The 57671-nt window shown below is 31.1% G+C and carries 64 protein-coding genes; 61 read left to right on the plus strand and 3 right to left on the minus strand.

Features of this window, described 5'->3' with window-relative positions; all coding sequences use genetic code 11:
• The first annotated feature begins 119 nt into the window (after positions 1-119).
• From C1638_RS22775 to C1638_RS20530, 9 genes are all read left to right on the plus strand, one after another.
• The gene (locus tag C1638_RS22775) at positions 120-380 is read left to right on the plus strand and encodes a DUF6876 family protein (protein ID WP_109623794.1); all 261 of its coding nucleotides are present in this window, start codon (positions 120-122) and stop codon (positions 378-380) included.
• Positions 381-961: 581 nt separating this feature from the next.
• Positions 962-1177, plus strand: coding sequence for a hypothetical protein (locus C1638_RS20495; protein ID WP_109623795.1), 216 nt, complete (start codon positions 962-964; stop codon positions 1175-1177).
• 3 nt (positions 1178-1180) lie between these two features.
• Complete coding sequence (locus C1638_RS20500) at positions 1181-1447, plus strand: hypothetical protein (protein ID WP_109623796.1); 267 nt, start codon at positions 1181-1183, stop codon at positions 1445-1447.
• Positions 1444-1683 (plus strand): helix-turn-helix domain-containing protein, encoded by a 240-nt coding sequence (locus C1638_RS20505; protein WP_109623797.1) that lies wholly within the window; start codon positions 1444-1446, stop codon positions 1681-1683. Before C1638_RS20500 ends, C1638_RS20505 begins: the two co-directional genes overlap by 4 nt.
• A gap of 117 nt (positions 1684-1800) precedes the next feature.
• Positions 1801-2028 carry a hypothetical protein gene (locus C1638_RS20510; protein WP_109623798.1) on the plus strand — a complete coding sequence of 76 codons (228 nt, stop codon included), beginning with the start codon at positions 1801-1803 and terminating at the stop codon, positions 2026-2028.
• 740 nt (positions 2029-2768) lie between these two features.
• On the plus strand, positions 2769-2981 hold the full coding sequence (locus C1638_RS20515; protein WP_109623799.1) for a hypothetical protein: 213 nt from the start codon (positions 2769-2771) through the stop codon (positions 2979-2981).
• 44 nt (positions 2982-3025) lie between these two features.
• Complete coding sequence (locus C1638_RS20520; RefSeq protein ID WP_109623800.1) at positions 3026-3406, plus strand: Cas9 inhibitor AcrIIA9 family protein; 381 nt, start codon at positions 3026-3028, stop codon at positions 3404-3406.
• Position 3407: 1 nt separating this feature from the next.
• Positions 3408-4733 (plus strand): PcfJ domain-containing protein, encoded by a 1326-nt coding sequence (locus tag C1638_RS20525; RefSeq protein ID WP_109623801.1) that lies wholly within the window; start codon positions 3408-3410, stop codon positions 4731-4733.
• 380 nt (positions 4734-5113) lie between these two features.
• Positions 5114-5962: a hypothetical protein gene (locus tag C1638_RS20530; protein ID WP_109623802.1), complete on the plus strand. Its 849-nt coding sequence runs from the start codon at positions 5114-5116 to the stop codon at positions 5960-5962.
• A 1167-nt stretch (positions 5963-7129) separates the two neighbouring features.
• On the opposite strand, the gene C1638_RS20540 is transcribed toward C1638_RS20530, so the two are convergent.
• Entirely contained in the window at positions 7130-8023 is an 894-nt protein-coding gene (locus C1638_RS20540) for a zeta toxin family protein (RefSeq protein ID WP_109623804.1), read from the minus strand.
• Positions 8016-8291, minus strand: coding sequence for a hypothetical protein (locus C1638_RS20545; protein ID WP_109623805.1), 276 nt, complete (start codon positions 8289-8291; stop codon positions 8016-8018). The genes C1638_RS20540 and C1638_RS20545 overlap by 8 nt, the downstream gene beginning before the upstream one ends.
• Positions 8292-9573: 1282 nt before the next feature.
• On the opposite strand from C1638_RS20545, the gene C1638_RS20550 reads away from it, so the two are divergent.
• The 9 genes from C1638_RS20550 (at position 9574) to C1638_RS20590 (ending at position 18897) form a co-directional block, all read left to right on the plus strand.
• Positions 9574-10086 carry a hypothetical protein gene (locus C1638_RS20550; protein WP_109623806.1) on the plus strand — a complete coding sequence of 171 codons (513 nt, stop codon included), beginning with the start codon at positions 9574-9576 and terminating at the stop codon, positions 10084-10086.
• A gap of 1 nt (position 10087) precedes the next feature.
• On the plus strand, positions 10088-11818 hold the full coding sequence (locus tag C1638_RS20555; RefSeq protein WP_109623807.1) for a DUF5712 family protein: 1731 nt from the start codon (positions 10088-10090) through the stop codon (positions 11816-11818).
• 176 nt (positions 11819-11994) lie between these two features.
• Positions 11995-14481, plus strand: a complete 2487-nt coding sequence (locus C1638_RS20560; RefSeq protein ID WP_109623808.1) for a hypothetical protein — start codon at positions 11995-11997, stop codon at positions 14479-14481.
• Positions 14462-15436: a hypothetical protein gene (locus C1638_RS20565; RefSeq protein ID WP_109623809.1), complete on the plus strand. Its 975-nt coding sequence runs from the start codon at positions 14462-14464 to the stop codon at positions 15434-15436. Before C1638_RS20560 ends, C1638_RS20565 begins: the two co-directional genes overlap by 20 nt.
• A 98-nt stretch (positions 15437-15534) precedes the next feature.
• Positions 15535-16254, plus strand: coding sequence for a CpaE/TadZ family protein (locus C1638_RS20570; RefSeq protein WP_109623810.1), 720 nt, complete (start codon positions 15535-15537; stop codon positions 16252-16254).
• 13 nt (positions 16255-16267) lie between these two features.
• Positions 16268-16618 (plus strand): hypothetical protein, encoded by a 351-nt coding sequence (locus C1638_RS20575; protein WP_109623811.1) that lies wholly within the window; start codon positions 16268-16270, stop codon positions 16616-16618.
• Positions 16619-16629: 11 nt separating this feature from the next.
• Positions 16630-17070: a hypothetical protein gene (locus C1638_RS20580; protein ID WP_109623812.1), complete on the plus strand. Its 441-nt coding sequence runs from the start codon at positions 16630-16632 to the stop codon at positions 17068-17070.
• Positions 17067-18326: a hypothetical protein gene (locus tag C1638_RS20585; protein WP_109623813.1), complete on the plus strand. Its 1260-nt coding sequence runs from the start codon at positions 17067-17069 to the stop codon at positions 18324-18326. The genes C1638_RS20580 and C1638_RS20585 overlap by 4 nt, the downstream gene beginning before the upstream one ends.
• A gap of 1 nt (position 18327) precedes the next feature.
• Positions 18328-18897, plus strand: coding sequence for a hypothetical protein (locus tag C1638_RS20590; RefSeq protein WP_109623814.1), 570 nt, complete (start codon positions 18328-18330; stop codon positions 18895-18897).
• Here the strand turns inward: C1638_RS20590 and C1638_RS20595 are convergent, their stop codons facing one another.
• Positions 18898-19839 carry a lytic transglycosylase domain-containing protein gene (locus C1638_RS20595; RefSeq protein ID WP_109623815.1) on the minus strand — a complete coding sequence of 314 codons (942 nt, stop codon included), beginning with the start codon at positions 19837-19839 and terminating at the stop codon, positions 18898-18900.
• Positions 19840-19979: 140 nt separating this feature from the next.
• On the opposite strand from C1638_RS20595, the gene C1638_RS20600 reads away from it, so the two are divergent.
• The 43 genes from C1638_RS20600 to C1638_RS20825 all read left to right on the plus strand — a co-directional run bounded on the left by C1638_RS20600 (position 19980) and on the right by C1638_RS20825 (position 57666).
• Positions 19980-22418, plus strand: coding sequence for a type IV secretion system DNA-binding domain-containing protein (locus tag C1638_RS20600; protein WP_109623816.1), 2439 nt, complete (start codon positions 19980-19982; stop codon positions 22416-22418).
• 34 nt (positions 22419-22452) lie between these two features.
• Positions 22453-22755 carry a DUF4134 family protein gene (locus C1638_RS20605; RefSeq protein WP_109623817.1) on the plus strand — a complete coding sequence of 101 codons (303 nt, stop codon included), beginning with the start codon at positions 22453-22455 and terminating at the stop codon, positions 22753-22755.
• A 1-nt stretch (position 22756) separates the two neighbouring features.
• Positions 22757-23086: a hypothetical protein gene (locus tag C1638_RS20610; RefSeq protein ID WP_109623818.1), complete on the plus strand. Its 330-nt coding sequence runs from the start codon at positions 22757-22759 to the stop codon at positions 23084-23086.
• Positions 23086-23424, plus strand: a complete 339-nt coding sequence (locus tag C1638_RS20615; protein ID WP_109623819.1) for a DUF4133 domain-containing protein — start codon at positions 23086-23088, stop codon at positions 23422-23424. The genes C1638_RS20610 and C1638_RS20615 overlap by 1 nt, the downstream gene beginning before the upstream one ends.
• 3 nt (positions 23425-23427) lie before the next feature.
• Positions 23428-25902, plus strand: coding sequence for a TraG family conjugative transposon ATPase (locus C1638_RS20620; protein ID WP_109623820.1), 2475 nt, complete (start codon positions 23428-23430; stop codon positions 25900-25902).
• Positions 25903-25957: 55 nt separating this feature from the next.
• Complete coding sequence (locus C1638_RS20625) at positions 25958-26602, plus strand: hypothetical protein (RefSeq protein ID WP_109623821.1); 645 nt, start codon at positions 25958-25960, stop codon at positions 26600-26602.
• A 4-nt stretch (positions 26603-26606) separates the two neighbouring features.
• A complete protein-coding gene (locus C1638_RS20630; RefSeq protein WP_109623822.1) occupies positions 26607-27911 on the plus strand; it encodes a hypothetical protein in 1305 nt (434 codons plus the stop codon).
• Between the two features lie 7 nt (positions 27912-27918).
• Positions 27919-28527, plus strand: a complete 609-nt coding sequence (locus C1638_RS20635; RefSeq protein ID WP_109623823.1) for a hypothetical protein — start codon at positions 27919-27921, stop codon at positions 28525-28527.
• Positions 28528-28529: 2 nt separating this feature from the next.
• Positions 28530-29654 carry a conjugative transposon protein TraM gene (gene traM / locus C1638_RS20640; protein WP_109623824.1) on the plus strand — a complete coding sequence of 375 codons (1125 nt, stop codon included), beginning with the start codon at positions 28530-28532 and terminating at the stop codon, positions 29652-29654.
• A gap of 1 nt (position 29655) precedes the next feature.
• Positions 29656-29955: a hypothetical protein gene (locus C1638_RS20645; protein ID WP_109623825.1), complete on the plus strand. Its 300-nt coding sequence runs from the start codon at positions 29656-29658 to the stop codon at positions 29953-29955.
• Positions 29956-29959: 4 nt separating this feature from the next.
• On the plus strand, positions 29960-30847 hold the full coding sequence (locus C1638_RS20650) for a DUF4138 domain-containing protein (RefSeq protein ID WP_109623826.1): 888 nt from the start codon (positions 29960-29962) through the stop codon (positions 30845-30847).
• A 5-nt stretch (positions 30848-30852) separates the two neighbouring features.
• Positions 30853-31413, plus strand: a complete 561-nt coding sequence (locus tag C1638_RS20655) for a hypothetical protein (RefSeq protein WP_123838408.1) — start codon at positions 30853-30855, stop codon at positions 31411-31413.
• An 11-nt stretch (positions 31414-31424) separates the two neighbouring features.
• A complete protein-coding gene (locus C1638_RS20660; protein ID WP_123838409.1) occupies positions 31425-41147 on the plus strand; it encodes an Ig-like domain-containing protein in 9723 nt (3240 codons plus the stop codon).
• Between the two features lies 1 nt (position 41148).
• On the plus strand, positions 41149-41874 hold the full coding sequence (locus tag C1638_RS20665) for a PKD domain-containing protein (protein ID WP_109623829.1): 726 nt from the start codon (positions 41149-41151) through the stop codon (positions 41872-41874).
• 87 nt (positions 41875-41961) lie between these two features.
• The gene (locus C1638_RS20670) at positions 41962-42417 is read left to right on the plus strand and encodes a hypothetical protein (RefSeq protein WP_109623830.1); all 456 of its coding nucleotides are present in this window, start codon (positions 41962-41964) and stop codon (positions 42415-42417) included.
• Positions 42414-42632, plus strand: a complete 219-nt coding sequence (locus C1638_RS20675; protein ID WP_109623831.1) for a hypothetical protein — start codon at positions 42414-42416, stop codon at positions 42630-42632. Before C1638_RS20670 ends, C1638_RS20675 begins: the two co-directional genes overlap by 4 nt.
• 88 nt (positions 42633-42720) lie before the next feature.
• Positions 42721-43179, plus strand: coding sequence for a hypothetical protein (locus C1638_RS20680; protein ID WP_109623832.1), 459 nt, complete (start codon positions 42721-42723; stop codon positions 43177-43179).
• A gap of 78 nt (positions 43180-43257) precedes the next feature.
• Positions 43258-43755 carry a hypothetical protein gene (locus tag C1638_RS20685; RefSeq protein ID WP_109623833.1) on the plus strand — a complete coding sequence of 166 codons (498 nt, stop codon included), beginning with the start codon at positions 43258-43260 and terminating at the stop codon, positions 43753-43755.
• Entirely contained in the window at positions 43748-44161 is a 414-nt protein-coding gene (locus C1638_RS20690; protein WP_109623834.1) for a hypothetical protein, read from the plus strand. Before C1638_RS20685 ends, C1638_RS20690 begins: the two co-directional genes overlap by 8 nt.
• Before the next feature lie 81 nt (positions 44162-44242).
• Positions 44243-44671, plus strand: coding sequence for a hypothetical protein (locus tag C1638_RS20695; RefSeq protein ID WP_109623835.1), 429 nt, complete (start codon positions 44243-44245; stop codon positions 44669-44671).
• A 20-nt stretch (positions 44672-44691) separates the two neighbouring features.
• Complete coding sequence (locus C1638_RS20700) at positions 44692-45054, plus strand: hypothetical protein (protein WP_109623836.1); 363 nt, start codon at positions 44692-44694, stop codon at positions 45052-45054.
• A gap of 235 nt (positions 45055-45289) precedes the next feature.
• Complete coding sequence (locus C1638_RS20710) at positions 45290-45547, plus strand: hypothetical protein (RefSeq protein ID WP_109623838.1); 258 nt, start codon at positions 45290-45292, stop codon at positions 45545-45547.
• A 24-nt stretch (positions 45548-45571) separates the two neighbouring features.
• Positions 45572-46030, plus strand: coding sequence for a hypothetical protein (locus C1638_RS20715; protein WP_123838410.1), 459 nt, complete (start codon positions 45572-45574; stop codon positions 46028-46030).
• A 1101-nt stretch (positions 46031-47131) separates the two neighbouring features.
• On the plus strand, positions 47132-47320 hold the full coding sequence (locus C1638_RS20720) for a grasp-with-spasm system A modified peptide (protein WP_109623840.1): 189 nt from the start codon (positions 47132-47134) through the stop codon (positions 47318-47320).
• A 241-nt stretch (positions 47321-47561) separates the two neighbouring features.
• Complete coding sequence (locus C1638_RS20725) at positions 47562-48332, plus strand: hypothetical protein (protein ID WP_185140450.1); 771 nt, start codon at positions 47562-47564, stop codon at positions 48330-48332.
• On the plus strand, positions 48329-49231 hold the full coding sequence (gwsG, locus tag C1638_RS20730; RefSeq protein ID WP_109623841.1) for a grasp-with-spasm system ATP-grasp peptide maturase: 903 nt from the start codon (positions 48329-48331) through the stop codon (positions 49229-49231). The genes C1638_RS20725 and gwsG overlap by 4 nt, the downstream gene beginning before the upstream one ends.
• 175 nt (positions 49232-49406) lie before the next feature.
• Positions 49407-50468: a grasp-with-spasm system SPASM domain peptide maturase gene (gene gwsS / locus C1638_RS20740; protein ID WP_109623843.1), complete on the plus strand. Its 1062-nt coding sequence runs from the start codon at positions 49407-49409 to the stop codon at positions 50466-50468.
• A gap of 271 nt (positions 50469-50739) precedes the next feature.
• Entirely contained in the window at positions 50740-51345 is a 606-nt protein-coding gene (locus tag C1638_RS20745; protein ID WP_109623844.1) for a recombinase family protein, read from the plus strand.
• On the plus strand, positions 51345-51524 hold the full coding sequence (locus C1638_RS20750; protein ID WP_109623845.1) for a hypothetical protein: 180 nt from the start codon (positions 51345-51347) through the stop codon (positions 51522-51524). The genes C1638_RS20745 and C1638_RS20750 overlap by 1 nt, the downstream gene beginning before the upstream one ends.
• A gap of 52 nt (positions 51525-51576) precedes the next feature.
• Entirely contained in the window at positions 51577-51891 is a 315-nt protein-coding gene (locus tag C1638_RS20755) for a hypothetical protein (RefSeq protein ID WP_109623846.1), read from the plus strand.
• A 92-nt stretch (positions 51892-51983) separates the two neighbouring features.
• Positions 51984-52304, plus strand: a complete 321-nt coding sequence (locus C1638_RS20760) for a hypothetical protein (RefSeq protein ID WP_123838411.1) — start codon at positions 51984-51986, stop codon at positions 52302-52304.
• Positions 52305-52332: 28 nt separating this feature from the next.
• Positions 52333-52734 (plus strand): hypothetical protein, encoded by a 402-nt coding sequence (locus C1638_RS20765; RefSeq protein WP_109623848.1) that lies wholly within the window; start codon positions 52333-52335, stop codon positions 52732-52734.
• A gap of 21 nt (positions 52735-52755) precedes the next feature.
• Positions 52756-53139: a recombinase family protein gene (locus tag C1638_RS22780; RefSeq protein ID WP_369073490.1), complete on the plus strand. Its 384-nt coding sequence runs from the start codon at positions 52756-52758 to the stop codon at positions 53137-53139.
• Between the two features lie 51 nt (positions 53140-53190).
• The gene (locus C1638_RS22195) at positions 53191-53424 is read left to right on the plus strand and encodes a hypothetical protein (RefSeq protein ID WP_123838412.1); all 234 of its coding nucleotides are present in this window, start codon (positions 53191-53193) and stop codon (positions 53422-53424) included.
• Positions 53425-53434: 10 nt separating this feature from the next.
• Positions 53435-53644: a hypothetical protein gene (locus C1638_RS20775; RefSeq protein ID WP_123838413.1), complete on the plus strand. Its 210-nt coding sequence runs from the start codon at positions 53435-53437 to the stop codon at positions 53642-53644.
• 2 nt (positions 53645-53646) lie between these two features.
• Positions 53647-54264 (plus strand): hypothetical protein, encoded by a 618-nt coding sequence (locus C1638_RS20780; RefSeq protein ID WP_109623849.1) that lies wholly within the window; start codon positions 53647-53649, stop codon positions 54262-54264.
• Positions 54265-54399: 135 nt separating this feature from the next.
• Positions 54400-54690 carry a hypothetical protein gene (locus C1638_RS20785; RefSeq protein WP_109623850.1) on the plus strand — a complete coding sequence of 97 codons (291 nt, stop codon included), beginning with the start codon at positions 54400-54402 and terminating at the stop codon, positions 54688-54690.
• A 441-nt stretch (positions 54691-55131) separates the two neighbouring features.
• Positions 55132-55635, plus strand: coding sequence for a hypothetical protein (locus tag C1638_RS20795; RefSeq protein WP_109623852.1), 504 nt, complete (start codon positions 55132-55134; stop codon positions 55633-55635).
• Positions 55636-55655: 20 nt separating this feature from the next.
• Positions 55656-56189, plus strand: coding sequence for a hypothetical protein (locus tag C1638_RS20800; RefSeq protein ID WP_109623853.1), 534 nt, complete (start codon positions 55656-55658; stop codon positions 56187-56189).
• 17 nt (positions 56190-56206) lie between these two features.
• Entirely contained in the window at positions 56207-56608 is a 402-nt protein-coding gene (locus C1638_RS20805) for a hypothetical protein (RefSeq protein ID WP_109623854.1), read from the plus strand.
• Positions 56609-56625: 17 nt separating this feature from the next.
• Positions 56626-56868, plus strand: a complete 243-nt coding sequence (locus C1638_RS20810) for a hypothetical protein (RefSeq protein ID WP_109623855.1) — start codon at positions 56626-56628, stop codon at positions 56866-56868.
• 14 nt (positions 56869-56882) lie between these two features.
• Entirely contained in the window at positions 56883-57218 is a 336-nt protein-coding gene (locus tag C1638_RS20815) for a hypothetical protein (protein ID WP_109623856.1), read from the plus strand.
• Between the two features lie 229 nt (positions 57219-57447).
• Entirely contained in the window at positions 57448-57666 is a 219-nt protein-coding gene (locus tag C1638_RS20825; protein ID WP_109623858.1) for a hypothetical protein, read from the plus strand.
• Positions 57667-57671: the final 5 nt, after the last annotated feature.

Genomic DNA, 57671 nt, shown 5'->3' on the forward strand with positions numbered 1-57671 from the left:
GCATGGAGAATACGATTTTATAATTAACCTAGACAAACCATCTTTTAATATGGTTAAAATTAACTCATTTAAAATCAATTAATTATAATCTGAAACAAACATTTTGTCCCATTTTTGGTTTGAAGCCTAATAATGAAGATTGCTACTGGTTATTAGATCTTATTTTTCTTCTCCAGGAATATATTGTTTATCATTCTGAGATACAAGCCTGGGAATTAATAAGAGTTAGTGATAATTCTTTTAATTTAAGTTGGTCTAATGAAAAGAGAGAAATTATTTTTGAAAATAATGATATGAATGTATCTTTTTATTTTGATTATTTAAAGATCATAAAAAAAGGAAATCTATTATGCTTACCAATAGAAGAAAGTTTATATTAATTATAAAAAAATTTGCATATGTAAGCGTAAATGCTTACTTTTGATTTATTAAAATTCCGGTGCAGGAGAATAAAGTCGCAGAGTTTTCTATTTTAAATCAAACAAATAATAAAAATTAAGATTGCCTTGATAATTTCTTTCAAGGAAATAATTGGCCTTTTCATAATTTGTAAAATTCCGGTTGCAGGAAGATAAAGTCGCAGATAGATATATGGTATATAATATTTATAAAAATTTTGAAGCATTCAAGCTTTACTATTTATTTTCTATTATGATCTTTTCATTTTTGAGTCTTTATCATCTGCTACGATTAATTCGATTTTTTCTTTCTCGAGATGATGATAGATATTTCAAACTGTTTGAGTTTATATTATCGTTTTTCTTTTTAATATTTTTTTTAATTCTTTATATATTTTTTTAACATTAATCCCTCCGGATGCAGGAGAATAAAGTCGCAGAATTGTTATGAAATACACATTAAAACCTCACAATGATCGGTTCAATTCCTTCTGGGGAATTATTTTAATTATTATTTTTTCCATTTTAATTATGGCTATTGATAAACCTAATTTTTAATCTTTATGAGTATTACTGAAATTAATTTAGAAAAGGCTCTTAAAAAAGCCGAAAAAATTAGTAGAGAGCATTCTACTAAGATCTTTGTAATAATTGGTTTTGATGAAGAAGAGGATGATTCTGAACCATGTTATCATATAGATGAAAATGGTACAACGAGAATCTGGGAAGAAGTTGAAGCTATTTATGAAAATGGAATTCTTATTAAAACCAGAGAATAGGAAATGAATTATATTATTAAACTTTTTGGATTATCTTCGTTATTCTATTCTAAGCTCCTGGGCTTTGGGGTTTCGGGTAACGAAGATATCCCCGAAAATGATTCTTTAGATATTATTTATGATGAACTTTCATCTGGGGAAGATTATTGGGGCGATTCAAGCCTACATGAAATGGAGATATTTTGTTGTAAAATGAATTTAATTTCTTATTCTAAGAGACTAGGAAAACTAAGGGAATCTTTATTTAAACCTTCAGAAAATAATTTATGAAAAGTATTGAAGATAATTTAGACATTCTTGACAAACGAAAAGTTGTTGCAGGTATCATTAAAAAGAAAAGAGAAGAAATGAAAATTTCTCAATCAAAACTTGCTGCAGCTGTTGGTTTATCAAAGAGCTCTATTTACAGAATTGAAAATGCCGCTTTTTCTCCTAATGCTGATCAATTATATTTAATTCTGACCTTTTTAAATATTAAGTTTTCATTAGATGATAAAGAACTTTAACTGATGTTTTGTGACAGTAATTATAAATTTATACTATAATGTTACATTGTTTGTTTAAAAAGGTATAAGTACGGTTTTCCGTATTTTGGTTTTTTATTCAAATAGTAGCTTTGTGATATGAATATAAACATATTACTGATTAAGTACCTTAAAGAAGGTTTGTCACAAACAGAAGTTTCTGAGGAACTTAAAAAAATAGATTTCAAACCAAATAGTGTTAGTTCGGTGGAAAAAAAATTAAAATCTTTAAGAGAAGAGTATGGTGCTAAAACTCTCTTCCATTTAGCTTGTATTTTGCATGAGCGTGATGAATTGGGAATTAAGGCAGCACCATCTCAAAAATAGGCACCGATTACTTTTAATACTAAATTTTGGCGTTCCCTTAAGGTCGGGCTTTCGTTACTCAATCTTTTTTTATTAAATAAAAAAAGGATTTCAAACATGCCACTCAATCCCTAACGCTGCCAGTGCAAATCCCTGCCTTCAGAAAATTCACCCTTTCCGCATCCTAGCTAAACCCAGGGTGAAACTTCTTCAGGAATTAATCGGACAAAACCCAAAATTTCCCTTCTGAACCCCATTGCTATTTTAAGTTTTGACTTTTATTATTGTGGATAGTCTTTTTATTGAAAAGCAATCATTTTGATGTGTCTTGTTATCTATTTTCGATGATAAAGAACTTTGCTGAACTTCTGATTGTCTTCTTTTGTCACTGAGGTTTATTTCGGTTTTCTTGGTGCAAATTTGAAATCTTATCCTGATAAAAATTTTAGCCATTTTATTTTTTGGGTATCCAATTTTGTATTGGACCCTCCACAAAAAATAAATCCAAACTCCAAGTGAACAAGTTCACCCCATTTTTAACATTAAAAGATTTCATTTTTAATTGGCACAGAAAAACGAATCCTCAGTAACGAAGCAAATCATAAGTGCAGCGTTCTTTGAAATCACCGAAAACAAACAACAATTCACAGAATTAAGTATGCTTTTAAATATAGACTTTCCATTTTCAGAGAAAACAGATTGTCCTCGAAAACAAAGCAAATTCAATTAATAATTAAATAATAAACAAATACATATTTATCATGAAAAAATTACTTATTAAAATCGTCATCGCAGGAACTTTATTAACACTTGCATATGAGATGGGCTATCGTCAACATAAGAATGAAGCTAATGGGCGTGCAAAAGAAATGATTGACAATGAAGAAATTCCAAACTACTCTATGGAAGTAGGAACACTTGATTTTATTATTAATAATAAATCTGGAGAGCTAGAAAAATCATTAAAAAACTAATCTATAAAGGGGCTGAAAGTCCCTTTATTTTAAGCTATACTATTATGAAAGGATCAAATAATTTTGAAGCTGCTATTGCCGCTTTTCTTAACGAAGAACAAAAAGTAAATGAAGAACTTGCAATAGCTTTACAGGATGAAAGTAAATCAATAGCAAAGTGCTGTGATTATATTATTCAGGAAGTCAGAAAACAAAATGTATCTGTTATGACAAATGAAGAGGTTTTCTCATTAGCTAATAAATACTATTTTTCGAAAGAAGAAACGATTATTAAGAAAGTTAATTGTAGAGTAGTTGTAACTGGAGTGCCGGGAATAGTTCCTCCAATTAAGGATAATAAGACTGAAAATAATACAAAACCTAAAAAGACAGCTAATAAACAAAGTAACGCTACACAGCTATCTATATTCGACTTAATTTCTTAATATGAGGCCAAAGACAAAATTACAGATCGCAGTTAAAGAGTTGGCAATAGAACTTCCTCCTCTGAGCGAAAAACAAAAGCAGTTTGCTATAGATAAACTGTTTCCAAAATTGTGTTATGCTACTAAAACTTCTGCATTTTGTTTAGAATGTGGATGTGAAATTTTTGTAAACGATATTGAAAAAGAAAATGTTTACTGTGCCGTTTGTAATTTGATTTTGAAAGTTGAGCGGACTAAGAAGCAAAAATTTTCTTCTGAATTGGGATTTATGAATGTTGCTTCAATTGTTAGGAATGAAAACTTTATTTTTCAAGTTATTAGATGCTTTGAATTTAGATGTTATTACCGTAAAGGGAAATTAAAAGATTTCTACAGTAGTGAAGTCACTCAAAACTGGTATACAATAAAAGGTGATCGGGTTGTTAATTCAAAATTTATAAATGGTTTTACTGGATCCTATGTTGGTAGTCTTGAAATTAGAGATCCAAACAGAAAAAAGAATGGTTATTCTAGGGATTCTGATTATGACCCCATACCTGATTTTTACCATCCTGATTCGAAATTTCTATTGGAGTTTTCAAAAATGGGAATTAAAGGTTCACTACTTAAAAAATTCAGATTTTCTACTTTGATTAAAAAACTTAAAGAATCTTCAAAAATTGAAACATTGCTTAAACATGGGTATTATGATATTATTTCTAAGTGGAACTCAAAGACAATAGAGAAGTACTGGGATACATTGAAAATCTGCTTTAGAAATAGATATCGAATTTTGGATGCCGATGTGTATAAAGATATGCTTGATGCATTATATTTTCTTGGTAAAGATCTTCGTAATACTCATTATGTTTGTCCCAAAAAGCTGATAGTGGCTCATGACTTTTATATTCATGAACAAAGCAAAATTCAAATGGGAAAAACTATTGCTGAAAATCTAAAAGTTGCAAAAGATGCAAATCCAGACTTTGTTTTACAAAAGAGAAAATACTTCAATCTTCTTTTTATTGAAAAGAATCTTCAAATCAAACCTTTGATGTCTGTAATGGAATTTTTAGAAGAGGGTGAGTTTTTAAAGCATTGTATTTTTAGAAACAAATACTATGAAAAAAAGAATAGTTTATTATTCTCTGCCAAAGTTGATAATGTAAGGGTTGAAACGGTTGAGATTTGTTTAGAAACTTTTAGAGTATTACAACACCATGGTTTGGGTCATAAGCCGAGTAAGTATAGTGAGAAGATTCTAAAATTAATAAGTAGGAATTTTATTAAAATCCAGCAAATAACTCTCGAAGATATTCCTTTAAGCATGAAGAAACTTTCTGCATGAAAATTTGCCTAAAATCAAAGAAAAGCACTGTAAAGTGCTTTTCTTTTAAAACTAATTACCATCTTCTAAAATCCATTCCTCATTACCACACCATAATTACAATATATATGAAAACTATTTCTGTCATTTTAAAAAGCAGGATTTAACCTGCTTTTGTGAAAAGTTGTATTAACACCTTTGTTCGACATTAATTATACACAAAAATATAAAACATAACATTCTGCATAAAGCATTTATACTTAAAAGTTTGCACAATTAAAATTAAAGTTTGCACAATTTTAAAATATGTAAGTTGTCATTTCTTCAGCCTACACGTTTTAAGAAAACGTTTGCCATTCATCATTCCTTTATTACATATTTTATTTTAACAACACAATTATATGATAACAGTAAATTCATTATCTGGGGGTAAAACCAGCAGTTACTTAGCATACCATTTTCCAGCTGATTTAGAGGTGTTTAGTTTAGTTTGTATAGATTCACATAACGCTGGAAAGAAACTCGATAAAAAGCTTGTACAAATGGCGAATGAAAAGCTTCAGAAATATTGTTCTCATCAGAACGAATTTGTGGCGACCTCAGAAGATCCTATTATTTTAAAAACCATATTTGATCTTGAGCAAATTTTGGGAAAAGAAATCATTTGGTTGAGGGGAATTGGTTGGGAACAAATGCTTTCAATTAAACAAGCTATACCGAATATGTCAAAAAGATTTTGTACATCAATATTAAAGATGCAACCAATTTTTGAATTTTTATTCTTGTATTATACTTTGCCTGTACAAATGCGTGTAGGTTATAGGTATGATGAAAAGGAAAGAGCTAATAAATTTACAAATTACTGGAAATATCCAACTCATTGTGAATATAGAGAAAGTTCAAATACTTGGATACATAGATGGAATGAAATGATTTGGAGAATTGGAGATTTTATTCTAATAGAGAATAAGATCTTACATAGGGAGATATTAGATTTTTGGAGTCACTTTAATATTCAATTCCCTATTGATTCTAATTGTCAGAATTGTTTTTGGAAAGATGAACAACAGCTCAGAAAAAATTTTGATACAAATCCAGAAATTATGTACTGGTCTGCTATACAAGAAGATCTATATGGCCATACCTTTAAAGAAAAATCGAGTCTTTTAGGAATTTCAAAATTGGGTTTACAGTTAGATTTTAATTTCGGAACAGGTTCTGGTTGTCAAGCTGGCTTTTGCCATGATTAACTAGTATCTAAGAACAGGTGTCCCGGATCACCTCCGGCGGATCCGTGCTCACCGGAGCAGCTGCCGTGTGGATCCTTCCCTGTTTTTAGAAATCGTTTTGTTTATCCTGGAGTTCTTTGCTGGAGAATTTTCCCTGCAGATTTCTGGCCGGTCCCGGTGTCCCGGATCACCTCCGGCAGATCCGTGCTCACCGGAGCAGCAGCCGTGTGATCCTTCCCTGCTTTTAGAAATCGTTTTGTTTATTCTGGTATTCTCAGCTGGAGAATTTTCCCTGCAGATCTCTGGCCGGTCCCGGTGTCCCGGATCACCTCCGGCGGATCCGTGCTCACCGTAGCAGCTGCCGTGTAATCCTTCCCTACTTTTAGAAATCATTTTGTTTATTCTGGTATTCTCAGCTGGAGAATTTTCCCTGCAGATCTCTGGCCGGTCCCGGTGTCCCGGATCACCTCCGGCGGATCCGTGCTCACCGGAGCAGCAGCCGTGTGATCCTTCCCTGCTTTTAGAAATCGTTTTGTTTATTCTGGTATTCTCAGATGAAGAATTTTCCCTGCAGATCTCTGGCCGGTCCCGGTGTCCCGGATCACCTCCGGCGGATCCGTGCTCACCGTAGCAGCTGGCGTGTAATCCTTCCCTACTTTTAGAAATCATTTTGTTTATTCTGGTATTCTCAGATGAAGAATTTTCCCTGCAGATCTCTGGCCGGTCCCGGTGTCCCGGATCACCTCCGGCGGATCCGTGCTCACCGGAGCAGCTGCCGTGTAATCCTTCCCTACTTTTAGAAATCATTTTGTTTATTCTGGTATTCTCAGATGAAGAATTTTCCCTGCAGATCTCTGGCCGGTCCCGGTGTCCCGGATCACCTCCGGCGGATCCGTGCTCACCGGAGCAGCAGCCGTGTGATCCTTCCCTGCTTTTAGAAATCGTTTTGTTTATTCCTGGAATTCTCAGATGAAGAATTTTCCCTGCAGATCTCTGGCCGGTTCCGGTGTCCCGGATCACCTCCGGCGGATCCGTGCTCACCAGGACTACAGCCTTTCAGATTTAATTAAATTAAAAAAAATCGTCCAGAGGACGATTTATAATAATTTTAAACTTATAGTTATCATTAGATTTCCAATAAGTTATACAAATTTATAATATTTTATATAAATGTATCGTACGATACATTTATTTTTTCAAAATTTTTGATTTATTTTTTAAATCTATTTCTATTTCAAAAGTATCTTTAAAAATGCTTATTTCATCTTCTGGGGCATTTCTACCATCCATCAATTCTAATATTTTATTTTTAATTGAATTTATTTCAATGCGTGCTTGATTGTTTAGTTTTTGTTCTCTTTCAATTATGAAATCGTCATATATAGATTTTTTTGTTTTAGCAATTAAATAAATTCCTTTGTCATCTATTTTGTTATGATTTAAAATACTTCTGCCAAATAGATTAATATAATCATACAACTGCTTTTCTTCTACTATTTGTATAGCTTTTGGTATAGCATCATATCTATCATCATGTGATTCAAAACTTACTTTTCTACCAGAAATATTTAAATTTAACATTTCCTCATATCTTTGAACTATTCCCAATTTACTTAATAATTGTGGGACAGATAATAGATATATCTCTACAGAAAAATTATTTTTTTTAAGATTTTCTATTATCGTATTTATATTTATTCCATCATTAAAAGTTGTTTCTAGGATGAAATTATAATTTTTCTCTAAACAATGTCTTCTTAGAGAAAGATTCCAATCATGTGCTGTAGTACTTGTTAGTTCTGAAAAATATTCCGGATATTTTTTCTTGATTTCAACAGAGAAAGGATGATAATTTTTTAAATTATCAACATTACATATGACTGCATTTCTTTTTAAATTAGAAAATGCAATCTTTTCAAGTTCTGTTTTTCCAGCTCCTGGTTGCGCTCCTAAAATTATTGCTTTTGGATTTGCACTTGAATCAACAAATTTAGTAAACTGTTTAATAATCTCGCTTTCTATAAAACGAAATTCATCTAAATCAATTTTGTATTGTTCTTTTAAGTTTTCAATATTATTCATTGATAAGGCTATCTAATATTTTAGAATATTCATTGATAATTTCTCGCATTTTATCTTTTGATTGAAAGATTTCTGGAGTATTTGCCAGCTCATAACTTTTATCCGATTTTTCTATATAGTCATCAATGAGTACTAAATTAGGCATTTCTTTTTTTTTCTCAGTAAAGGCCAACTTCCTATACATAATACTAACTTGTACCAATATATCGTTCGCCAGTTCTGTTAGAACATACCAACCATTTATATTATTTATATCTTTAATAGACATTTTTTCTTTTTTGTAAAATTAGTGAATTTTTCAGTTTCTTTTTGATTAAAACATAATATTGTTTAATAATGTCGGTTCTTCTATTATTATTCATTGTTTCTTTTTAATTAGAATCTTAGATACAATAATATAAAGTTAATTAGTATATAATATACAAAATAAATAGTATACTGTATACAAATAAAATACCATAATATAGTATTTTAGAATCTAAATATATAGTATCTTAGAATCGTAATATCTGTAATATTATGTAATCATAGATACCAAATATAAGGTATATAATACAATTGATAATGCTAAATAAAATGGTATATAATATACATAAAATATTGTATACTGGAAACAAAATATTTGTTACAATATAGTATATAAGATGCCAATTAGATAATATATTATATAATAAATATATATTATTTATTAAGTATACTATATACTTATTATAGTACATATAGATGCCTTATAATTTTAAAATAATCTAATCTAAGATTCTAAATAAATGGTATATAATAATCTAAATACTGTATTCTTGACTAGTATATAGAATACTTAATTAAATGTATATAGGATGTTAAAAAAAAATATTTATATACTTTATTAGGTATATTAAATACTATATATTCTTTATTTAAAAAGTATATTGTATACCAAAAAAATGGTATACTGGAAGCGTAAAAATTGTATTATGAAATATAATCCAAGATAATAAATATTTGTTATATCATATACCGAAAAGCATTACTTAAAGTTGAATAAATAAATATTTTATTAGGTATATTAAATACCTATTATTTAAAAATAAATAAGAGTATGGTATACTAAATTAAAGAGTATATTATAAACTAAATAAAATAGTATATAGTAAACTAAATAAATTTCATTTTTACTATTTATCATGATGATTATATAATAGGTATTATTAAGTATATCAGATTCTTAAAGTATATACCTGATGTTTATTTATCTAATATTTTTATTTACTTCCAGGATTATTTTTTAAGCTGACACTTATTACAATTATCACTTTTAATTTCATTGATTTTCTTTTTCTTTTTAGCAATAAAAAATCAAAGATTTTGAAGCTAATCTCCGATAGGAGAGGATTAGGCAAGACGGTATCGGACTTTATGGTCCGATACAGCTTGCTCTGCGAGGCTAAAATGCTGAAATAGAAAAACTTATGTTTTTGTGCAAACTTTACAAAAAATATAAATCACAATTTATGCAAATATTTGTAAATTTAGTGCTAGAAATCAAATAGTTAAAATTATAATTTTTATAAATGAATTCAAAATATAGAAATATTGCTCTCTACAAAGAGGATGCGGATTGGATTACAAATATTGCTAAGAATAACAAGATTAAAACGGTAGAAATATTCGCAATAATTACAAAGATTATTAAAGAGAACCAACAACTTTTATTTTCTGAAGCTCCTATTCCAATTTACGATACTGATAAGTTGACTGACGAATTTAGAAAGAAAGTAACCAAAGAGAATAATAGAATTTTAGGGTTTTATTTAGAGACTGAGAACTTGATTAAAAGGATGTATAGAGATATGCATTATCTTTTAGAATCTGATGAGAAAGAGAAGAAATTAAAACATCCGTTTTGGTCAGAATACGATTTACAAAATACAATTATGAGACGTTTTCTTTCTAAAAAATTTTCAATAAAAGATGATGATGATTTAATCAAATCTATGTTAGAAGTTTTATCCAAAAATGAAGTTGATGATTATATTTTTGCCCTGAACAGAACAAAGGCAAAGAGACTATCAAATATTAAATAATATGTATGTAGATACACATTTAATTCCGCTAAAAAAAGAAGATGATTCTAACAAAGGCAGCTGCGGTAAATTAATTGAATATTTATCAAAAGACAATGACTTTTTTTTCAATCATTCCGAAGATGATATTTCTAAAGAAAAAGCACAGGATATAATTGATAAACACTCTAAAGGTAGATTAGGCAAAGGTGAATCAAAATGGTATTCTCCGATGTATTCTTTTTCTAACGATGAATGTAAACATATTGTAAACAAATTATTCGACAAAGATTACAATAATTATTCTGATTTGTCTGATTCAGAGAAACAACAATATAATGACTATTTTATTTTTCTTGGTAGACGTTTTCAAGATCAGATGGCTTACAATTTTGAAAAATCTGATTTGGGAATCAACTCAGGTAGTGACTTAGTTTATGTCGGTGTTGTAGAACATGACAGAACCTATAAATCACATGACGAAGAGGTCAGAGTTGGTTTACGAAAAGTTGGAGAAGATAAACCAGGGTTCAATACTCATATTCATATTGTTCAATCAAGAAAAGCCAATAATGAAAAACAAAGTAAAATTTCTCCGGAGTCAAATTATAAAAGCAGGACTAAGGAGAATTTCGGTTCCAATTCTAAAAGTGGATTTGATAGAAATAATTTCTATAATTTGGTGGAAGGAACGTTTGATAATCTAACAAAATTCAAACGAAATCAACAAGATAAATTTGAGTTTAAGAAACTGTCAAAAAATATTAAAAAAGAAAATAAAAAAAATATGGCTAGTAATTTTATACCAAAAGAAGAACTTGCAAAAATTTTAGAGGATTCAAGTATTGTAGACTACTTTTTCAGCTTAGCTGACAAAGGAGTTCTTCGATATGATACGAAAAAAGGGGATGATTATATTTTTGCAAAGCATGATGATAAAACAGGTTTTCAAACAACAGGATCTATTTCAGTTAGCCCCAGGGGTTTTAGAGATTTTTCCAATGGTGATCAGGGACAGATTATAAAAGCTGTCCAAATATTTGAAAATTTAAACTGGTTGGAATCTATTCATTTTCTGAAAAACAAAAATGGATTCATAGATTATGAATACAAAAACAATAATGTATCTGTGCAGGCTACAAGTGCTAAATCGAAAACAGGAACATCAAAATCTAATGTTGAAATAATTAAAACTGAATCTGTTAGTAACAAGTATATAATTGATTACTATAAAAGTAGAGGAATTTCTGAGGAAACTATAAAAAATAACGTTAAGCAAATTGTTTATAAAAGAGATAATAAGACTTTCATATCAGGAGGTATAGATAATATTAAAGGAGGTTATAATGTAAGAGGTCATAATTTTAAATCAATCATTGGAGGAAACAATGATATTTCAATTATAAAAGGTACAACCGATAAACTGGTTATTTTTGAAGGACTTGTAGATTTCTTATCCTGGTTAGAAATAAATAAAATTTCTAAAACTGATCATACTGTTATTTTAACAAACAGTACCAGTAATTACAAATCAGTCATTGATTTTATAAATTCCAAAAACTTTAAAGACATTGATTTACTTGTAAATAAAGATGCTGCCGGAGATGATTTTACTCAAAAATTAGATTCTGCAATTGGCAATATTTTTAATGATCTAAGAGAACATTATGAATTATCTGACAAAGTAGATTTAAATGATAAATTAATTATAGATCAGGTAAAAGGTGTTTCACAAAAAGGTTTCAAAATATAGTATTAAAGGTTTGTTTTCTTTGCATTACTGATAACCATAATAAAGTTTGCACAAAATTGTTATAGTTTGCACAATTTGTAAATGACACATTATTAAATATTTGCTTTGTAAAGGCAAATATTTTTTTTTTTTATCTAAAAAATTAAACTTACAAATAACATATAAATTGGGTAACTATGAATTATGAGCTTTTAACTAAACAAGATTTTTATGCAAAAATTAACCTATTTGAGCATTATGATTTAATGCCAGAAAGTTTAAAAATAATCGCTGATAAGTATAACGAGATCTTAGAGGATTCTGATAATCAGTATAAGGATTTAGAAAAATTTCTTTTAGAAATTAATGAGATAGGGTACACATTTGATTATTACTTAGATGCAGTCCCTTATGATCTTCGCCCTATCTCAATGTCTGAACAGTTAAAACTGGAAGCTTTAATTGATAAAGAAGAGGGTATTGACAAAGTTGATTTTGTATCAGAAATGGTTGATGCAAGAATCAAAGAATTAAATCAACAGTTTGTTGATGCGCTAATAAAAGCTGATGAAAAGCTCGCTAACGAAATTCTAGATGAAGTAAACTTTCTTAATTCCTACTATAAAGGGGAAAGATTTATCGACCAGGTATATCTTTACAATAAAGAGATTGTTACTGAAATTGATTCACGTCTTAATAATCTACTAAGAGGAAAGGAAGACTTTTATATAGATTTACATTCTGAAGACGGGAATAATGTTCTTTCCTGGGCCTTGAAAGCCCTTGACGAACATACCCTTAATGAAAAGCTTATATCATACTTTAATACAGCATTTAGGCAAGAAGTTGAATCCTGGGATGCAAATGAAACTTCTGAGGATTATATCGTTTGGAAATTTGAATATGATGAAATTAAAGAGGAGCTATGCGATATATTAAATGACTATACATTCATTCCTTCTCCTATAAACATCAATCATCGAATTCAATCCGATAAGTGGGCCAGTGAACTAGATAACAGAACATCAATTAGTAATGGCCTATCAAATAATAAAGTGGCTGAATTACAGTCTAATCATTACACTTTAAGTAGGGTTATTGCAAAAAAAGAAGGTGTTCCGGCTGCTCGTTACTTGCCATCAAAAGAAAATCATCTTTACGAAAGTATATTTAGCAAGTTTGCTCATGATTCTAAACTAAAGGATTTATTACAAAAACTAAGAGATTATACTATTGAAAATGAATTTAGAAAAGGAATACAAATAGTTACTAATCTTCCTTCCTTAAGCTCTTTCTTAAACCTATATTTTGAGATAAAAGATACTCCTATGTGGGACTTTGCGGGAAAAACAGGAAAAGGAATTCTAAAAACTGTACTAGATTACCTTGAAAACCCGGTTCTAAACACCATTAAAGATTATTTTAACCTCTCAGCACCGCAAGATCCATCTTTGGCCGCTTACCGAATTGCAGATGAATCAGAATATGATGATAAAATGTCTTTATCTCAATATGAGAATAAACTTACAGAATATGAATCAACTCTTAATAAAATAATTGAAAAATTAGAGCAAGAAAATGTTTCATTAACAAAGCTTAATTCATTGAATATTTTAGATGAGTATCATGTTAAAATATTCAACAATCTAACTGACTATTTACAGAGTAATATTAATAATTTAAAACATATAAAAATCATGGAACCAAATCAATCAAAACCAGAAAAACAAATCAATGAAATAGAAGTAGGGAAGTTAGCTTCTGTTTCTCGACCGGATTTTTTCTTTAAAGGTAAAATTAAAGAATTTGATTCGGGATCAGCTACTATCGTAAATCTAAACGGAGAAGCAGAAAAATTTGCAAAAAAAGATATTTATCTTTTCTTTCCCGGACAAAAATATGACAGGAGAGAGATTGAAGATTTATTTACGAACGCACCAGGTAAACTTGACTTTTCTCAGATGTCAAAAGAAGATCTTACAAAGTTAATGAGAGGAGAACTTACGACGTCCATTTTCAATGGCACCTCTTATAAAGACAATGTTGAAAAAGAATACCAATTCAAAATTCGTACTGAATTTAATTCTGAACACAGAAAACTAGAATTAAAACCATACTTTAAACATGATCAACAAATTGACTGGTCTCAAAAAACTGTTTTCGGAAAAAATTTATCAGATGAACAAATAGATAAGCTGGTAGATGGGAAATCTATTGTCCTTAATGTTGAAAAAGAGGAAAAAAATTACAGCGTAAAGGTTCATTATGATAGTGATATCAACCAGGTCGTTTTTGATAATTTTGTAAACAAAACTGAAAAGGCGAGTAAAAACAAACTCGAATTCAAAGATAACTTTGAATATGAAGAATTTCTTCGCAATGATGTAACTATGTTTGATAATGCTTCCAAAGTAAACTTGCATCAACTCAACAAGGCCATACTCATTTTAGATCTCGCAGAATTAAATGAGTTTTTAACTGATTTTTCTATTGAAAACAGCAAGATTGATATTCTGATAAATTCTCCTGGGATTTTAAGAGGGAATGACTCAGTTGAAGTTCTGAAAGCTGGTATACTTCAGGACATTAATTCTTCTTCTGAAAAGGTAGATCTTTTTAAAGAAAAATTTAAAAGTTTTAGCCAGTCAAATGAGCAAAATGTAAATGTTAAAAACAAAATTTAAGATGGAAGATTTAATTGATAAAAAAATTCTTGAAGATAAATTGAATTTATACTATTCTAATCCAGAAGATCCGGAACCGATGTGGGACTTTAACAAACAGACTGGACAGGATGTTTTAGATTTTTGTTTAAAAACATTTAATAATGAGGATCTATTTACTGGCATTATGAAATATGTTTCTCTTACAAATAGAGAGGCTGAGCATTATCTTACGAAACCAAACATTAGTGATTTTGATATGGAGCAGCTGAGAGAAGAAGAACTATATAATGAAGAATTGGATAAATTTAATATGAAATTATCAGCTCTTCTTCAGGATAGTAAGGAAGCAGAAAAAAATCTTTCTATTTTTGAACCTGCATATTCTCTATTAGGTAAATCTGATAGTAAATATTCAGTAGTACACCAGATATATCTTTTAGTTGGGGGTGACTATAATTCTGTTAATTTATTGTATAATGATCTAAAAACAAAATTTTCAGAATTTATTCCTAAGGAATATATTGCAAGTTCTGCCAATGCTATTTCTCAAGATCTATCTGAAATGTCATCTGTAAATACTAAAATTTCTTCTAAAGTGGAAGAAATTACAGCCAAAAAAACCTTTAAAGACCAATGGGCTTATGAACAATGGCTTTTGCAGAATGATGATCTTCTGTTAAATACTGGAAAAATAGATGGACACCACATCAATAAAATGCTTTTGTCTTTGAATGCGAATGAGTATGATGATTTTAGTAAATTTTTACAAGAATTTTCAATTGAAAAAAGCAAGACCGACGCATTGTTAAATTATGTTTCAGAACATTTATTGACACCTAATTTAAAATTTTATCAAATAAAAAATGAAATTAAGGACATAGTCAACACTGATCAAAATAGAATTTTCAAATTTATGGAGAAACTTAATTCAGTCACTAAAGATGAGAAAAGCATACAGTCAATGAAAATCTAAATTAATAAAGGCGTCCTTTGTGACGTCTTTTTACAGAAGTTCTGACAAAATTATTTTATGTCACAATTATTTCTGAACTTTGTCACAAAATTAAAATATTGAAAATAATCACTTTTTATTCAGACAAAGGAGGCGTTGGAAATTCTATGCTTAATATAAGTGTTGCTGCATATTTAGCATATACATTAGATAAAAGAACTTGTATTATAGATACAGTGGGTGGTTTTAGAAATATTACCTGGAATAGAAAAGATGAAGTTGATAAATTAAAAGAGAATCCAGATAACGAAATTTCAGACTATCTTAATGTGTCAGAGTACGAGAATTTATTAACGGATCCTTTACTAGGTAGTAGAGTTCATATCTACACTATTAATGTATTCGAGAACTTCTTAGAGTTTCTAAGAGATTATAAAGACTCTTATGACTATGTATTTTTAGATCTTCGCGGGCTTTCTAAAGAAAACTTTCATTTCATAATGAAAAGCCACTATATTTTCTTGGTCTCTTCATTAGATGATTTAGATAAAGATAAACGTACGTATAATGCCTTCAATTTTGCAGTTAAGAAGAAGACGTTAAAATTTAATCTAGAAAAAATTTCAATTGTTGTTAATCATGTTCCAAAAACAGAAGATATAGATGACAAATTAAATTTACTTCAAAAGCAGAGAGACATCAATATTGTAGAACATATTATTTACGAAAGAAAAAGTTTTAGTGATTATTCAACAATTAACGGACTTATTGATGTCTCCGACGAAATCAAACAATTTTGTGGAGAAGTAGTTGAATTAATAGGGGAGGAAGTAATGTAAAAACTATATAACAATGTTAAAAAAAACAAAAAAAGGAAAAGAAGATAATGACATTCTTAAAATTTTTAATTTAGAGAATACATTCCAAGAAAAAGATGGTAGTTTTTCTGCGAAACTCAATAAATATATGTCTGAAGACAGCTACAACGAACTAATTGTAGTAAATGATAAATATAAAGATTTAAAGACTGAAAATATTCAAAATCGAATTACTGAAAAATCAAAAACAATAAGGCTGAAAGAAGAAAGTCATGATAAGTTGTCCGAATTGCATAAAATTCTCACAGAATCTGGGTTAAAAATACCAATCACAGTACTTGCTGATTTTCTTATTTTAAAAGCTTTACATCAAATTAAAGAATAAAAATATAAGCCATGTATATAGAATTATTAGGAAGGAAAATTTTAAGTTTAGTTACTCCGTATAAAAGAGTATTCTTTTCTATCCAAGATGAAGAATTTGAAAGGGTTATTACGCTTCCATCAATTAAATCAGCTTCATACTTCATTTCATCCGGAGATATTCTCTATATTGATTCAATAGATGATTTGGAAAAATTATGTTGGATAGATTATGACCTTGTAAATAGCCGGGATAAACACAATATTAGGCACAACGAAGACTTTTTAAAGTTTAAAGACATTGTTAAATCCTCTTTGTCGAAAAATGACAGTTTTAAAATTGTAGTAGGTTCTAAAATCATAATGTCAAATGTTTTACATTTAGCATGCAGCATTATACATGAGGATACGATTAGTTCTAATAATGGGGGATCCATTGTTCCGTTAAACAATAAATTAGAAGCTACAATATGAGCAAAAGAGATTTATATGACGATAGTGTTTTTGATGTTAATTCAATCGAGGATATCTTAAACGAAAAATCAATGACTATCCTGGCCAATCAGGAAGATAGTATATTATTTGAATTTGGAAACGATTTTTTTAAATACGACCTTCAGGAAAAAACCATGCTCCAGTATCCGGATTTTATATCTCTGAAAAATAATGTAAATTATAACGATTGTTCCCTTACGGATTATGGTTTCGCAATGGCTGATAGCATAAATAATAGTGAAGATCTTGAACTTCTTAAATACTTTGATCTGAAAGACAGAGAAAATTATATTAAAGAAGAACTTCACGGAGGTATTTTTACTATTCCAGCTAAAATTTCCGATAGGATAAATAAAAACAAAAATAATTTCAAAGATTTACCCGGAAAGACAAAAGAGCTAGATAGTATTACTTCTATGTCAAATGCTTTTGTAGACACCTTGGCGCTGCTATTTTGCTATTATAAGTCAATAAAATTAAAAATGACTAAAGAAAAGCTGGTAGAAGGTGTACTTCAGAAATACAACCAAAAAAATTTATATTCAATAATTCAAAATAAAGATCTTTTATACGAAGTTCCAGAATTAAAAAATGTTGTGCAGAAATGCAATGATTTTTTAGTAAAAGTAGAAGTTGATAAAGGTTTCTCCACTCTTCAAGAAAAATTGGATGCCGTCAAAGACCTTGCTGATCATGCCTTTTCATTAGGAGATCCGGAAATACTAGAAACCTGTAAAAAGGTAGCAGAAACTGAAATATTTAAAAATAATATTTCAAATGTCAAAGAGAAATTAGAAGTTATCTCTGATCAACTTGCTAATGATTTGCCACAACTAAATCAAAAGCTGACTGATAATATATCGGAAAATCTAAAATCAATGAATGATATCCATAAAGAAGGTTTTACGAAATTATTTAGTGAAACGCTCAATCTTAATCCACAAAATAGAGAAGATAAACTAGAATTTCTAATTGCTAATAATTTTCTTGCTCGTGCTTTAGTTAAAGATACTTCAGATGAATATGATTTCTCGATAGTTGATTACATTTCATCTGCATTCCCAGATCATATTAATGGAGATTTTGATAAATCATTTATGAAATATATTTCTGATTCTAAAGAACTTGATACCGTAAGATATGGAAATGTTAAATATCTTGTAGAACAAATTTGTGAAAATGTATTAGGCGTTAAAGAGGAAAAAGAAATTAAATTTACTATCACAAACTCATAAAATGAATCTAGGATTAATAATTGGACTAGGGATAGCTTTTTTTATCGGCTATATAATTTTTCAAGTAGTCACGCATAAAGGTAAATTACAAATGCATTCTACTAATGATAATAGGGAAGATCTTGAACTTATTGCTAGGAACAGGGAAATGGAACTCATTAGTAATACTAAGCGTGTTCAAAGTATTGCGGAAAAAAATAATCTATTTAAGCGCTCATTCATTAATAAATTTGGAGAAGATGCACTAAATTACAGTCCTGATCAACCGGAATGGTCGGCAAAAAGTATTCCTGATGAAAAAGTTTCACCTGGTGAAGTTTTTTCTTTTGAAGAAAATCTTTTCTCTAATGAATCTGAAATAAATGGACTTCCGGAAAACGAATTAGCAGAGTTTACCAAACTTGCAGGACTCACAGAAGAGTTAGGCTCAATGGCTCTAAATGATATTTCAATAACCTCAATAGAAAAGAATACGATGAATAAAGAACATAAATTAGAGGATAATTACACTGAATCACAATTATTCGAAATAGACTGCCTTTACAATACTTTCAAAGCATTCTACAATTAATTACTTTATGTAATATATAAATGTGTTTTTGGGGATTTCTTCCGTCACTATATGAGGATTAAGAAAATATAGAACTTCTAAATTTACTTTGTTTATTGAGGCAAAACTCCTAAAAGTAGTTGTTTGTTTTAAAGTCACTTCTCTTACCTCAGAATAGTTATATTTCAATCTTGGTAAATATGAATAATAGATACCATACATTTTTCCAATAAATCTTACTGCGTGGAAACTTGGAGCATAAGCTCTGGTTTCTGCAGGTAAGAATTTTCTTACTTTCCAGTAGTTTTTTGAACCTGCAGCTTTAATAGCTTTCAATACTCTTCCTTCTCCGGAATTATAAGCTGAAAGAACCAGGTTCCAATCACCAAATATTTTAAATAGCTGCTTTAAATATCTACAGGCACTGTCAGTTGACATCAACGGATCATAGAATAAATTAACCTTATTGCTTTTAGCTAATCCATACTGTTTTCCTGTTAACGGCATAAATTGCCATAGTCCCGAAGCTCCTGCCCAGGATCCGGCTACCGGATTTAGATTGCTTTCGACAATTGGTAAATACTTTAGGTCTAATGGAAGATTGTACTCTTTTAGTTTTGCTTCAAAAAGTGGTTCGTAAAAGTTTAATAATCCATACGTTTTCGGGAGCCATGAATAAGAGGTGTACTTTGAGATGTAATCATCAATGATATCATTGTACTCGATAATAACATCAGAATTACTATTTGAAAATTCAAAGTTATCTCTAATCTGAACACGTGTTACTTTAATTTCTGATTCAGAAAGTTTATATCCTTTTATAGTTTTTATCCATTTAGCATCACTCTCGTAATCTATAAATGAGAGACTGTCTTTAATGTCTGTTTTTACCATTTTAAGTTTTTGAGAACATACGGTAAGCGAGATAAGTAAGGCGGTAATTGTAATAATTTGTTTAAGCATTATTTGATCAATTATTTTTTAGAATATCATTATTTAAAAAATTAAATTACTAACTTTGTCACAGAACAAAATTAATAATTATAACTTTGTTACAAAAGCATTATTTTTTTTAAATTGCTTGTAGTAATAATACTAATGCTATGATTGAGAATAATTACGATAAAGAAACATATAAAAAAATGAGTCTTGTACTAGTCTCATTTACTCTCTTTCTTTGGATATATATGTCCTATGTGACATACTATTCTGTATTTCGAAAGTTTTATTCACATCCTGTACTGAATGATATAATTATTAGACTTCAATCTGATAAGCCTAATCCAATTATATCTATGGGGGTAGTAATTTTACTATATCTATCCGCCTTTCTTACTTTCAGTCCTACAAAGACTATTGCTAAAGAAAAAAAGGAAATTGTTGGATTAATTGGATTTTCTTCTCTCTTCCTGTTTTTTGGTTTGGCTGTCTTTCAATATTTTAAGGATTTAGGCTTTTTAGGAGTCATTTTTAATGCTATTTTCTTTTTTGGATTCTATTTTACTCTTCTTGAGTATCGTAAAAAAGTAGCAGAGGATCTTAAGAAAGATAGAAGAAATATTGTTGAAAGTCAGTTTGATCAAAAAAGAGAGAAGATTGAGACTCCATATTCTGTTAACATCCCTTACCAGTATCAATACAATGGAGCCCTTCACAAATCTTACATAAATATTGTTAACCCTTTTCGAGCGACTTTAGTAGGAGGTACACCAGGTTCTGGTAAATCGTATGCGACAATCGAAGAAATGTTACGTCAATTTACAAAAAAAGGTTTCACTGGTGTTGTCTATGATTTTAAATTCCCAACACTCAGTAGGAAACAATACAATTATACCACCTGGTACCAAAATAATTATAAGATCAAACCCAGTGTCTATTTTGTCAATTTTGACGATCCGGAATATTGTCATCGCTGTAATCCCATATTGTCAGATAGTTTAGAAACAATTGCTGATGCAGAAGAAAATACCAAGGTATTAATGTTGAACATTAATAAAACATGGGTAGAAAAAGAAGGTGATTTCTTTACCGATTCAGCAAATGTTTTTGCGGCAATGTTAATGTGGTACTTAAAGATCTTAACAAAAAAATATGACTATGACGTGTGCTCTATACCTCATTTAGTTGCGCTTTCAACATTAGAAAGTACTGAAATTTTGTTCCTGATCCTTAAAGAATATAATGAGTTAAAGCCAAAAATGAAACCGTTTTCAGAGGCTTTAGAAAAAGGAGCATTAGAACAATTAGCGGGTCAGGTTGCTTCTGCAGGTGTTGCACTATCTAAAATCTCCTCTTTGGAAATGAATTACATTTTAACAGGAGACGATTTTTCTTTTGATCTGAATGATCCATATGCCCCTAAAATTGTTTGTTTGGGAAATAACCCGGATAGACAATTAACCTATTCAGCTCCAATTGGATTAATCCTAACAAAGTTGGCAAAGACACTCAACAAACAAGGAATGGATCCTTCTATGTATGTAGTTGATGAATTTCCTACAGTATATGTTAGAGGGATTGATAATTTAATAGCTACCGGAAGGAGTAATAAAATAGCAACCGTTTTAGGTTTTCAATCCTTTGCCCAAATTATTGTGAACTACGGAAAAGAAATATCAGATCAAATGCTGAGAATTTGCGGTACAAGAATAATGGGACAGATGATGGATGATGACGCAAAGATTATTTCAGAAAACATTGGAAAACAAAAGATTCTAAATATAAGTAACACTCTATCAGCAAACGATATTTCAATTGGAAATCAAACATCAATGGAAGACATCGTTCCATTGAGTACAATCTCTCAGTTCTCCCAAGGAACATTCTGCGGAGTAATTGCTGATGATTTTAGTAATAAAAATGATAACAAAATTTTTATGGGAGAACTTCTTCCACCTTTAGATTTAAAGGCAAGAGAAGAGGATCTTCCGCTTCCCAAGATTTATGACATGACTCCTGATAATTTACAGGAACAGATTAATGCTTATAATTTAGGGAATGAGGCAGAGTTAAATGCTATTGGAGATGTATTAATCACCAAAAATATCAATGATTGGTTATTAATTCTAAAAGATACCACCACTGAAAGAAATTTTTATGAGCTTTTTATTCATGAAAACAATTTTGAATACACCGTTTTTAAACAAATTCTCGAAGATCTTCTTTTCAGATCAAACCTTAAAGACTTTTTAGCAGCGCTACTAAATTCAGCAAAAAGTAAACAGTCAAAAGACAATGTTTTACAGCGCATTTTAACGTCAGAGGAAGTAGATATTTTGATTCAAAAAATGATACGATCGGGTATTTGTTATAGACACAAGCAAGAAATTTTACAGGCACATAATGATAATATCTACAATGATATATACAGAGTCGTTGCACTTGAAGTTCAAGATCTGAAAATTGATGAAGAAATATATAAGGATAAACAACTGAAAGCATTAGCCATAAAATTCTTTGAAAAGATAGCTACCTCTGATCGATTCAACGATGAAATCATAAGAAGTCAATATCAAAAAATAACAGAAAAATTAAGAAAATAAAATTCAAGTTAAATCAATTTAAAAATTAAAATTTATGAAAAAGAAAATTTCAATTTCGTTTTTTGCGGTACTTTCTTCAGTACTAACATTTGCTCAATCAGGCTCAGTTTCTTCTATTCTGCAGAACCAAACTTCTGAAGTGAAAAGTTCTGTTACTACAATCAGTTCCTGGGTAATGGCCATTATGGGATTGGCTGCTTTGGTACAAGCAATTCTAATTTTTACTTCATCACAAGGAACCGGGGAAGAGAAAATAAAGAAAGCGGGGACATGGATATTCATGGTGGCCTTCTGTGCATTAGGTTTTGTGATTGTAAAAGCTTTATTCCCTAATTAATATGCCGGCAAATGCATGGTTTATTGCTTTTATAGCAATTGTTACGATTATCCGATTGGGCCTTATCATGGCAGGCCCAATGGATGCTCGGGCAAAGACAGATAAAATCGCAAACTGGATCATAGGTTTAGTTGTCGTGGTAATTGCATGGTTAGTTTTAGGAAAAATTTGGGGAGTTGAAACTGATGGATTCAAAGGGAAACAACCAACTGAAACTACAACAACAAGCTTTGATGATAGTAATACGAATGTTAATAATCAATCCTATTATGGGAGTGGTTATGATGAACAAACTCAGGATGTTCCGATTAAAATACAACCAAAAAAATAATGAAAAATAATAATTTAAGGGGGTATGAAACCTTTCAGGTTTTAAAAAATGTGAGCAATCCGGTTATGTTCCTTGGTCTGCCGATGAAATTAGCATTATTCTTTTTAGGAGCTATTATGATATCTGCTTTCATGGCTATGATTTTAAAATCTTTTGATGTAAGTATTATTGTTGCTATCGGGGTTCCATCTGCATTTGCTTTTATATCAATATCAGTTATTCGACTTTTCTACAAGAAATTTGGCATAAAAGGTTTTACAATGACTACCAGAAATAAGAATCTTCCTAATGAAATAAGAGCTGATAAATCTGTACAACAAATATTAAAAAGAAAATAATTTATGCCAGTATTATCTGAAATATTTCCAATTTATGACATTACTCATCAGGGATTGATGATAGGGGATACCAGAGCTTCTTTGACAGTTGCCTTTGAATTGGATTTGCCGATAGTTTTTACACTTGGACCTGAACAGTTTGCAGAACTTATTGAAAAATTCAGAACTTTTGTAGAATTACTTGGTGAGGATGTAATTGTTCATAAACAGGATATATATCACAGAGAACTGTTTTCCTACCGAAGCCCAAAGCTCGAGAAAGAAGAATATAATGATTTTATTGAAAGGAGCTATTCATTACATTTTAATGAGAGATCATATTTAAATTGTAGATCCTATCTATACATCACTAAGTTTAACAGTTCTGTTAGTGTAAAAAATCTTGTCTCAAAAGAATTTTCAAAAACAGACGAAAATGCATTTATAAGTACAGTTCAGTCGGCTGCTGCAGTTTTAGAAAAATTAATCAGATTCCGGTTCATTGATAAAGATGAGCTTTATTCTGTGAAAAGTCCAATCTCAAGGTTTATGAATTTTTCCTCTGCAGATTTGGAAGAATACAAAGACATAGATTTTTCAAACAACTCTATTCATGTTGGCAGCAATCAAATTAGAATATATTCAATAGAAGATCTGAATCAGTTTCCAACAGATAATATAGGGTATAACTCTTATTCGCAGAACCTGCCCACTTCTAATATGTTTGGTTTTGGCTATCTTTTAGATACTCCCCACGTCGTAAATCAATATATCTATATTCCTAATCAGAAAGATCTAATTCAGGATATTGATAAGCGAATGAGTAATCTAAAAGGATTTAATGTAAAAGGAAGTAACAGTTCTGCTTATGATGAACTTTCATTGTTTAAAGTAAAGCTTAATGAACTTTCATTACAGGGTGCATATTATCATTATAATGTAATGTGTTTTGATGACAATCCTCAATTGATTGATAAAAAAGTTGTTCAAGCATTTACAGAGGCCAAGTTTAAAAAGAAAGAAAATACTTTAGTAAGAAAAGATCTGTTTCTATCTGCTATTCCAGGAAATTCTTCTTTGTTGGTATCTCAAAAGGAAAATTTAATGTGTCTCCTTACGGATTTAGAAAGTGCAGCTTTTTTAAACTATGAACAGAATTATCCGGATAACTGGACAGCTGTTCATGGAGTAAAACTGTGTGATCGTTTATATGGAATTCCAAGAGCTGTTGATTTCTTTATTGAACCTAAAAGAAAAGGGCTCATTAAAAATCAAAATATTGTTATTCTTGCTGGATCCGGGGGTGGTAAATCCTATACCTGTAATCTTATTGATTTGGAATTGTATAGAGAGGGCGCTCATATTTTTACTATAGATGCCTCTTTTAGCTACAAACTACAAAGTACGTTACATAACGGGGCTTATTTGTCCTTTGACGATGAAAATAAGATTTCATTTAATCCATTCTACGTTGATTGGTTGAAAGAAGAAAATGCCAAAGAATTATTTTCTAATCAATATAATATCAATGATAAAAAGCTATCTAAATATGTTGATTTTCTCGAAGATAAAACAAATACTCTTTTAGGTCTTTTATGTGTAATGACTAAAAATGAAGGGGAATTAAGTGAACGTTTTGAAGAAAGTGTAAATCGCCAATTAATCTACAACTACTTTAAGGATCGATGCCTTACAAATCGGGTTGAACAAATGAAATTTGATGATTTCTTTGCCTTTTCTAAAGAAAGCCTACTGAAGTTATTACAAGATAAAGGATTGACTAATGCTGACTTCAATGTTAACAAATTTCATATGATGCTGGAAATATTCCATACTGGAAATTCCTTAGGCTATTTATTGAATTCGCAAGATGAGAAAATAAAAAACCTTGAAAAGCAAAGATATATTGTTATTGATGTTTCTAAGATTAGAGGGAATAAATTACTTTTTTCCGTAGTCTCTCTACTGGGTATGGACATTTATAATCAAAAAGTGGCAAAATTGCCAATTGGAGTTCGTAAAGTACTGAAAATTGACGAAGCATGGCAGGCAATCTCTTCTCCAGAAATGGCGACATTTTTAAAAGGTCAGGTTAAAGTAATTCGAAAATATGGAGGAAATACAATTTTCATTTCTCAGGAACTGTCTGATTTTCTGTCTTCTGATATTATTAAGGAGAGTATTATTAATAATTCATCTATCAAAATATTCGCAGATATGGGTGAATACAAACAAAAGTTTGACCCAATTAAAACTGCGATGGCGATATCAGACAATACTGAAGCTAAAATAATGTCCCTGAATCAAAATAATAGGACTGATACTTTTTACAGAGAAATCTGTGTCTGTTTAGAAACATATTCTGAGGTATATGCAGTTGAAACACCAGGTGAACTTAAATGTATTTTCGAAACAGATCCTGATGAAGTTGCCAAAATTCTTCCTCAGGTAGCCAAACTCGGGATTGAATTAACCGCAATCAATTACGCTGGGAGATAACTCAGAAAGTTACTTCTCCACAACTACTTAAACTTTAATTATAAAAATTTTTACTATGAAAAAAATATTTTTTCTTTTTAGCGTCTTACTAATAAATTACTGTTACTCACAGATTCCAGTAACTGACGCTGCAGCGAATGCAAATTTGGTATATCTAAATACTCAAATAGCCACTTTAAATTCAAACTTAGCTACACTTAATAGTACAGCTAGTTCTCAAAAAGTAGAAGCCGTAAATACTCAAAAAAACACCTTAGACCAATTAGGTTTATCTAAAGACCAGGAGAGTCTTCTCTGGAAAGTTCCCGGCTATTTAAAACAAGGGATGGAAATAAAAAATATCCTAAAAAAGGAGAATCAAGTAATCCAATCTATTTCACAAATTAATTCATCGTTGAATTCTTCAGGAATATCAGGTGAAGAACGAAGTAATATTATGAGTCAGGCTTATTCATTATTACAGAGTACCGGGCAAATTGTAGACATGGCCGTAAGCTTAATGTCAGATAATTCTTACAGAATGGATAATAATGAAAGGAGAAATTATCTTAAAGACATTGACAATACTCTTTCTTCAGTTTTAGGAATGGTCAATAGTTTAAAGGGATCTGCCAATGCCGCAGCAGCAGCAAGCAAATCTTCGTCGTCATTTAAAAATAATGCGAACAAAGTGCTTCAGAAAATTAATGTAAAAAATTAAGATCATGAATTTAAAATACTTACGAAATTTTAAATATCAGAAACCCCCTTTAAAAAGAGGTTTGGATATTAAAATTTCAAACAAACAAAAAGTAAGTCTTGGTGTATTGGCTATTTGTGTATGTTATACCGGACTTTTTGCTCAGTATGGTTCGTCTTCATCCCCTATGTTGCCTTTAAAAGATGTCAAAACAATTATTACAGGTGTGCCAGGGGGAGGGTTAGCTAACATCAGTACTTTCTATTTGACTTCTTTTTCTTTCTTAGATATAGTTAAATACATTATAAATTATATCATTCAGGCTCAGGTAGCAGGTACTCAAACAATAGCAAACTCTACTTTCGGAAATACTCAAATGTTCTCCAGAATAACAAATGTTTTAACCATTTTAGCCTGTATAGGCTGTGCAATAAAAATAGGAAAGCATTATCTAAAAACTGAACGATATGATAATGTTCCAGCATTTACTGGTTTTTTCAGTTATTTTGGAATTTTAGTGCTATTCTTATTTTCAGACACTTTGGTTACTAAACTAGTTTCTGTTAATTCAAGTATTAATACTTCTGCAGTTTCTAATATAGGAAATAAAATCAATGCCGAACTTGATGAACAAATAGCTCTTGATTATGAAAATCTTGTAAGCCAGCTTAAAACTCTTGAAACCGAATATATTTCTCTTACAACAGATGGAGGAGGGTTATTGGATTCTGGGACAATAATTAGAAACAGGACAGATTTTTACGGAAAACAAGCTGCATTTTATGCGGGGAATATAGGGAAATATGCATATTTCTCTTTCTTCGGAGTTCTGATCACTGCAGTACTTGCTATTCCGGTTTTTGTCATGACCCTGATGGTTAAAATTCTACTTTCCGTTATGATACTTGGAACAAAGCTGGTATTCTTGACTTCCTTTATTCCTGGTTTTGAAAATACATGGAAAACGTTCATGCTTAATTTAGTCCATATCTTATTGTGGATCCCAATATTTAATTCAATAATAGCTTTTATTCTATCAATCATTTCTGCAACAATGGTAACGGGTTCAATGACCGGGGGCCAAATTGTATGGCTTTCGATTGTTGCAATAATTTGTGCCTACCAGGCAGTTTCCCTTACAACATCTGCAGCTGGTGTTTTGATTAATGGAGCAGGAGCAAGTATAGCAGGAGGTTTAGGTTCTTTATCTGGAATGAACGCAATGTCAATGTCCGGGAAAGCAATATCTACTGGAGCAAGCATAGGAGCAGGAGTTGCTACTGGTGGTTCCTCAACTGCATTACAAGTCGCTTCCAAACTTAAGAAATAACATTTTTATGAAAGAGTTAACATCCATTCGAAATCGAGAAAAAACATATAGAATTGTAATTATAGGTGCTTTTGTAATTGCTGCAGTAATTTCAATTATTTCACTTGTTTACGCCAATAATGCTATGGTTGCAAGTTCAAAAAACATCTATGTTCTTGTAAATGATAATAATTTAGTTCAAGCGAAATCAACAGATATCACAAATTCCTACGATATTCTTGCAAAAAAACAAATCGAGAGGCTGAATAAGTTGATTTATGAACAAGTCCCGGATCCAACAAATATTAATAAACAGCTTAACCAAGCTATGGTAATGTCTGATAAGTCTGCAGCTAATTTAATAGATGCACTAAAGACAAATAATTTCTACAATGATTTAGTTTCACAAAACTTTTTTAGCCTAATGCTTACGGATAGCATCAGAGTAAATTATTCACTTAACCCCTCTCCATTTACATACTATGGCAAATTAAAGATAGTACGAAGCGGAACCACTTTCTTTAGAAAAACCATTACAACCGGAGAAATACAGAGAACAGGTATCTCAACCGACAATAATGAATATGGATTTTTAATCAGGAATTTCAACTTGAAATCCGACGAAGCAATAAAATAGCTATGAAAGATCTTTTACAAAAAATAAAATCGGATCCTGTTCTAAAACAAAAAGTAATTAGAGCAGGTATCTTCTTTGGTTTATTCATTATCGGAATAATTGGCTTCTACATTTATAATGAAAGTAATGCAAAACCTAGTGTTATAGATAAGGATAATCAAATTAACGGGAGAATAATTCCAGCAGACACAGCTTCTTTAGGGGTTGAAAAAACAGAGTTTTATACCAGACAAAACCAAGATAGTATTGTACAGGTACAAGCGACTTCCGAAACTGTTTTAGGAGGTAGTGTGGTACAAAAAAATAAAATGCAGGAAGATAATAATGCTGTTTTAAACGAGTATATGGCTAACCGGCAAGCATCAATACAAAAAATGCAAAAAAGTTCTGATACATATGTTCCTTCAGCAAGCTCTTCAGATAATTATTCAAGGAGAAAATACAATCCCAATGGGAATAGTTCCGATTGGACAACAGATAAAACTACTGTTACGAGTTCCAAGCCAGTGAGGGACGTTCCAGTAATTGGAACTTATACAAGATCCTATAATCCTGATAATCCATCTGCTTCAACCGTAGATTATAATAATCAACAGGTAACCCAATCACAGCAAAAAGAGCTTACAAAGGAAGAAAAATTACAATTGGCTATTGCAAGTAAATACAGTAAGGGATCCGCCTCTGGTGATCAAGGAATAACTGTAACAGCTCAGATTTATAACAATCAAAAAATCAATTCCAACAATACTTCGGTAAGAATTGTTCTCCTTGATAAACTATATATCAATAATACAACAATTGGAACTGATGCATTCATTTATGGAATTGCTAATGTTGGCCAAAATAGACTGACAATAACAGTTCCAAATATTTCTTATAAAGGAAGGAATTACCCGGTAAACCTTATTGTTTATGATTACAGAACCGGGGAGCAGGGAATTCCAATAAAACAAGAAAACATTGTTGGATCTATGAGTAGAGAAGCTGAGAATCAAATAAACCAAGAAGCTTCAAGTAGACTCGGTAGAGTGGGAAGTATTCTAACTTCAGTAATGAGTGGTAGAAATAAATCTGTCAGTATCCAACTCAATGATGGTCACAAAATTTACTTAAAATCTAAAAATTAGTATGAAAAAAATTGAAAAATTTTTATTGGTTCCCAGGAATAGATTACTAACTGAGATGATGTGCTGTTTGGCTCTTTTTATCATCAGCGCAATTTCATGGGCACTCTTTTTTGGGGTGATAATTCTTATTTACAGCAGTGGCGTTTCTACCGATTCGCAAGAATTATATAAATACTTTACAGAGCCCGATGTAACGTTTTTTAGAGTGATCCGACACGGTGGGTTATTAGGAATACCTATGCTTACTGCAATTGCAACTACTGTGGGGTTTTTAAAATTATTACGAAAAATAATAAACTGAGGATATGAATAAACTTATTACAATACTATTTCTATCGATTCATGTACTCTGCTTTTCGCAATTGTCTGATACGATTGAAATAAATCAATTTAAAACTACACAAATCATATTTAATGAAGAAGTTAGTTTAGTAGAACCGGGAACTGGAGATCTGCAGGTTAAAAATAAAAATGTTGACAATGTATTGATTCTCCAATCAATTGTTCCCCAGGCTGATTTTATTATCACCAATTTGTTTATTAAGACAAAATCTAATATTTACAATCCAATCATTAAGTATAATGAAAATCCTAAGAAAACAACTTTTCTGGAAAAAGATTTAAAGAGTGCCATTGGAGGTGTAAAAGACTTAGGTACAAAATCCAATATTAATAAGCCAGTTATTCAAACTGGATCAAGCGATAAAAGATTTTCCAACAATTCTACAGATAAAAATTCGCTTCAAAATGTGAAAGACTCAGATTTAAAGCTAGTTGAAGCAGTATTGAAAAGAGGGGAAGCATATAAACCTTCAAGGGAATATACTACAGGTATGTGGTTTAAGTTTCTTGCCCATTTTGTTTACAACGGAAAGTTCTATCTAAAATTTGAAATTGATAATACTTCAGATCTGGATTTTGAAATCGAACATTTCTTTTTTAGTATCCAGAGTAGAAAGAAAAGGAATGTAACAGAGACACAAAGAGAGGTTAATTATAATAGATTCTTAAATGAGACAGATCGTGTTAATGCTAAAGAAAAAAAGGTGTTAATCTTTGAGTTTCCTACTTTCTCAATGAACAAAACCGAAGAATTTTTAATCGAACTTAAAGAAAAAGGTGGTGCCAGGAATTTTATTGTCGGGGTTCCATACTTTATCATCAATCAACCCGTAAAACTTGAAATAAAATAATTTAAATGATGAAAATTAAAATTTTCTTACTAGCCTTTTTTATTTCTTCTCTATTTTCTGCTCAGGCAGGATATAGTAATCTCACAAACCATCAACAGGGGAATTATCAAATTGAACCTTCTGTTAATATTGGGAAGAGAAATAAAGGAGTAGGACTGATGTTCGGATATTATCTGAACGATTTTTTGGTTGTAAGAGCTGGAGCAACTTATCGGAAGTTTCAGTATAGATCTTACAAGGAAGATATTCTGGAGGGAAACATAGATGTAGCTTATACTGTCTATTCACCCAGATATGATGATCCCTTTCTCCATAGATTCAATTTCGCCTTAATGCTTGGCGTTGCATATGAATCAGTGAAAGTTAAAGGACAAACTATTTTAATTGATCCTTATCCCCAATATTTCTACGTGAATGGAGGTGGGCAATTAGAATTTAGGTTCTCTGACCGTATAGGTCTTGTTGGAAATTTTCGTCAATATTATGCCGTTAATGGTTCTAAAGATAAATTAGGATATTGGCGTTTTGACTACGGAATAGGTGTTCGATACTATTTATGGAGATAAATTATACAATTATGAAAAAAAACATATTATTTATTTTAATCTTTTTATTTACAGGATTAAAATTGGTAGCTCAGAATAGCTACGTTAATGATTTTACAGTACATATTTGGCCTTTAGATACGTCAAATCCGAATACATTAACTGTACAGTTAACAAATGTTGATGCATCAATTTCAATGGCGGGTTGCTCAGGCAATCCATCAACTGAGATTCAAGCAAAATATGATCTTTATTACGACGATGTATTTGTAAAAACTATATATCAGACACAGGGTTATAATGAAGCATGGGGAGGGGATAAATGGGTTCAGACACCCAATAGTCCTTATATGATAAGTAATAACTCAGTTGCAAATATTGTTGATCCTGCTATATGTCAAGGACTAAATTATAATGCGAAGATAACAATCAAAGCAACTTTAACAGTTAGGTCTGTTTATGTGATTAATTTTATTCAATATGCATGTAATAATGCTTCAAAAACGATAGAATATGTAATTAATAAACCTGCTTTTGATATTACCAATGAAAACGCAATTGTTTGTTTTGGGGATAATGCAGTATTCCAGACAGCAGCTCTTGGGAATGAAACTGTCACGTTCTATAAAGATGCAGCGCTTTCATTTCCTTATAGTGGAAATAATGTTTCAAATAATACATTAACCTTAAAGCCAGCTGATTATTCATTAGGTCAGAATTCATTCTGGTGTAAAGTGACAAATGCTACTGGTTGTTCAAAAGTAAAAAAAGTAAATTTTACTGTAAACGAAAGACCAACTAACTTACAAATTACAGGAAATCAGCAGAATTATTGTGTTAATGCTCCTATACTCATTACTCCATCTGCAGTGGGAAATGTTTCAGTCTATGAATGGAGTACAACTCAAAATTTTGCTCCGGGAGATATTTTAAGTAGTTCGCAGGTAGATAGTCAAGGAAGACTGTCTTACATTCCATCTTCAACAGGGCAACAATCATTATATGTAAGAGCAAAAGCTCCAAATGGATGTTTCACTCAACCCCTTAATGTAACTTATAATATATATCCTGAAATTACAAATTTTCAGATTTTAAATAATGGTAAAACATTTTGTGATACTGAAACTGTAAGTTTTACTGCAGGAGCAACTAATGGCCAACAGTACCAATGGTACAAAGATGCAAACGCCTCTATATCCCTTGGAACCGCCACTACATTGAATTTATATAATACGGATTGGTCTTATGGGCCTAATACCATTTACGTAAGAGCACGAGGTGATATGGGCTACTGTACAACTCCACTTGTGCCAGTGACATTTAATGTTGTGGCAACTCCTAAGAATTTACAAGTTGCAGGAGCTTCTACTTCATATTGTACTGGAAACCCTGTTCTGATTACTCCTTCAGCAATCGGAACTAATCTTACTTACGAGTGGAGTACAAATTCGAATTTTGTAAACCTTCTTGATCCTTCTTTAGTAGATACTCAGGGTAGATTGAACTATACTCCGACGACACCTGGAACATATCAGTATTATGTGAGAGCTAAAGGAGATAATTCTTGTACATCTACTTTCGTTTCTGTAAATTTTACTGTAAATCAAAATGTTGCAAATCTCCAGGTTTCAAATAATGGGGCTACGTTTTGTAAAGGATCAGTTATTAGTTTCGTTGCAGGGGCAAATAATGCCACTAATTATAACTGGTATAAATTTGCAAATGGAACAGGATTATTAACAAATGGAGGTACATATACAGCAGATCCTGCAGATTATGTTGTTGGTGCAAATACTGTTTATGTACAGGCATCTAACGGAAATGGCTGCTCTTCACAAATGACAGCTGTAACATTTAATGTAAACGAATCTCCTGAAAATCTTCAGGTTTCGGGAAACCTAAATAATTATTGTACTGGAAATCAAGTTCTAATTTCTCCATCTGCAGTAGGTTCTTCTCTTACTTATGAGTGGAGTTTGAATTCAAACTTTGTAAACATTTTAGGGAGTTCTTTTGTTGATTCTCAAGGTAGGTTAAGCTATACAATTTCAAATACAGGGACATATAATTATTATGTAAGAGCCAAGGGACCCAATGGATGTACTACAGCTCCATTACAGATCACTTTTACAGTTTCACAAGGAGTTACCAATTTGCAAGTATCTAATGACGGAGCTGTTTTTTGTAAAGGCTCTACCGTATCATTTACCGCGGGTGCAACTAATGCATCTGAATATAAGTGGTATAAATTTGCAAACGGTACAGGATTACTATATACTGGACCAACATATACTTTAACTTCTACTGAATATGTAATAGGGCAAAATACTTTGTATGTTCAAGCTTCAAATTCAACAGGATGTAATACAGCGCTAATTCCTGTATCGTTTGTTGTTAATGAGGCTCCTACAAATCTTCAGGTAGTAGGAAATGGTGGTGCTTACTGTATCGGAAATCCAGTATTTATTACACCATCAGCTAATGGTAATAATATTTCATACCAGTGGAGTACTACATCGAACTTTGTAAACATTTTAGGAAGTTCTTTTGTTGATTCTAACGGAAATCTGGCTTATACCCCAAGTACTGCAGGTAACTTCACCTATTATGTACGAGCTAAATCACAAGGCAACTGTTATACGGCTCCGGAGGCTGTTACTTTTACTGTAAGTAACGCAGTTTCGAACGTGACTGTAACGAATCAGAATGCTCAAGTTTGTGCAGGATCTCCAATTACTTTCCAGGCTTCTGCAACCAATGCGACTTCTTATACGTGGAGTTCCGACTCTGCAGGAGTGAATGTGATTGCGAATACTCCTTCCATTACATTAGACCAGACACAGTATGTACTGGGAACCAATGTGATTTATGTTAAGGTTGGTAATGCCGGAGGGTGTAACGCTTCTCCAATCCCGGTTTCATTCTCCGTTAATGAAAGCCCTACTAATTTAGAAGTATCAGGAGCACAAGCTTCTTATTGTACCGGTAGCCAGGTTATGATAACCCCATCCGCAACAGGCGCAAATCTTATCTATGAGTGGAGTAGTAATTCAAATTTCACAACTTTATTGGGTAGTAGTTTTGTAGATACCAATGGAAATTTATCATTCACACCCGCTAATACTGGTAATTTTACATATTTTGTAAGAGCGAAAAATCCAGCTGGATGTATTACTGCTTCTAAAACTGTTACATTTACTGTTAGTACGGGTGTATCTAATCTTCAGGTTTCTAATAATGGTACAGCATTCTGCCAAGGATCAACTATATCATTTACTGCCGGCGCTTCCGGCGCTTCCGAATATAAGTGGTTTAAATTTGCAAATGGAACAGGATTATTGAATAATGGGGCCACTTACAGCCCTGGAATAACCGACTATGCTATTGGGCAAAATACTATTTATATTCAGGCTTCAAGCGCAAGTGGATGTAATACCGCTCTTATGCCGGTTACATTTACAGTTAATGAAGTCCCTTCAAATCTTCAGGTTTCTGGAAATTCAGCAACTTACTGTATCGGAAATCCGATATTAATCTCTGCTTCAGCTAATGGGAACAATATTTTATACCAATGGAGCACAACATCGAACTTTGTTAACATTTTAGGAAGTTCTTTTGTAGACGCTAATGGAAATCTGGCTTATACTCCAAGTGCTGCAGGTAACTTTACCTATTATGTAAGAGCTAAATCACAAGGGAACTGTTATACGACCCCGGAAACTGTAACTTTTACTGTAAGTAACGCAGTTTCGAACGTAACTGTAACCAATCAGAATGCTCAGGTTTGTGCAGGATCTCAAATTACTTTCCAGGCTTCTGCTACTAATGCGACTTCTTATACATGGAGTTCCGACTCTGCAGGAGTGAATGTTATTGCTAATACTCCTTCCATTACATTAGACCAGACGCAGTATGTATTGGGAACCAATGTGATTTATGTTAAGGTTGCTAATGCCGGAGGGTGTAACGCTTCTCCAATCCCGGTTTCATTCTCTGTTAATGAAAGCCCTACTAATTTAGAGGTTTCAGGAGCACAAGCTACTTATTGTACCGGTAGCCAGGTTATGATTACTCCATCCGCAACAGGCGCAAATCTTATCTATGAGTGGAGTAGCAATTCCAATTTCACAACTTTACTGGGCAGTAGTTTTATAGATACCAATGGGAATTTAAATTTTGCTACAATTACAAACGGATCATTTACTTATTATGTTAGAGCTAAAAACACGACAGGATGTGTTACTTCGACAAAAACTGTGACGTTTAGTGTAAACCAAGGTGTATCTAATCTTCAGGTTTCTAACAACGGAGCAACATTCTGCCAAGGATCAACTATATCATTTACAGCCGGCGCTACCGGAGCTTCTGAATATAAGTGGTTTAAATTTGCAAATGGAACAGGATTATTGAATAACGGGGCAACTTTCAGCCCTGCGATATCGGACTATACTATTGGGCAGAACACAATTTATCTCCAAGCATCAAGTGGATCAGGATGTAATACCGCTCTTATGCCAGTTACATTTACAATAAATGAAAGTCCGGCTAATTTAGAATTAACAGGAGCATTACCTACATACTGTACAGGGACGGAAATATTGATTTCCCCTTCGGCAACAGGAAATGGATTAATCTATGAATGGAGCACAAATTCAAATTTCACAAACATTTTGAATACAGCATATGTTGATATTCAAGGGAACCTGAAATTTATTGCGACAACAGTTGGAAATTATCAATTTTATGTGAGAGCTAAAAATAATACATCTTGTGTAACACCAACAAAATCAGTATCATTTACGGTTGCACAGGGAGTTTCTAACCTACAGGTTTCTAATAATGGAACGAGTTTTTGTCAAGGTACTGCGGTAAGCTTTACTGCAGGTGCGACAAATGCGACAGAATATAAATGGTATAAATTCTCGAATGGAACAGGACTTATATTTAACGGTGCAACATACACTCCAACTCAGAATGATTATACTACTGGACTAAACACGGTTTATTTGCAGGCATCTAATACAAGCGGATGTAATACCGCTCTTATGCCGGTTACATTCACTGTATATGAAGTTCCTTCTGGTCTACAAGTGTCAGGCAACACCCAGACTTATTGCATTGGAAATCCAGTATTTATTACACCTTCAGCTAATGGTAATAATATTTCATACCAGTGGAGTACCACATCGAACTTTGTAAACATTTTAGGAAGTTCTTTTGTAGACGCTAATGGAAATCTGGCTTATACTCCAAGTGCTGCAGGTAACTTCACCTATTATGTACGAGCTAAATCACAAGGCAACTGTTATACGGCTCCGGAGGCTGTTACTTTTACTGTAAGTAACGCAGTTTCGAACGTGACTGTAACGAATCAGAATGCTCAAGTTTGTGCAGGATCTCCAATTACTTTCCAGGCTTCTGCAACCAATGCGACTTCTTATACGTGGAGTTCCGACTCTGCAGGAGTGAATGTTATTGCTAGTACTCCTTCCATTACATTAGACCAAACACAGTATGTACAAGGAACCAATGTGATTTATGTTAAGGTTGGCAATGCCGGAGGGTGTAACGCTTCTCCAATCCCGGTTTCATTCTCCGTTAATGAAAGCCCTACTAATTTAGAAGTATCAGGAGCACAAGCTTCTTATTGTACCGGTAGCCAGATCATGATCACACCGTCAGCAATAGGAACGAATCTTAGCTATGAGTGGAGCTCTAATTCTAACTTTACGAGCTTGTTAGGAAGTAATTTTGTAGATTCTAATGGTAATTTATCATTCACACCTACAGCTACAGGTAATTTTACATATTTTGTGAGAGCGAAAAATCCAGCTGGATGTATTACTGCTTCTAAAACTGTAACTTTCCTAATTACTCAAGGGGTATCAAACTTACAAGTTTCTAATAACGGCGCTACATTCTGCCAAGGATCAACTATATCATTTACAGCCGGGGCTACTAATGCAACGGAATATAAATGGTATAAGTTCTCCAATGGTACAGGACTTATGTTTAATGGTACAATTTATAATCCAACGCCAAATGATTATTCAATAGGTGTAAATACTATCTATCTTCAAGCGTCAAATGGAACAGGATGTAACACCGCGCTTATTCCTGTTGCATTTACAGTTAATGAAGTTCCTTCAAACCTTCAGGTTTCTGCAAATTCAGCAACTTACTGTATCGGAAATCCAGTATTTATTAGTCCTTCGGCAAATGGAAATAATATTTCCTACCAATGGAGTACAACATCGAACTTTGTTAACATTTTAGGAAGTTCTTTTGTAGACGCTAATGGAAATCTGGCTTATACTCCAAGTGCTGCAGGTAACTTTACCTATTATGTAAGAGCTAAATCACAAGGGAACTGTTATACGACCCCGGAAACTGTAACTTTTACTGTAAGTAATGCAGTTTCCAACGTAACTGTAACCAATCAGAATGCTCAGGTTTGTGCAGGATCTCCAATTACTTTCCAGGCTTCTGCTACCAATGCGACTTCTTATACATGGAGTTCCGACTCTGCAGGAGTGAATGTTATTGCTAATACTCCTTCCATTACATTAGACCAGACACAGTATGTACTGGGAACCAATGTGATTTATGTTAAGGTTGGTAATGCCGGAGGGTGTAATGCCTCGCCAATCCCGGTATCATTCTCCGTTAATGAAACTCCGGCAAACTTAGAAATATCTGGAGCACAACCTTCTTATTGTACAGGAAGTCAAATCCTAATTACTCCTTCAGCAATTGGCAATAACATTTCCTATGAATGGAGTCTGAATTCAAATTTTACAACCTTGTTAGGAAGTAATTATGTTGATTCTAGTGGGAATTTTTCTTATACTCCTTCAACAACGGGTAATTTTACATACTTCGTAAGAGCTAAAAATGGATCAGGATGTGTTACTTCGACAAAAACTGTGACATTTAATGTAACACAAGGAGTATCTAACCTTCAGGTTTCTAACAACGGAGCAACATTCTGTAAAGGAACCACAATTTCATTCACTGCAGGTGCAACTAATGCATCTGAATATAAGTGGTATAAATTTGCAAACGGTACAGGATTACTGTTTTCAGGAAATACATATACTCCTGCAGCATCAGAATATAGCTTAGGATTGAATACAGTCTATTTGCAAGCTAGTTCAGGAAGTAATTGTAACACCGCACTAATGCCAGTTACTTTCACTGTTAATGAAACTCCAACCAACATAGCATATTTTGGTAATACGACATATTGCACTGGACAACAAATTTTAGTAACACCAAGTGCTTTAGGAGCAAATGTGACATATCAGTGGAGTGTAACTGCTAATTTTGCACCTTCAAGCTTATTAAGTTCAACTATGGTTGATACGAACGGAAATTTAACGTTCTCTGCTCAAAATGTTGGAACAAATACATATTATTTGAGAGCTATTAATACCCAAGGCTGTCATACGGACGGAATTCCTGTTACTATTACAATCAATGTTCAGCCAACCAACTTAGCGGTTAATAAAATTACGAACACGGCTAATACTACGTATTGCCAAAATGGTGGAACAGAGCAGTATTTAGCAACTGGAGTTAACGTAACAAAATTCAAGTGGTTTGCTGATGTGAATTTAACACAAGAATTACAGCCAAATTTCTTGTCCGGAACTAATAATAGCATATTGAATGTTGATCCAGCAATTTGGTCAATCGGCACTCATAATGTATATGTTATCGGTGAGAATGCTAATGGTTGTCAAACTACTCCAAAATCAATAAATTTTGTAATTATCAGTGGTATATCAAATGTATCGCCTGATGTAAATGATTTTACCCTTTGCCAGGGCAAGTCAAAAATTGTTAACTTGTTAAATCCCAATAATTTTACGGTAACATGGTTCACAAATAGTGCTGGAACGCAGTTATTAAATCAGGCTTATCTATCAAATAATGGTAATACACTTTCTATTGATGGAAACCTATTTACAATAGGTACAAATACACTGTACTATAAGATCCAAAACGCAGGAGGATGTTCATCATCATTGACTCCGGTTACGTTTACAATACTTGCAGCTCCCACTAATCTAGCAGTTACTAATAATAATGCTGTTGTTTGTAAAGGGAACATTGTAACTTTTGAAGCCTCGGCATTCAATGTAAGTAATTATGCTTGGTATAAAGATTATGCAACTGGTTTGGTAGCAGATCCTCAATTCATTTCTGGAACAAACAATTATAAATTGTCAATTCCAACATCTAATTTACCTGCAGGTGTATACAATTATACAGTAGTTGGAGAGAATTCCAATGGATGCAAAACACAACCGATTGTAATTACATTCACTGTAAAGGATGTTCCGGGTAATTCTTCTTTAACAGGCTTAACGACTTATTGTCAAACAGAAACTGTTCATTTTACTTTAGTAAATAGTAATTCTAACAATTTCAGTTGGTTTACTGATGCTAATGGACTTAATCCATTAAACAGTTCGTATATTTCAAATAATGGGGCTGAAATTAATATACCAGGTAATACATTCCAATCTGGATCACATTCTCTCTATTATTATGCAACTAATCAAAGTTGTAATTCACCGATGCAGACTGTATCATTTAGTATTAAGCAAAGTCCATCTAACTTGAATGTAAGTGGTAATAATGGAACTTATTGTTTTGGAGATTTAATAGATATAGTTGTTGGATCTACAGGTGGCGCCACAGATTATCAGTGGTTTGAAGATGCTGCTGCTTCACTACTTTTAAGTTCTAACTATATTACAGGAACTATTCATGAAAGATTACAGACTTCATCTTTCGGAGTTGGTTCTCACACTGTGTATGTTAGGGCTATAAATTCAAATGGATGTACATCGACATTGTTGCCAGTATCATTTACTGTCAATGCGAAGCCTATTATATCAACGTTTGCAACAAATAGTAGTACAGTTACAGAGTCTTCTCCTATTACATTTAATATTAATGGATCAGGATATACTAAATGGAAGTTATTATTTAATGGTAGTCAGGTTGCGCCAGCTGGAGGAGGATGGAATAATGGTACCATATCAACTCATACTTATACAAGTTCAGCTACACAGGCAAATCAAGGAACGTACACACTTGTTATTTCTAATGGGACTTGTGAACAAACAAAAGATTTCAATCTTTATGTGATTCCTAATATTGTAATTACCCATGATAGAACTAATGACATTGGCCTTGATAATGGCGTTTCCAAAGTTGTAATGAAACAGCATGAAGTAATCACTTTCTCAACAAATCTTCCCGTAAACGCATTGTATAATGAAGAATGGGATTATGGGGACGGATTTAATAACCAAACCGTAGCAGGTCAACATTATTATAATAATGCCGGAGAGTTTTCAGTAAAACTTAAAGTGACCAATTCTGTTAATGGTGATGTTATTAATTTGACTTATCAGCTGCCAATTTTAGTAAAAGAAGTAGATAGTACAATCCCAACTAATACTTTAAATCCACCGGCAGATTATACTATTTATCCTAACCCTTATAAAGAATTTTTAGGGCTTAAGTTTACGGCCAATCAGGGAGATAAATTAGTATTAAGAATATATAGTTTAAGTGGAATCAGTGTATTTGATACTGACTGGACTGCAGATGGAGTGACGTTTGATAAAAAGTGGTATAATCCATTAATCAATAAACCTGCAGGAGCATATCTTGTGGTTATTAAAAATGTAACTCAAAATACAACATTCAGTACTAAACTTTTAAAGCAGCAATAAAATGAAAAATATAAAGTTTTTAATAATTATTTTATTCATCGCAGGATTTATTCAATCCTGTGATGATAAAATCACATCACTTGAAGATTTAAATACAGCGCCTTATTTTCAATATTTTAGAAAGTCTTCCATTAACTGGGAAACTCCCGGCGACGTACCTATTCAGGATAGTGCTAAAGTATACAATTCCTATAATAATGCAACCTATCCAGCAATATTAAGAATTAAGGATGCAAACTATAATATTTCCAAAATCAATATTATTAGTAATGATACACAAAACAGTTTCTTCGTAAACGATAATGTTTATTACAATAACTATGAGATTGATAATAGTGAAGAATTTAATATTGCATTCCGAAATAATACTGCTGGAACTTTTGACTATAAAGTTTCAGCTTCAGATGATTTTGATAAATCAAATAGAATGGCTTTTAGGATAACTTTTAAACCAAACCAAGATCCAATAGCAAGGCTAAACATCTCAATTGTAAATTCTACAACTCGCAATTATTTGTTAAATGCTCATTCTTCGATTGACAGAGATCAATCAATAGGTGGAAGTATTGTTGAGTATGAATATACAATAGATAATGTGATTATTCACACGTCTCAACCACAGATTAACCACATTTTCACTAGAGGAAATCATACTGTAAAACTTAGAGTAAAGGATAATGATAACGTTTGGAGTCCTTATGTCCAATATTCCGTAACTGTAATATAAATTAAAAGAGGAATTTTATTCAATTCCTCTTTTAAATCTAATTTAATTGTATTTACTTTGTATTTACTAACGAAATACTATTTTACTATGAAAAAGCTTTTTTTTAAATCGGTTGCATTTTCTTTGTTTTTTGTATCATGCAATTTCTTTTCACAAATAAAAATTTTAGAAAATAATGAATTGAAACAGGTAGGAAAGGTTGAGACTGTTGGGATGTTCCAAAAAGACAATGTTTATACTATTACATATCAAGACATAAATACTTCTAATTTAAATACATATAGATCAATAAATTTTAAAGATCTAAATAATGCAGTAAAAAATCTATACTCAATTATTCAGGAAGCTTTATCTAAGCCTCCTGAATCTGATATTATATTAGAGTTACCTAATGATATTTTAAGGTTACATTTCGAAAGAAATATGGGACAAAATACGGTCCAAATAATACATTTTATCAATAAAAATCGTAAATATGTCGGTAAATCACATTTCTTAAAAAAAGGTGATATTGATAAAATTTTTGGAAATAAACAATTATGAAAACTCCTGACAAAAAAAGTAGGGTATCTAGAACTTATAGGTACACAATAGAAACAATAATTCTTATTGAAAAGCTAGCAGATCTTGCCAAAAGAAGCAATACCAATTATGTTGAGACTATAATTCTTAATACAGCGGAATTGCAAGGTTTTTCAGTTTCTGAAGAAGATATAAAAGAATTTTTTGAGAAGCAAAATGTAAAATCTAAAAAATAATTATGTATTTATTTTGTAAATACAAAGTAAATACATAAATTTGAATTATAATTTTAAAATCAAATATTAACAAATAAAAAAATAACTAATGAAAAATTTACTTAACATTAAGAACGTTTTACTTTTATTATTAACGTTTTCTACATTGACATTATCATCATGTAGTAATGATGACAACAATCCTGCGGATTCAATTATTTATGTTTCTGAAACATCCAATTTTTATGGTGAAAAGCCATCCAAAGAAGAGATTAGAAATGCTTTAGTTGGAAAGTGGCTTGATGATCAGAATAATCTTGTAATGGATGTAAAATCTTGGAAGCTTAATCCAAAATATGGCACAGCAGCTTATGAAACAGAGTACGTCTTTAATATTGATTGTAAGGTACCATTGTATCAGTTAGGCGCTGATTATTGGTGGTCTGAAGTAGCTATTGATAAAAATAATGTGAGAATTGGTCCTGATTTCTATGTAATGGTTGAAGGTAATAAAGCAAAACTGTTTGTTCGAGGGAATGAAACTAGGGTAATTTTAATGCATAAATAAAAAGCTTGCATATATTTTTAAAGAGGAAATTAATTTCCTCTTTTTGTACTTTAATTAACCTAACCAAATAGGATTTATATGAAAAATACATTAAATAAAATTACAAGGATAAGATCTAAGGTTTTGATTTTTCCTTTTTTAGCAATAATCATTCTTAATAGCTGTGAGAACAAAAAGAGTGAAAATAAATCTACAGATAACTCTGGAAATAGCATTGAAAAAGTGAATGTAAGTAAAGAAACTATTGCTGGAAACTATTGTGAACAAAACTATAAAGACCACCTTCAGCGTATTGTTGAAAAAGATGGAAAGTTTTATTTATCTTTTTTTAATCCTCTTAAAAAAGAGTTTGGGAAAGAAGCAGAATTAATAAATATTCCGGCTGAAGAATATGAAAAGAATTTTGGTTTAAATGCTCCTAATATCTTAGCTGCTTATAGAGTAAAGAATGGTTTTTTCATCGTTACGAAAAAAGAAACAATATTTACTGCACCAATGGGAAAATCAATTCTGAAAGATGGATACGCACTTGTTACAGATATTTCAATGCCTTTAATAAAATTAGAAAATGAATAACAACGAATACTATAACCATATAAAAATTTGGTTTTTCGACTTTAGACCTGAACTAAAACCAGAAGATATTGCGGAGATTTCTCATAAAGCATATCAGGAACTTGAAAACCAGGTTAAGGATTTGGAATTGCCAGCTAGAAATATATTTACGAATCAATTTCTTAAACTAAACTATTTAAATAGTGCTTATAACCTTGTTAAGGATGTTTTTAAAGAAAAGTTTCCTGAAGAGTTTGAAGACTATCAAAAAACGCCGATCTTTTTTGAAATTAATGAAGAAGTATTAGTTAACTGTGTACACTCGGGAATTTTTACATCTTATGATCAAATTTTAAATGAAATTAAATTCAACGACGAAAATTTAAGATCTAACATATCACAAATAATTGCTAAGTCAATTAGTTAATTTGGGATAATTGTAATAATGCATATGCTTGCTTTTCTTAATAAATTTATAAGTGACCTAAAATAATAATCTCAAATAGCGATGGAAAAAATACTGTTTAGATGGCACAGATCTACATTAGAGGAATCGATGTCTACTGTTGTTGAAATTAGCTCATTTTCCGAACTAAAAGAATTAATAAATGAAGAATATCCACTAGTATTTACAAGGGATATTAAAATTGATTATTATGGTTTTGATACTAGAACTGGTTGGGAAAATTACATTGTATTAGTAAATGATTCTCCTGTTGGATGGTTAAATAATCAACTAATACCAAATAATGAATTTAATGATGTTAAAACTTTAAAACTAGAACTATTAAAAGTTATAACAAGTATTGGTAGTGAAACAGTAGAGGATCGCTTAGGATTAGTTGATGAGATTATAACAATCTTTTCTTATGTTAATAAAAATTGTCAATGTGAATTAGACATTAATGAGTATGTCGATATATCAAAACTAATTTAATAATCTCAAAAAACAATACAATGGAAAATAATCTATTCATACAGGAAATATTTACATTAGTTGATAGAAAAACAAAAAATTTAAACTACCAACAAGTACAACATCAACATCACTTTACCAAGATTAACATAGATTATGGTGAACTAATGGAAATTCCTTCAGAAAATCTGGTTTTGAACTCATTAAAAGAAATTAGCTTATTGCATCATACTTGGTTAAAGATTAAAGAAGTGGGAGATAGTAGATATATGCATGTTTCGGTAATAGATTTAGCGATATGTACAAGTACAAATTTAAGTTTTGAAATTTCATACTACTATTTGGCAATACTAAAAAATGTTGCCTTTAATTTTGAAAAGTTTAAAAACAGCTTATTAAATTAATCTCACAAAACGATGCGATATGAATAATAAAAAAACAAAAACCTTTTATATCATTTTTACAAGTTTCTTAATTCTATTTGCAGCTTCAATTTTTATAATTGATACTTATGTACAGAAGATTCCCCAAGGTATTTTAACTTCCATTTTTGTACTAATAATGTTAAGTATATTTTTAGCAACATTCTATTTATTCAGCAAAAGTCCTTCTTAAATAGCGGTGTATAAATCTCAAAAAATGATAAAAATTATGTTTGACATAGATCCAAAAGAATTAGCTTTTAAATTTACTCTTGCCTGCGTAGTATCTATTTTGATTTTTGGTTTAGCAAGCTATGCGTTTAAATCAAAAATCCAAAAACATTATTATGAAGTAAAGTTTACTAATGGTGAAGTTATAAAAGACAGTTTGAGAGAAAATTGGAGAAGTCTTTCAAATGATAGTATCTCTTATCAGAAATCATCTATGATTTATTACAAAGTAATTAAGAAATAATCTCAAAAAATGATAAATAATATCATGAATACAACTGACTTAATTATAAAGCACTTAAATGCTTTAATATCTAAATATCAATTAGAAATAGACCTTCTTACTGAAATGAAGAAGAAACCCACTAATGAACTACATCAGGCAGAAATTGATATTAATATTACATACTTAGAAGAAGAAATTAAAGAATGCTATTTGACTTTGAAACGAATAACAATAGAAGTTTCAGAAGAAAAGAATACTTCTCATTCTGCTAGTGAAACTCTTGATTTAAACAACTTATCATATAGCTATAAAGAATTTAATATTTTCTTTGAAGGATTAGATGGTTTTCTAAAATCAATGCGACCTAAAGGATACTTTGGTATGTCACCACAAAATCAGTCTGATCTTGAAGAGCAGTATATTATGATTGAAAAATTAAGAGAAATAAAGGATTTTGTTGATTGTAACTATCAAAAGAATAAAGAACTAGTCTCCTCATAAATATCTCCAGCTGGCCACGCTGATCATTCTCCCGGATCCGGAACCCGGAGCGCTGCACAATATTGCTAAAGAAAAAAATTAAGAGTTTCAGGACTCTCCCTGAGCTTCTCTTATCCTGGTTAAACTCCGATATCCTTTTTATCTGTAGGCGCAGATCTTTCCACTCCCGGAGGATCCTTCCGGAACAATGCCGGTGATCTCATAAATATCCCCAGCTGGCCACGCTGATCATTCTCCCGGATCCGGAACCCGGAGCGCTGCACAATATTGCTAAAGAAAAAAATTAAGAGTTTCAGGACTCTCCCTGAGCTTCTCTTTTATCCTGGTTAAACTCCAATATCCATTTTATCTGCAGGCGCAGATCTTTCCACCCCCGGAGGATCCTTCCGGAACAATGCCGGCGATCTCATAAATATCCCCAACTGGCCACGCTGATCATTCTCCCGGATCCGGAACCCGGAGCGCTGCACAATATTGCTAAAGAAAAAAATTAAGAGTTTCAGGACTCTCCCTGAGCTTCTCTTTTATCCTGGTTAAACTCCAATATCCATTTTATCTGCAGGCGCAGATCTTTCCACCCCCGGAGGATCCTTCCGGAACAATGCCGGCGATCTCATAAATATCCCCAACTGGCCTCGCTGATCATTCTCCCGGATCCGGAACCCGGAGCGCTGCACAATATTGCTAAAGAAAAAAATTAAGAGTTTCAGGACTCTCCCTATGCTTCTCTTTATCCTGGTTAAACTCCGATATCCTTTTTATCTGCAGGCGCAGATCTTTCCACTCCCGGAGGATCCTTCCGGAACAATGCCGGCGATCTCATAAATATCCCCAGCTGGCCCCACTGATCACTCTCCCGGATCCGGAACCCGGATGGCTGCACAATATTGCTAAAGAAAAAAATTAAGAGCTTCAGGACTCTCTCTGTGCTTCTCTTTATCCTGGTTAAACTCCGATATTCATTATATATTCTCAATACGGTGAATGATATTATTCTATAAAATATTTAATATAAGTAAGTTAACATAATAAATTAATCACTATTAGTTAGAGATAATTTAAATATTATTTTTATTTTTAGTCTCTAAAACAAATTCAATTATGAAAAAATTAAATGGAATGAAGAATTTCTCTTCATTAGAAAACAAGAAGTTAAATGATTTAACAAAAATTACTGGTGGGTTAATGGCAGAAACAAGTAAGCAATGGACACATGAAACGGGTAGTGGCTCTGATACAGGTGTATATGTAGACAATAAGCTAGTTGCTGTTATTACAGAACCTGCCTAGTCATAACATTTAAACTATAAGAAGCTAAAGAGAGAATTTCTCTTTAGCTTTTTTAGTTTTAATATATTCAAGAGTATCAATAAAACTCATTTTTCAAATGAATAATTATACTAAAAAATATTTTCAAATAAGTGTTTTTTTTCTAGTAATCAGTATTTTCATTTTATCTTCCTGTCGAAGTAATAAGGTGGATTACATCGCTTATTACAATAGCGTAAATTCTATTGATAGTATCTACCGGATGAAGAATGATACTCTTACCGCTATCAAAAAATTTAAAAAATTATTCCGAAATTTTGAGCCAAGAAATGATGAACGAATGGAAGAGTATGAAAACTATATTAAGTTTTCAGATAAATACAACAAAAATTTTGGGGGTAAAAAAAGCCTTTATAAACTTATACCCTTAGTGGCTCCATATTGGAAATTCAAACGAGAAGACACCGATTTTTTTAAGCTGTATAAAAAGTATGGGATTGATAGTATTACAGTAGAGCAGAAAGTAGCAGAATGGAAAAAATCGTTAAACAAACAACTTATTGATTCTTTTAGAATAGCGTTTATTAGGGATCAGGTGAAAGATTCAATAACAGGGCAACAATCATTTAATAATTTTAGAAAAAATGCTGCCTTGCTAAAGTGGACACTTACAAATTATGGTTATCCTTCAATGCAAAAAATTGGACTAGAAACGGATGATGGTGTTTTCATGCCAATGTTGGTTTATTTAAATCATATGGCTCAAATTGAAGATTATGAGTATTTCAAAACAAAGCTAGTAGATTATGTAAGATCCGGTGATCTACCACCTAGAGATTATGTAGAAATGGTAGAAAGATATGTCCAGATTAATCATTTAAAGCCCGTTTATGGGGTGAAAAGTACCGATGAAGAAATCATGAAGGATTCAGCGAATATTAATCGTAATAGAAGACTTATCGGGTTACAAAGCTTCAAAGTAAGAAGAAAAATAACAAAAGAATTTTTAAAGAATAATTCAGGTAAAAAATGATATTAATAATTTCTGATAATAATGATATTTCAACTACAGAAGTTATCAAATGGCTTCTTGTGATGGAGAAAAAATTTATCCGAGTGCATGAGAATGAAATGTTTGAAATTAAAATTCGGGGAAAGAAGATTTTTTTAGAGAGTGCCAGTAACCATTTCTTTTTGGACGAAATACATAGTGTGTGGTATAGAAGGGGAGCGCTGAATTTTAAACGCCTGCGATATAAAAATGAAGCTATAAATATCAATATGAATGAAGCACAGCACTGGCTGGAAGATTACGTAAAGAAAAAACTTGAAACTATAAGACATATCAATAAAGAGAGTAATAGCTTAGTAAATAAACTATTAGTATTAGAACAAGCAGAAAAAGTGGGTTTAGATGTTCCTTCCTATTATCTGGCTGAAAATACTGATGATGTTATTTTAGGGGAAACGATAGTAAAAACTATTGCAGGAAACGCAATGCTTGAATCTTTTTATAAAAATTCTAATGGAATGATGTTTACCTCTGTAGTAGAAGAATTTGAAAATGAAGACTTCTTTCCGACTTTTTTTCAGGAAAAAATTGAAAAGGATTTTGAGATAAGGACATTTTATTTAAATGGTAAATGTTGGTCAATAGCTATCTTTTCACAGAATGATGAGCAGACTAAAGTCGATTTTAGAAATTATAATTATGAAAAGCGCAATAAAAATGTAAGATATAACCTACCAAAAGAGATTGAAGAAAAAATTCATCAGTTGATGAAACTTCTTGATCTTAACTGTGGTTCTCTGGATTTTATGAAAAGCGGGCAGAAATTTTATTTTTTGGAAGTAAATCCTATAGGACAATTTGGATATTTATCTAAAATATGTAATTATTCATTAGAAAAAGAAATAGCAGAATATCTATGAAAAACACATTTGGGGAAAAACATAAACTTCCTTTAACATTTAAAAATATAACGAAATTTGGAAGTAGAACAAATGTAAAACGTAACAGTAATACAGTATATTTTTTAGATTCTAAAAAATATAGATCTAATTTTTATTTCCGGGAAAAGCCATTTAAAGCTCTTACTAGATTATTATGAGGTACTTCAATTTATTCAGCAACACTCTAATTACAAGAGGTGCACAAAGAATACTAATTTCTGATCTGCAAAGGGAAACGTCCGAGGTATATCCTTTGGAGTTTTACGATATAATCGAAGAATTAAAAGTAAAGTCTATAGAAGAAATCTCAACACTTTTTGATGATGAATCTAAAGAAATTTTTCACCAATATCTGAACCTATTATTAGATAAAGAGTATGGCTTTATTACAGAAAATGACTGGGATAAATGCTTTCCTCCTATTTCATACGAGTATAACAATCCTTCATTTATCACTGATTTATTTATTGAACTCAATGATATTTCTATTTTGGAAAACTTGAAACAATCAGTAGAAAATTTAGGGATAAAATTTTTAGTGATACACAGTAAAAATTACTTCACAATTGATGATATTATCCGAATTGAACAAACGTTTACAGATTCTGTTTTATCAGGAATTGAAATTTTTTCTCCTTATCATAATAATATTGACAGAAATTTTATCCAAGAACTTAATTTAAAAACTATTAGGCTGTATCATCTTACCTTTTACAATTGTAATAAAATTCCGTTCAGGGTGAAAGATGAGTTCCGGTTTATTTTAAACTTTATAAAAGACAACATAGATATATCTTCCTGTGGAAAAATTGATATAAAATACTTTAACACCAATATCACAAAAGTTCTGGAAGCTTTCAATCATAACTCTTGTTTACATAAAAAAATTGGAATTGATATAAATGGTAATATAAAAAACTGCCCTGCTATGCCACATAATTTTGGAAACATAAAAAATACAACACTAGAAGAAGCCTTGAATGTAAAAGATTTTAAGCAGTATTGGAATATTACTAAAGACGAAATAGAAGTTTGTAAAGACTGTGAATTCAGATATATATGTACAGATTGTAGAGCTTATACTGAAAATAATAAAAAATCGAAAGAAGGGCTTGATGTATCAAAACCTTTAAAATGTGGTTATGATCCTTATACCGGAAAATGGAAAGAATGGAGTAAGAGCCCGCTGAAGAATAAAACGAACTATACTAATTAATGTCAAATTCGATTATAAATTTGTCCCATCCATATTTTATATTTGAAAAATAAATGAAATGAAGTGATTGCTCGTTATAATACTTTCTAAATATTAAGCAGGATATAATCCTGCTTTTTTTATTACCTTAATTCTTAAAAAACGGTGGATTATTGAGATCTTTTAAAGTGGTCGAATTTCATCACTTTATTTTAAAATTACATTCTCAAAATCTCGTATCATTAAACAAAGTTTATTAAATTAGCAGAAGATGAGTTTAATGTAACAAAATATGAAAATTGGATATGCAAGAGTTTCAACCAAAGACCAAAATTTGAATCTTCAAATTGAAGCACTTGAAAAGACTGGATGCGAAAAAATTTACAAAGAGAAGATTTCTGGTTCTACAAAGAATCGCCCAGAACTGGATAAAATGATAGAGCATTTGAGACCAGGTGATGAGCTTTATGTATGGCGACTAGACCGATTAGGAAGAAGTTTGAAACATATCATTGATTTAGTTTTAAATTTAAACACTCAAGGAGTGATCATAAAAGGCATTAATGATGGAGTAGATACTTCTACCCTCAATGGCAGGTTGTTTTTAAATTTAATGGCTTCTTTGGCTGAATACGAAAGAGAATTAATAAGAGAGAGAACCAATGCTGGATTAGAATCTGCCAGAGCCAGAGGAAGAACTGGAGGAAGACCAAAAGGATTTACAAAGGAAAAGATTGCAAAATTATTTATTATGCGATCTGTTTACAAAGACATAACTAAAACTCCGGAGGAAATTTATAAACCACTTGGTTTAACAAGAGCTACATTTTACAGATATGCTAAAATACTTGATAATCACTCAAACGAAGAAATTAAAAAAATGTCAATAGGAAAATAATGGAAAGCGAACTATATAAATTTTTTGAAAATATATCTCCTGCAGAACTTGCAAAGCTTCGTCAAAAACGACAAGATACTTCAACAAGAGATAAGGCTACACTTTTAAAAAAAGTTTCAGAAATCGAGGAAATACTTTCAAAATTAAATGTTGAAATTTTTTTGAACAAAAGTAAATAAATATTTGTTAATATAGTCAAAAATGACTATTTTTGAATAAAGATTCTTATTTATGAAAACAATCAATAATTATTGTGTTTGGAGCCTCAAGCCCTCTATAGATTATCCGGAAGCTTCTACTTTTAGATATAATCAATCTGAAGAAGAAGGACTTAAATTGGCCAATGAAATGACTAAAAATAGTTGGTCTGAATCTTCACAATTACATTTAAAAAATGTAATGCCTGAAGTATATGCAGCATTGAAAGCTAAAGGGCATAAAGGAACTATATACTACTGTACATCTCAGGAATATGGAGTATATGGGGAATCATTGGGACCAAAAAAAGATGATGTGATTAAGGCCTTTAACTCAAAAATAAATTAATCACAAAAAACGATTTATTAAAATAGGGTTTTCCGTAATGCAATAAAATATCATAGATGTAACTTTAAAGATTAAAAACAAAAATAAATATGATGAATACAGAATTATCAAAAGAACTAATTGGAATTAAAGCAATTAATCTTATGTTTTTCAACTATACTCAAGATATACTTGAGGAAATGAAAACTATTCGAGAATTCAATCACTGCTGGGAGAATTATGTTAATTTAAAAGAACAAACTTATATGCAGATATGGGAACTTTACTTAACAAAAATATCTTACAAAGGGCAAACTCTTTTGCTTGAAATTGCATTAAAGTATTACGGAGAAGAAGCTACAAGAAGTTTTGAAAATGCTATTGCGACTGAGAAAATGTTAGAAGCGCATATTGCGAAACACAGCTCAAAATAATCTCAAAAAACGTAATTATAAACATTAAATGACAAGTATTCTCTACACTTCAAAAAATGAAAATAACTATACTTTTTTATATAGTTTTCAACAAGAATATTTAGAAGCCCACGATGGTAATGTATTAATTTTTGAAATTTGGGAGGTAGGGAAAGAAGAACTTGACAAGTTTAGTTTTATGCTCCGAGAAATGGAAAATGGAACTGATTTGAAAGTCGTTGATTTGTTTTCAGATTCAAAAAAATATTATTTAGGAAAAGGAATTTCAAGAGCGATGATTTTACATTGTAAAAATTTATTTAAGAAACGTATTATCTCTGAACGAGGAAAGAAAAACTACGAAGAAGCTCGGACAAAAGTTTGGGAACTGATGAAATCTAACGGAGAAGTTGCTTATTCTGAATCTAAAGATTTTTACTTTACAATATGATAAAATAGAACTATTAAAATTATCTCAAAAAACGATAGAATTGGAAGGACAACAGTAGGATTAATACAATTTGTTACAAAGCTGAATGAAAAAGGAATCCATTTTAAATCAATATCAGAAAATATTGACACCAGTTCTGCAAGTGGTAAACTTATCTTCCAGATTTTTTGTGTTCTTGCTGAACATGAGAGGAACGTTTTAATTGAACGAACTCAAGCAGGATTAAAGTCAGCCAGGGCAAGGGGAAAAAATGGAGGTAGGCCAAAAGGGTTAAGCGAAAAATCCAAAAAAATTGCACCTTTGGTAAAAGCTTCTTACAATAGTAAAGAACTTCCAGTAGAAGAGATTATGAGGGCTTTCAAAATTGGAAGCAAAACAACATTTTATAAAATAATTAAAAGTTAATCAGAAAGCGGAACGATCAACTTAAAAAAATAATTAAACAAAATATTTCTTATGGAAAATAACGAAAAAAATAAAAAAGAAGTTAAAATCGACGAACTTTGTGCTGATTGCAAAGAACTTATAGGAAAAGGTAGATATACTCCTCCACATAAAAATTTAGTACAGACTAATTTTAAAGAGGTCAAATCTCAATTTGGGAATGTTGATGAATATTATTATAAATGCAATGCCTGTCCTAAAACATGGTTGCATGAGACAGGGAGCTACGGGGAAGGATGGATTTAAAAATTATATTATGAATAAAGAATTAATACTTGAAAAATTAAACAAATTTCGTCAACTTTTAGAAGTCGATAAGGAACTGGCTAAACAAATCAAATTGAAGTCTGATGATGAATTAGCTCAGAACGGAACAAATCAAACCGATTTAGATAATAAAATTCAGTCGCACACTAAAGAAATCAAAGAACTGGAAGAATTAATATTATCAATTGAATTATTATAATTATGGAAGAGAATATACAAGAAAATTATAAAGATTTTTTTCTAAGTGTTTTACCAAATTATGTGGAATTAATTGGTACTGAAGAAGATGTTTTCGATGAATACAGGAAGCTATTTCAATCACTTCAAGAATTTAGTAAAGAAACAGAATTAATTATTTTAAAGCCTGTTATAATAAACCTTATTAACTATTTAAAATTAGGAAATGATATTTCTATGAGAATGGAAGTCGGAAATACTTTCTTAAGTCTTTTAAGAAACGAAGAAAATTCAGTTCATTTTTTACATAAATGGAATGATTATATTTCTAAAGTAGAACTAAAAAGCGGTTCTTATACTGTAGAAAATAAAGGAAATAAAATTTCTAAAGAAGTACCATTGTATGAAAAAGGATTAAAATATTTTTTATACATACACATGTATCAAGATGAATTTGCCGACCCGATTGAAATTTTTTCCGAAAGAGAACTTTTGGTAGGCGATCATTTAGACTTTTCCGATCATCAAATGTGCGATGAATTGGAAGAATTGTTCAAGACACCAATGTTTAAAGTAATTAAAAGACAATATTTGGTTCAGTATGGAGAAATGCACCTTCAATTAGAACCATACATTGCTTAAGATATAAAAAATGGGGCGTTTTAAATCGAACGTTTTACAAAACGATAAGAAGGAAGAAAAAATTGTAGAGAAATATTAACCAAAAGTTCTAATCATCCTTTTGATAGAGAATATAAAATTTAATTTAAAATAATTATGAAACAGCCTGATTATACAAATTTTCAACCAATTGATAAATTAAAAATTGTTTTGGGAAGCGTAATGAACATACAATGTAAAGATGAAATTTTAACTTGTTATATAAATCCTAATAAATTAGACTTAGATGAAATTGATCAATTATCTTTCTATCAACAAGAGCATTATGAAGTTAAGTTAGATAGAGTAATTAATCGAGAAAAGTTTATAGAATCAAAGTTTAAGGATGGAATTGAAGAAATTACAGTAAAATTAAAAGATATTGGAGATATGACTATTGCTAGATAAAAAAGAAAGTTAAGCTTGGAATCTTTCAAAATACCAAGCATGCAAAAATATAGCTATAAGATTAAATAAAATACCTCAGTATAATCTTAAATAATAAATCAAACAGATAACAAAATTTAATACAACAAAAATTATGATTGAAGTAAACTTTTTAGATGCCAGAGGAACCAAAATCCTTTCACTTAATACCAAAGAAGATATAGAAAATTTTTTTGAAAATACAGTTAACTGTTCATCTGCTCAGGCATTGGTCTTGGACTTAATGTCTAAACATTATAAATATACCTTAAATGGATCTGAATTCTATTGCCACCAAACTAATATCAATATAACTGGAAAGACTACAATAAATTATAGTCTAGTATAGGTAATTATGATAATTAAAGTTTAAATAATTATTAGACCTAAATAGAGCCAATTTAATCTCACAAAACGATACAAATGGAACTTATAAAACAAAATTCTGAAACGTTACAAATTGAATTCTCATTAGAAGAATTTTTTAGAATTAAGAGTTGGTTAAATGGGAAACCAGCTGGAGATATAGATATCCAAACTCGTGATGCTCTTGAAAATTTTATCCAAATTTCTGCTTGGATTAATCCTGATATTAATATAGAATATGATAGCAGATTTTCTAATAACATTCAAGAAAAACCTATTACAAAGATCTGTAATTCCAGTACTAGGTGTTCAAACTTTACTCAAAACTTAAGTGGCATTTGTGATGAATGTACAAAGGAACGCAGATCAAAATTTGAATTTGACAATGTTAGAGATTTGAAACTCAATCTTTATAAGAATATTTCTGGTATAGGTAACAAAACTGAAAGCGATCGCCTTGGATTAGTAGATGAAATCATTACTACATTTTCTTATGTGAATGAAAATTGTCAAAGAGAATTAGATGTTAATGAATATGTTGATATATCTAACCTAATTTAATTCTTAATTCTCAAAAAACGATGTTTACCAAGAATAATATTATTGCAATTTTCATATGGTTGGCCTTATTTATTATTTGGTCTGCTTCTGTATTATTTATTAAAAATAACTACGGCATATCAGAAACTATACAGTTTGGATTTAAAAGTATTATTGTTCTCTTTTTTATTTGTATTAGTATTTTAGTAGTAGTGGTGATTGCAGTAATTGTTGAGATTAATGCATGCAAAAGAAAATTCTTTTTAATCGCGAAAGATTATTCAGATTTTTTGGATAAATATTTTCCAAACATAAGTTTTCAAGAATTTTATGATTTAGCTATTGTTAGAGAAGAATTATATCATAAAAAAGAAAATTTGAATAGTGAAATTTTAATGAGTAAGTTAAAAAAAATATCTTCAGATATTCATTATTCTTCAAATTATGATGATAGAAAGAAAGCAGATGAACTATACAAATTTTTCACAAATCCTAAACCAATTACAACATTTGGAAAGTTGATACTTGAAAAAGGAACAAATTATTTTAATATATTATTTTTTACAAATAAATAATCTCAAAAAACGATAAGATGAAACTTGATATCGACAGGTACTTGAATAGAGATATTATTTCTGATTTTTCCAAGCATATTGAAATGTTTGATCTTCACAAGATAGAAAACGAAATAATTTTTTTCTGGCAGCCGAAAAAGGGTACAATCCAAGATTTCGAAGATTCCGGATCTTCATTTGAAAATTATCTTGAAAATCTTTTTGATTCTTACAAGATTGATTTTGGGCATTGTTATTTAGATCCTTATTTAGATTTTAAAGAAGGGATTGAATATCATTACCATTTAAATCCGGAAGAAATTCAGAGGGTAAACAATATGGAAACAGGGGAAGGAATGTTTTTATTCCAGGGCGATGCTTATGTTTGTCGATATGATGTTTTTGATGTAATACTATCAGATAAAAAAGAAAACGATTAATCTCACAAAACGATAAGATGGAAGAAAAAAAATTATACTCAGCTGATGAAGTCCAAACTATCTTGAAAAAGTCTATTGAAGCTACCTCTAAAGGTATCTTTGAATTTATAAATAATGAGAGTGTAATTGTAGATAAACTACATAAAATAGAAATTCCCGGAGCTATTTTAGAAACTAATTATACTTCTCAAAAGAAAGCTTCTGAATATATAGATCAAGAACTGGCAAAAGTTGGAATTATCTATAATAAACAATCTTAAAATCCCAAACAACGATGGAAATTATTTATAAATTAAGCCCATTGATAGAGCTTCCAGAATATATTGAAGAAGAAGCCATTAAATATTGGTTTACAAATCAAAAAATTGGACAATTGATTAAAGTGTTGTTTGAAGAAAGGGAATTTAATTTAGGAGAAATGTTTGATTTCACAAACTTAAATTCTAAAGATGTTAATGATTCTTATGGGGCACATCCTTTTTTAAGAGATATTTCTAGTGATTTTGAAAATATTTTATCGATTACACGAAAAACGTATTCAGCTCAAACCTACAAGACTGGTGGAAATATTCCAATAGTAACTTATGAATTAGATTTTCCTAATTATTAATCTCACGAAACGATGAAAAAATTAACAAAAGAAGAAGAGTTATTTTGGAGTAAGTTTCCGATCATTCCAGGACATCCTAAATTTAAACCTCGCTTATTTAGGCAACTATTTTGTAATCATCGTTTTGATAACTTTCAACATGAAAATGGGTGGGCTTCATTTTTAATGTGTACTAAGTGTGGAAAACGTCCAAAACTTTAAATATCAATCTCAAAAAACGATTTTTTCTATGAAAACAAAAGACTTAATAGATATTAAGGAGACACTTGTAGAACTCTGGGATTTTTTTACTTCAAATTCGGACGGAGACGAGACTGGATTATTAGAAGAAATTCAAGATAAGTACTCAAATTCTTTAAAAGTAGTAAGAAAAGAATTAGATTCTAAGTATCTTAAAAGTGAAGTTTCCAAGCTTGTAAGAAAAGCAAGGAAAGAAGAAATCAAATAACTTAT

This window comes from Chryseobacterium oncorhynchi (genome assembly GCF_002899895.1).
In the GTDB taxonomy this organism is placed as follows: domain Bacteria; phylum Bacteroidota; class Bacteroidia; order Flavobacteriales; family Weeksellaceae; genus Chryseobacterium; species Chryseobacterium oncorhynchi.

Excerpts from the sequence above, each read along its gene's own strand:
- C1638_RS20525 (WP_109623801.1), top strand. The coding sequence starts at position 3,408 with ATGAGGCCAAAGACAAAATTACAGATCGCAGTTAAAGAGTTGGCAATA.
- C1638_RS20720 (WP_109623840.1), top strand. The coding sequence starts at position 47,132 with ATGAAAAAATTAAATGGAATGAAGAATTTCTCTTCATTAGAAAACAAG.
- C1638_RS20745 (WP_109623844.1), top strand. The coding sequence starts at position 50,740 with ATGAAAATTGGATATGCAAGAGTTTCAACCAAAGACCAAAATTTGAAT.
- C1638_RS20760 (WP_123838411.1), top strand. The coding sequence starts at position 51,984 with ATGAATACAGAATTATCAAAAGAACTAATTGGAATTAAAGCAATTAAT.
- C1638_RS20725 (WP_185140450.1), top strand. The coding sequence starts at position 47,562 with ATGAAGAATGATACTCTTACCGCTATCAAAAAATTTAAAAAATTATTC.
- C1638_RS20530 (WP_109623802.1), top strand. The coding sequence starts at position 5,114 with ATGATAACAGTAAATTCATTATCTGGGGGTAAAACCAGCAGTTACTTA.
- C1638_RS20750 (WP_109623845.1), top strand. The coding sequence starts at position 51,345 with ATGGAAAGCGAACTATATAAATTTTTTGAAAATATATCTCCTGCAGAA.
- C1638_RS20780 (WP_109623849.1), top strand. The coding sequence starts at position 53,647 with ATGGAAGAGAATATACAAGAAAATTATAAAGATTTTTTTCTAAGTGTT.
- C1638_RS20625 (WP_109623821.1), top strand. The coding sequence starts at position 25,958 with ATGAAAAAAATATTTTTTCTTTTTAGCGTCTTACTAATAAATTACTGT.
- traM (WP_109623824.1), top strand. The coding sequence starts at position 28,530 with ATGAAAGATCTTTTACAAAAAATAAAATCGGATCCTGTTCTAAAACAA.
- C1638_RS20775 (WP_123838413.1), top strand. The coding sequence starts at position 53,435 with ATGAATAAAGAATTAATACTTGAAAAATTAAACAAATTTCGTCAACTT.
- C1638_RS20650 (WP_109623826.1), top strand. The coding sequence starts at position 29,960 with ATGAATAAACTTATTACAATACTATTTCTATCGATTCATGTACTCTGC.
- C1638_RS20665 (WP_109623829.1), top strand. The coding sequence starts at position 41,149 with ATGAAAAATATAAAGTTTTTAATAATTATTTTATTCATCGCAGGATTT.
- gwsG (WP_109623841.1), top strand. The coding sequence starts at position 48,329 with ATGATATTAATAATTTCTGATAATAATGATATTTCAACTACAGAAGTT.
- C1638_RS20655 (WP_123838408.1), top strand. The coding sequence starts at position 30,853 with ATGATGAAAATTAAAATTTTCTTACTAGCCTTTTTTATTTCTTCTCTA.
- C1638_RS20510 (WP_109623798.1), top strand. The coding sequence starts at position 1,801 with ATGAATATAAACATATTACTGATTAAGTACCTTAAAGAAGGTTTGTCA.
- C1638_RS20700 (WP_109623836.1), top strand. The coding sequence starts at position 44,692 with ATGGAAAATAATCTATTCATACAGGAAATATTTACATTAGTTGATAGA.
- C1638_RS20610 (WP_109623818.1), top strand. The coding sequence starts at position 22,757 with ATGCCGGCAAATGCATGGTTTATTGCTTTTATAGCAATTGTTACGATT.
- C1638_RS20785 (WP_109623850.1), top strand. The coding sequence starts at position 54,400 with ATGAAACAGCCTGATTATACAAATTTTCAACCAATTGATAAATTAAAA.
- gwsS (WP_109623843.1), top strand. The coding sequence starts at position 49,407 with ATGAGGTACTTCAATTTATTCAGCAACACTCTAATTACAAGAGGTGCA.
- C1638_RS20630 (WP_109623822.1), top strand. The coding sequence starts at position 26,607 with ATGAATTTAAAATACTTACGAAATTTTAAATATCAGAAACCCCCTTTA.
- C1638_RS20715 (WP_123838410.1), top strand. The coding sequence starts at position 45,572 with ATGAATACAACTGACTTAATTATAAAGCACTTAAATGCTTTAATATCT.
- C1638_RS20565 (WP_109623809.1), top strand. The coding sequence starts at position 14,462 with ATGTTAAAAACAAAATTTAAGATGGAAGATTTAATTGATAAAAAAATT.
- C1638_RS20520 (WP_109623800.1), top strand. The coding sequence starts at position 3,026 with ATGAAAGGATCAAATAATTTTGAAGCTGCTATTGCCGCTTTTCTTAAC.
- C1638_RS20605 (WP_109623817.1), top strand. The coding sequence starts at position 22,453 with ATGAAAAAGAAAATTTCAATTTCGTTTTTTGCGGTACTTTCTTCAGTA.
- C1638_RS20620 (WP_109623820.1), top strand. The coding sequence starts at position 23,428 with ATGCCAGTATTATCTGAAATATTTCCAATTTATGACATTACTCATCAG.
- C1638_RS20575 (WP_109623811.1), top strand. The coding sequence starts at position 16,268 with ATGTTAAAAAAAACAAAAAAAGGAAAAGAAGATAATGACATTCTTAAA.
- C1638_RS20500 (WP_109623796.1), top strand. The coding sequence starts at position 1,181 with ATGAATTATATTATTAAACTTTTTGGATTATCTTCGTTATTCTATTCT.
- C1638_RS20515 (WP_109623799.1), top strand. The coding sequence starts at position 2,769 with ATGAAAAAATTACTTATTAAAATCGTCATCGCAGGAACTTTATTAACA.
- C1638_RS20680 (WP_109623832.1), top strand. The coding sequence starts at position 42,721 with ATGAAAAATTTACTTAACATTAAGAACGTTTTACTTTTATTATTAACG.
- C1638_RS20635 (WP_109623823.1), top strand. The coding sequence starts at position 27,919 with ATGAAAGAGTTAACATCCATTCGAAATCGAGAAAAAACATATAGAATT.
- C1638_RS20710 (WP_109623838.1), top strand. The coding sequence starts at position 45,290 with ATGATAAAAATTATGTTTGACATAGATCCAAAAGAATTAGCTTTTAAA.
- C1638_RS20550 (WP_109623806.1), top strand. The coding sequence starts at position 9,574 with ATGAATTCAAAATATAGAAATATTGCTCTCTACAAAGAGGATGCGGAT.
- C1638_RS20825 (WP_109623858.1), top strand. The coding sequence starts at position 57,448 with ATGAAAACAAAAGACTTAATAGATATTAAGGAGACACTTGTAGAACTC.
- C1638_RS20755 (WP_109623846.1), top strand. The coding sequence starts at position 51,577 with ATGAAAACAATCAATAATTATTGTGTTTGGAGCCTCAAGCCCTCTATA.
- C1638_RS20810 (WP_109623855.1), top strand. The coding sequence starts at position 56,626 with ATGGAAGAAAAAAAATTATACTCAGCTGATGAAGTCCAAACTATCTTG.
- C1638_RS20560 (WP_109623808.1), top strand. The coding sequence starts at position 11,995 with ATGAATTATGAGCTTTTAACTAAACAAGATTTTTATGCAAAAATTAAC.
- C1638_RS22195 (WP_123838412.1), top strand. The coding sequence starts at position 53,191 with ATGGAAAATAACGAAAAAAATAAAAAAGAAGTTAAAATCGACGAACTT.
- C1638_RS20805 (WP_109623854.1), top strand. The coding sequence starts at position 56,207 with ATGAAACTTGATATCGACAGGTACTTGAATAGAGATATTATTTCTGAT.
- C1638_RS20600 (WP_109623816.1), top strand. The coding sequence starts at position 19,980 with ATGATTGAGAATAATTACGATAAAGAAACATATAAAAAAATGAGTCTT.
- C1638_RS20685 (WP_109623833.1), top strand. The coding sequence starts at position 43,258 with ATGAAAAATACATTAAATAAAATTACAAGGATAAGATCTAAGGTTTTG.
- C1638_RS20815 (WP_109623856.1), top strand. The coding sequence starts at position 56,883 with ATGGAAATTATTTATAAATTAAGCCCATTGATAGAGCTTCCAGAATAT.
- C1638_RS20540 (WP_109623804.1), bottom strand. The coding sequence starts at position 8,023 with ATGAATAATATTGAAAACTTAAAAGAACAATACAAAATTGATTTAGAT.
- C1638_RS20580 (WP_109623812.1), top strand. The coding sequence starts at position 16,630 with ATGTATATAGAATTATTAGGAAGGAAAATTTTAAGTTTAGTTACTCCG.
- C1638_RS20590 (WP_109623814.1), top strand. The coding sequence starts at position 18,328 with ATGAATCTAGGATTAATAATTGGACTAGGGATAGCTTTTTTTATCGGC.
- C1638_RS20505 (WP_109623797.1), top strand. The coding sequence starts at position 1,444 with ATGAAAAGTATTGAAGATAATTTAGACATTCTTGACAAACGAAAAGTT.
- C1638_RS20555 (WP_109623807.1), top strand. The coding sequence starts at position 10,088 with ATGTATGTAGATACACATTTAATTCCGCTAAAAAAAGAAGATGATTCT.
- C1638_RS20795 (WP_109623852.1), top strand. The coding sequence starts at position 55,132 with ATGGAACTTATAAAACAAAATTCTGAAACGTTACAAATTGAATTCTCA.
- C1638_RS20660 (WP_123838409.1), top strand. The coding sequence starts at position 31,425 with ATGAAAAAAAACATATTATTTATTTTAATCTTTTTATTTACAGGATTA.
- C1638_RS20695 (WP_109623835.1), top strand. The coding sequence starts at position 44,243 with ATGGAAAAAATACTGTTTAGATGGCACAGATCTACATTAGAGGAATCG.
- C1638_RS20765 (WP_109623848.1), top strand. The coding sequence starts at position 52,333 with ATGACAAGTATTCTCTACACTTCAAAAAATGAAAATAACTATACTTTT.
- C1638_RS20645 (WP_109623825.1), top strand. The coding sequence starts at position 29,656 with ATGAAAAAAATTGAAAAATTTTTATTGGTTCCCAGGAATAGATTACTA.
- C1638_RS20615 (WP_109623819.1), top strand. The coding sequence starts at position 23,086 with ATGAAAAATAATAATTTAAGGGGGTATGAAACCTTTCAGGTTTTAAAA.
- C1638_RS20675 (WP_109623831.1), top strand. The coding sequence starts at position 42,414 with ATGAAAACTCCTGACAAAAAAAGTAGGGTATCTAGAACTTATAGGTAC.
- C1638_RS20545 (WP_109623805.1), bottom strand. The coding sequence starts at position 8,291 with ATGTCTATTAAAGATATAAATAATATAAATGGTTGGTATGTTCTAACA.
- C1638_RS20800 (WP_109623853.1), top strand. The coding sequence starts at position 55,656 with ATGTTTACCAAGAATAATATTATTGCAATTTTCATATGGTTGGCCTTA.
- C1638_RS20690 (WP_109623834.1), top strand. The coding sequence starts at position 43,748 with ATGAATAACAACGAATACTATAACCATATAAAAATTTGGTTTTTCGAC.
- C1638_RS20595 (WP_109623815.1), bottom strand. The coding sequence starts at position 19,839 with ATGCTTAAACAAATTATTACAATTACCGCCTTACTTATCTCGCTTACC.
- C1638_RS20495 (WP_109623795.1), top strand. The coding sequence starts at position 962 with ATGAGTATTACTGAAATTAATTTAGAAAAGGCTCTTAAAAAAGCCGAA.
- C1638_RS20670 (WP_109623830.1), top strand. The coding sequence starts at position 41,962 with ATGAAAAAGCTTTTTTTTAAATCGGTTGCATTTTCTTTGTTTTTTGTA.
- C1638_RS20585 (WP_109623813.1), top strand. The coding sequence starts at position 17,067 with ATGAGCAAAAGAGATTTATATGACGATAGTGTTTTTGATGTTAATTCA.